Here is a 57,526-nt window from a genome sequence, read left to right as displayed (position 1 = left end):
CTAATTAGCGTAAAAAAGCAGGAATATTTCTTTCATATTCTGCAATTTTATCTTCATGTTGTAAGGTCAAACCGATATTATCCAAACCATTCAACAAGCAATGGCGACGGAATTCGTCTAATTCAAAATGATAGATTTTTTCGCCTACATTAACAGTCATTTTTTCCAAATCAATATGAATTTGCTTTCCTTCATTTGCCCAAACCCATTGGAAGATTTCTTCTACTTCCTCTTCTGTTAAGCGAATTGGCAACATGTGATTGTTTAAACTGTTGTTATAGAAAATATCAGCGAAACTTGGGGCGATCATCACTTTAAAACCATAATCTGCTAATGCCCAAGGGGCGTGTTCTCTTGATGAGCCACAACCTAAGTTTTTACGAGCCAATAAAATCGTTGCTCCTTGATATTGTGGATAATTCAGCACAAACTCTGGATTAGGCTGAGTGCCTTCTACATCAAGATAACGCCATTCATGAAATAAATGTTTGCCAAATCCTACTCTGGTAATCGCCTGCAAAAATTGCTTTGGAATAATTGCATCTGTATCCACATTTGCTGCATCAAGAGGAACCACCAAACCCGAATGTTGTTTAATACCTGCCATAATTCCTCCTTAATTTAATTCCACATGACGAATATCAACAAATTTACCAAATACAGCGGCTGCGGCTGCCATAGCTGGACTAACTAAATGGGTACGCCCATTACGCCCTTGTCTTCCCTCAAAGTTGCGGTTACTGGTTGAAGCACAGCGTTCCCATTCGCCCAAACGGTCATCATTCATACCTAAGCACATAGAACAGCCCGGATTACGCCATTCCGCACCAGCTTCAATAAAGATTTTATCTAATCCTTCTTTTTCCGCTTGCTCTTTCACTAAGCCAGAACCGGGAACCACCAACACGCGTTTAACATTTTCTGCTTTCTTACGGCCTTTCATCACAGCCGCCGCCGCACGCAAATCTTCAATACGAGAATTGGTACAAGAACCGATAAATACCTGATCTACGCTAACATCTTTAAAGGAAGTTTCTGGCTCTAAACCAATATAAGCAAGGGCTTTTTCTGCTGAGGATTTGGTCACAGGATCTTGCATTTCTGCTGGATTAGGTACCACTTGATCAATACCGATCACTTGCCCTGGGTTAGTTCCCCAAGTCACTTGCGGTGCAATGTCTTTTGCTTCTAATACCACCACAGTATCAAACTCTGCACCTTCATCGGTTTGCAAAGTTTTCCAATATGCTACCGCATCTTCCCAATCTTGCCCTTTTGGTGCATAAGGACGATCTTTTAAATAAGCGAAAGTCGTTTCATCTGGTGCAATAAGCCCCGCTTTTGCTCCCATTTCAATCGCCATATTACAAACTGTCATGCGACCTTCCATAGAAAGATCACGAATAGCCTCGCCACAAAACTCGACCACATGCCCTGTGCCGCCTGCCATGGTGGTTTTACCGATAATCGCAAGAATAATATCTTTCGCAGTAATGCCTTCTGCCACTTTGCCTCGCACTTCAATTTTCATGCTTTTTGCTCTAGCCTGCTTTAATGTTTGGGTAGCAAGAACGTGCTCTACTTCAGAAGTACCAATACCAAACGCCAAAGCACCAAAAGCACCGTGAGTTGCTGTATGTGAATCACCACAAACAATGGTCATTCCGGGTAAAGTTAAGCCTTGCTCAGGCCCCATAACATGAACGATCCCTTGTTGTTTACTGTTCATATCGAATAAGGAAATTCCCGTCGCTTTACAGTTTTTATCCAACTCCAACACCTGAATTTTTGCCTGACCTTCTAATTTATTTACATCACGCACTTGAGTTGAAATACTGTGATCCATTGTGCCGAAGGTTTTATTAACTTGACGCACTTCACGTCCAGCTACACGCAAACCGTCAAAGGCTTGTGGTGAAGTCACTTCATGAATTAAGTGACGGTTAATATATAAAATTGGCGTTTCGCCTGCTTCTTTATGAACGATATGTGCGTCAAAAAGTTTTTGGTAAAGAGTTTTAGCCATAAGGTTTCCTAATTTCTTAATTCATTATTATTTTTATTGATATATTGCGGTTATTTTACTTGTCACTTTCTTTGCTTGTGCAAAGAAAGTAACCAAAGACAAACGCTTGCGTTTGAACGTTGCCTATGGCAACGACACGAAGTGCGAGCGTATACGAGTAAACACACCCCGCTAAGCCTTTTTTCCTCATTCCATTTATATTTTTTAAACGGAAAATTTGTAAACTCGCTTCGCTCAAACAGTACAAATTTTCCTAAAAATATAAATTGCATTCGGCGGCTTAGAAGGGGAACTATTCATTCATTAAATCGCCTGTGCAATTAAAGTGCCCATTTCTGCGGTTGAAATTGGGGTTGAGTTATCTGCTAAGTCGGCGGTGCGGTAGCCAGAACTGAGGACATTTTGCACCGCACTTTCAATGGCATCTGCTGCCTGATTTAAGTTAAAGCTATAACGCAACATCATTGCTGCTGATAAAATCTGAGCGATTGGGTTTGCGATGCCTTTGCCTGCAATATCTGGTGCACTTCCGCCAGCAGGTTCATATAAACCAAAGCCATTTTCATTTAAGCTCGCTGAAGGCAACATTCCCATTGAGCCAGTAATCATTGCTGCTTCATCAGAAATAATATCGCCAAAAATATTCGAGCAAAGTAGCACGTCAAAACTTTCTGGTGCTTTAATTAATTGCATAGTGGCGTTGTCAATATACATATTTTCAACTTTCACTTCGGGATAGTCTTTTGCCACCTCTGCCACTGTTTCACGCCACAAAATTGAACTTTGCAATACGTTGGCTTTATCCACCGAAGTCACTAATTTACGGCGTTTCATTGCAGCCTCAAAAGCGGCTCGAGCAATGCGTTCAATTTCATATTTGTAATAAACTTCAGTGTCAAAGGCTTTTGTTTCTGCTCCTTCGCCATCACGTCCTTTCGGTTGACCAAAGTAAATACCGCCTGTCAATTCACGCACAACAACCATATCAAAGCCTTTTGCCGCAATATCCGCTCGCAATGGACAGAATTTTTCTAATCCTTGGTAAAGCGTGGCTGGACGTAAATTGCAAAACAATTTGAAATGTTTACGCAATGGCAATAATGCCCCTCGTTCAGGTTGTTGATCTGGCGGAAGATGTGTCCATTTTGGTCCTCCGACAGATCCAAACAAAATTGCATCCGCACTTTCACAGCCAGCCAAGGTTTCTGCTGGTAATGGCATGCCATGTTTATCAATCGCCGCACCACCCACATCAAAAGTGCGGTAGTTTAATTTGAAATTATATTTTTGTTGAACCACATCTAAGACCTTAGTCGCCTCAGCCATCACTTCAGGACCAATTCCATCTCCGGGAAGTATTGCGATGTTGTAAGTTTGCATATTGTTTTCCTTATGTTTTTTTTCGTTTATCTGTTACTTTTCTTTGCTTCGCCAAAGAAAAGTAACCAAAAGAAAGGCGACCCCACTAAGCCTTTTTTCCTCATTCCATTTATATTTTTTAACGGAAAATTTGTAAACTCGCTTCGCTCAAACAGTACAAATTTGCCTAAAAATATAAATTGCATTCGGCGGCTTAGAAGGGGAACTCTTAAATTTACTGTTTTAATTTTTCAGAAATTTAACCGCACTTATTTATATTTCCCCGTCTGAATCGCCCGAACGACTTGTTATTTTTAGGCAAATTTGTACTGTTTGAGCGAAGCGAGTTTACAAATTTGCCGTAAAAAAATAACAACCAAGTTCGGAATAGCGATGAAGTCGGGGTGTGTTTCTTTTGCTTACTTTGCTTTGCACAAGCAAAGAAAAGTAGGTCGCCATAGGCGAAAATCGGTTGTTAACTTATCAAAAGTTAGAATTAAAATCTTTCCACTTTATTTTTTAAATCTGCCACTTTCTGTGAGCGATAAATAGCATTAATCGCATGAATTAAAGCTCTTGCGGAACTTTCCACAATATCTGTCGCTAAGCCAACACCATGGAAACGGCGTCCATTATGTTCCACCACAATATCCACTTGCCCCAATGCCTCCGCACCTTCGCCTTTTGCGGCAAGGTTATAGTGCAACATATTGAGCTCCATACCTGTAATCGCCAAAATAGCGTTATACACCGCATCGACAGGGCCATTTCCCCCGTTGGATACTTGGCTAATTCTTTTACCGTCCAACTCTACTTGCACAAAAGCAGAGGCTGGCAATTTGCTGATAGTTTGAGAGGTAATTACATCAAGACTTAAACGATCTTCATCGCCTTGTTGCATATCAATAAAGGCAAGTGCTTCCAAATCATAATCAAAAACCTGGCCTTTTTTATCCGCCAATTTCAAGAAGGCATCATAAAGTTTATCCAAATCATAATCGCTTTCTTTGTAACCCATTAAATCCATATGGCTTTTCACTGCAGCACGCCCTGAACGAGCGGTTAGGTTTAATTTCTCTTTTTTCAAGCCGATAGTTTCTGGCGACATAATTTCATAAGTATTTTTATTTTTAACCATACCGTCTTGATGAATACCAGAAGAATGGGCAAAAGCATTGGAACCAACAATGGCTTTGTTTGGTTGAATTGGCATATTGCAAAGTTGGCTGACCATTTGGCTGACACGATGAATTTCTTGCGTATTAATGCGAGTATCTAAGCCATTAAACATATCCTGACGAGTTTTAATCGCCATAACCACTTCTTCCAATGCGGTATTTCCAGCTCGCTCGCCAATGCCGTTGATTGTACATTCAATTTGGCGAGCTCCATTTAGCACCGCAGTTAATGAATTTGCCGTTGCCATACCCAAATCATTATGGCAATGCACTGAAATCACGGCTTTATCAATATTCGGCACACGATTAACCACATCAGCGATAATGCTGCCATATTGAGTTGGCAAGCAATAACCTACTGTATCTGGAATATTCACTGTGGTTGCTCCTGCTTTAATCGCTGCTTCAACAATGCGGCAAATATTATCAATGCCTGTACGCCCCGCATCTTCACAAGAAAACTCCACATCATCAGTATATTGACGAGCACGTTTCACAGCATTAATCGCCATTTCCACCACATCATCAAAAGTGCGGCGTAATTTTGCTTCCACATGAAGTGCAGAGGTAGCAATAAAGGTATGAATACGAAAAGCCTCAGCCACTTTTAATGCTTCCGCTGCCACATCAATATCTTTATTCACAGCACGAGATAAAGCACAAACACGGCTGTTTTTAATATTTTCAGCAATGGTGCGAACAGACAAAAAATCCCCTTCCGAAGAAACAGGAAAACCCACTTCCATAACATCAACGCCCAAACGTTCCAACGCCAACGCAATTTGCAATTTTTCTTTTACTGTCAAGCTGGCTTTCAACGCCTGTTCGCCATCACGCAAGGTTGTATCAAAAATAATAATGTTGTTTTGCATAAGTCTTCCTTTAATTTTGCTGTGTTGCTACCTTCAAAGTGCGGTGCTTTTTTATTGATTTTAGATACAAAAAAACCCGCATTTTACTGGTGCGGGTTAATCGATGGTTTTACTTTTCTTTGTTCCACAACTTATCCGCACAAGGAATGTGATAATCGTAAGTTGAGTAACAGAGAAATAATGTAAAACATAACATATCCTAAAAATAAAACTGAGATGGGCCTTATATTACGAGTTTAAAATAATGTGTCAAATAATTTTTTAGAGTTTTATACCAATGCAAACGTTAATCAAAGAGCAAAATTAAAACATAAAACTAAATGAACCAACACAAAAAGAATTAAAATCCAAACAAGTTAAAAGTATTAACTTTTTCTACCGCACTTTTGGGGTTTTATAGTGGTGAAAAATTTTAGATTGTAGGGTGAGCTTTAGCCCACCATTTATTTTGTCTTTGGCTTTTGGTGGGCTGAAGCCCACCCTACCAACTTCTAATAATTCATTTTTTATTATGTTGTGCATTTTTCTTCTTTTGTATTACAATTAGCATTACATCAAAACAAACTATAAGGAATATCCTATGGCAACACTTAATGTCCGCTTAGACGACAATCTCAAACAACAGGCTTATGCTGTATTAGCTGACTTAAACATCAGCCCAAGTGAAGCAATCCGCCTTTATTTCCAATACATTACCGATAACCGCTGCCTACCGATTAAACAAGCAGTGATTACCGAGGAAGAAGACGAACTCATTCGCATTGCTCGCCAACGTATTGCTAACCCACAAGGTTTTGTTGAGGTTACGTTAGATGACTTATAAACTCGTCTTCGAAACACAAGCACTGAAAGAGTGGAAAAAACTCGATCACAGCATAGGAGAGCAATTCAAGAAAAAGCTCGCCAAAGTATTAGAAAATCCAGAGGTTCCAGCCAATAAAGTGCGGGAAATACCCAACGGCTACAAAATTACACTTCGCTCTGCGGGCTACCGATTGATTTACCAAGTAGAAAATAACGAAGTTAAAGTTATTGTCCTTGCCATCGGCAAACGAGAACGCTCTGAAGCCTACAACACAGCAAAAAGCCGTTTAACCAATTAGCCCTACGCCCTGCTGTCGCCCGTGTCCTCACGGGTGACCAAAATCATCTCAAATTACCACCGCACTTTTAGCTAAAAACAAAAGGAAAAATTTTAGATTGTAGGGTTTTATAATGGTGAAAATTTTAGGCTGTAGAGTAGAGTGGGCTTTAGCACACCATTTATTTTATCTTTGGCTACTTACTATCGCAAAGTTTTTTATGCCGCTTTAGAAAAGATCCCTTTCTGCTTTATTTGCTAAACCACAAAAAGTATCTATCTTATCCCATAACCCTATTTATCCAAGTTTCTCCTTAAAAGCGTGTAGCATCATTCGGAATTTTGCGATGAAACGGATAATTTGTTGTTCACTAACTCCAGCTCGAAGATCGAGATCATTATCCAAATGAACCAGTCCAATGTCCTTATTTATATAAGCCCTAGTAAAGCGATACTCACTATTCCATTCATTTAGCTGTTCATAATCAATGTGATCTGCATCATTAAATGTTACGACTATTTGTAGCGTATCTTGTTGATTGATGATTAAATAATTTGTCCCCTCAGCTTGGAAAACAATACCTCCTTTTTTTAAAAGTTTTACGGGAGAATATCCCTCATTTCTTAAAAGAGTAATTAGTTCCTGATCTGAATATGATTTTTTAACCTCAACAAACTCCGTATTATCTTCATCGTCAAACCAATTATTCATAAATACCACCTCCATTTTCTAGTTTTCTATGTAAATTTAAAGAAAGCTTGTCTCGCATTTGTGCATCTAAATCAAGCTCGTAAGCCAGTTTGTCCATTGGATTACTTAAGTCATATTGATATTTAGTGCCTGAAGGACCTTCATATATTTTTTTACCATTTTCAAATTTGGGCATTAACGCCATATTTGTATCCTCTTTTAAATAGCTAATAAAAAGTGAGAAAAAATCTCACCACTTATTCGCATTATAAACTTATTTTTTAAGATTTAAAGTTTAATTTGATGATTTCAAGAAAATATTGATCAATTGAAAATTTGTCTGTTCAGAATAACCAAATGAAAAATGAAAACTCAAAACTTGAATTTAGTAAAAGACTAAAGCAAGCACTAGAAAATACGGGCTTTGCAGAGCTCTCTCTTTCATCGATTGCTACTAAATTCAATTTACGCCACCCAAATCGTCCAATAACACCACAAACAGTTCATAACTGGTTGATTGGTTCGTCTATTCCTACCGATGATAAAATTGATACATTATCAAAGTTACTGAATACTTCTCCTGAATGGCTTAGATACGGCATTAGCCAAATAGATCATTCACAACTCTCTGATGATGAAACTCAACTGTTACATTCTTTTCGTAATATTTCGCATTCTAAGCAAAAACTTTTACTTGCCTTACTGAAGGAACTTAGCTCTTAATAAATTTTTTAGTAACTACATCTCTCTTAGCTTTATTTTGTCCTAAATCAAACAACCCTATCATATACACCTAAAGAGTTATGCTTTTTCATATTGCATTCTCTACGCCATTAGCATGGCTTATGATAGAATGCGCCTTCCGAAAATATTTCAACAATTCCTTATGCTAAATAATCATCTACAACTTGAACAACTTGCCTGTCAGCGTGGCGATAAGATTTTGTTTACTGACTTAAGTTTAGATTTTAAGTCGGGCGATTTTGTGCAAATTGAAGGGCATAACGGGATTGGTAAAACCAGTTTATTACGTATCATCGTTGGGTTAGCGCAGGCGTTAAGCGGAAAAGTGCGGTGGAATAATCAAGAGATTTGTAAACAACGTGAAGAGTTTCACTATAACATCCTCTACTTAGGGCATCATTCAGGCGTGAAACCTGAGTTAACGCCTTGGGAAAATTTAAAGTTTTATCAGCAAATTTCCAATAGCCAACAAGGTGATGAAATTTTATGGCAAGTGTTAGAAAAAGTCGGGTTATTTGGTAAAGAAGATATTGTGGCAAGCCAACTTTCAGCTGGACAACAAAAGCGTATTGCATTAGCTCGTTTATGGCTTTCTAAAGCACCTCTTTGGATTTTAGATGAGCCTTTTACCGCTATTGATAAAAAAGGAGTTCAAGTCTTAACTCAGCTATTTGAGCAGCATGCGGAAAATGGCGGTATTGTGATTTTAACTAGCCATCAAGAAATTCCGAGCAATAAGTTGCAAAAAGTGCGGTTGGATCAATACAAGTTTTTTGATCAAGGGGAGATGGCATGATTTTCACTCAAATTATCAAAAGAGAACTAAAAATTGCCTTTCGTAAACAAGCTGAAATTTTAAATCCCTTGTGGTTTTTCCTCATTATTCTGACCTTGTTTCCTTTAGTTATTGGCCCTGATCCTAAATTACTCGCCAAGATAGCACCGGGAATAGCTTGGGTGGCGGCATTATTATCCGCTTTACTTTCCTTTGAACGTTTGTTCCGTGATGATTTTGTCGATGGTTCTTTAGAGCAGTTGTTACTAACTTCACAGCCTTTAGCCATGACAGCATTAGCCAAAGTCATTGCGCATTGGCTTTTGACTGGCTTGCCGTTAATTTTACTTTCGCCTATTGCTGGGCTATTACTATCATTGGAATTACATATTTGGTGGGCATTGGTTTTAACATTATTATTAGGCACGCCAACATTAAGTTGCTTAGGGGCAATTGGTGTGGCGCTTACGGTAGGACTACGTAAAGGCGGGATTTTACTCAGCTTATTAGTCTTACCTTTATTTATCCCCGTATTAATTTTTTCCGCCTCTGTTTTAGATGCCGCGACCTTAAATCTATCCTATAACGGTCAACTGGCTATTCTTGGGGCAATTTTCGTTTCAGTGGCAACATTGGCGCCTTTTGCTATTTCAATGGCGCTAAGAGTGAGCCTAGACCAATAGGCTTAGCAAAGATTTACTTTTTAAATAACATAATAAGGACTAAATGATGTGGAAATGGTTACATCCTTATGCAAAATCAGAAACACAATATCACTTATGTGGTAAATTCATTCCTTTTTTTGCAATTGTATCTGTACTGTTATTAGCAACTGGCGTGGTTTGGGGGCTAGCTTTTGCACCTGCTGATTATCAGCAAGGCAACAGTTTCCGGATTATTTATATCCATGTTCCAGCCGCTATTTTTTCTATGGGACTTTATGTTTCTATGGCAATTGCTGGGATTATCGGCTTAGTATGGCAAATCCGCCAAGCCTATTTGTCTATTCTGGCAATGGCACCTATTGGTGTAGTATTTACTTTCTTAGCATTAGTCACAGGTGCAATTTGGGGCAAGCCAACTTGGGGAACTTGGTGGGTTTGGGACGCTCGCTTAACATCTTCTTTAATTTTATTCTTTTTATACTTAGGCGTTATCGCACTTTATTCGGCTTTCCAAGATCGTTTAACGGGCATGAAAGCTGCGGCAATTCTTTCAATTGTAGGCGTGCTCAATATTCCCGTTATTCATTTTTCTGTACTGTGGTGGAATACGTTGCATCAAGGGGCAAGCATCACCAAATTTGAAAAACCTTCTATCGCAACCCCTATGCTAATTCCACTTATTCTGTGTATTTTTGGTTTTATGGCATTAACCATTTGGTTTACTTTAGTCAGTTATCGAACCCAATTATTAAAAGACGACAGCAAACGTCCTTGGGTTAAAGCATTGGCAAAATAGGAGCTTATTATGTTTTTTCAAAGTTGGAGTGATTTTTTTTATATGAACGGTTATGGGTTTTATGTTTGGCTATCTTATGGCATTTCTTTCATCGTCATTTTAGGATTAGGTTTACAAAATATTTATAGCCGTAAAGCCTTATTCAAAGAAATTCAACGTGAGCAATTACGCCTCGCACGTCAACAAAGTATGCAAGCTAAAAATAATGGAGAAACCCTATGAACCCAAGACGTAAATCAAGATTATCAATAGTGCTCTTTATTTTACTCGGTATATCCGTTGCATCTGCTTTAGTGCTATATGCTTTACGCCAAAATATTGATTTATTTTATACGCCAACAGAAGTGGTGTATGGAAAAAATGATGAGAGCCATGCTAAACCAAGCGTTGGGCAACGTATTAGAATTGGCGGTATGGTCGTTGAAGGCAGTGTTGAACGTGATCCTAAAAGCCTAAAAGTTAAATTTGACTTAAATGATATTGGGCCTTCAGTCACTGTAATTTATGAAGGCATTTTGCCGGACTTATTCCGTGAAGGGCAAGGCATTGTTGCTCAGGGTATATTAGTAGAGCCAACAGTACTCAATGCCACCGAGGTTTTAGCAAAACATGATGAAAATTATGTGCCACCAGAATTAGATGCGCAAATGCAAAAAGTACATAAACCTATGGGCGTATCGGATCTAAAAGGTGAGAGTGAACGTGATCGTCAAGAAAAACAATTAAAAGAAGGTAATCAATGATCGCTGAATTAGGCAATTATGCCCTAGCTTTGAGTTTAGCTATTTCTATTTTATTATCCATTTTTCCATTGTGGGGAGCTGAAAAAGGCAATGTGCAACTCATGTCTTTGGCTCGCCCAATGACCTATGGTTTATTTGTTAGCTTAACTATTTCTTTTACCGCACTTTTCTATTTGTTTATGACAAATGATTTTTCTGTGCAATATGTTGTTAACAATTCAAATTCTAACTTACCTTTGCAATATCGTTTGTCAGCAGTTTGGGGATCTCATGAAGGTTCATTATTGCTTTGGATTTGGTTATTATCTCTTTGGAGTGTTGCTGTTGCCTTTTTCAGTAAACAATTACCGCAAGAAGCTGTGGCTCGTGTGTTAGCAATTATGGGCATCATTACAATTGGCTTCTTACTGTTTGTCATATTCACCTCTAATCCTTTTGACCGCACTTTCCCTGATTTTCCTGTGGACGGCAGAGAATTAAATCCGCTATTACAAGATGTTGGCTTGATTTTTCATCCACCTCTACTTTACATGGGCTATGTTGGTTTTTCCGTTGCCTTTGCTTTTGCTATTGCTTCATTAATGACAGGCAAACTGGATACAGCTTGGGCACGTTGGTCTCGTCCTTGGACAATGGCAGCTTGGGTATTTTTAACCCTTGGTATTGTATTAGGTTCTTGGTGGGCATATTACGAACTTGGCTGGGGTGGCTGGTGGTTCTGGGATCCCGTAGAAAACGCCTCTTTAATGCCTTGGTTAGCAGGTACAGCCTTGCTACATTCTCTTGCAGTAACGGAAAAACGTAATAGCTTTAAAGCTTGGACCGTATTGTTAGCCATATTAGCGTTCTCTCTTTGCTTACTTGGTACTTTTTTAGTCCGTTCAGGGATTTTAGTTTCTGTACACGCATTTGCTTCCGATCCAACCCGTGGCTTATATATTTTAGCCTATCTGATCGTTGTTATTGGTGGCTCACTCGCCTTATATGCTTATAAAGGCAACGCTATTCGAGCAAGAAACAATGCGGAACGTTACTCTCGAGAAAGCATGTTGTTAATCAATAATATTTTATTAATGACCGCACTTAGTGTTGTTTTCTTAGGTACTCTTCTCCCTTTAGTACATAAACAATTAGGCTTAGGCACAATTTCAATCGGTGCACCATTTTTCGATCAGATGTTCCTATATATCATGATCCCATTTGCTCTTTTATTAGGAATTGGGCCCTTAGTCAAATGGCGCCGAGATCAAGTTTCAGCTATTCGCATTCCAGTAATCATTAGCTTAGTTATCATGCTGATTGCTGGATTTGCTTTACCTTATTTTTTACAAGATCGTATTACAGTAAGTGCGGTTCTTGGTGTAATGATGGCAATTTTTATCGTACTTCTCGCACTGTACGAATTACAACAAAGAGCCACGCATAAACATAATTTTTGGGTTGGGATCACAAAACTCTCTCGCTCACACTGGGGCATGGTTTTAGCCCATTTAGGTGTAGCAATGACTGTATGGGGCATCGCATTTAGTCAAAATTACAGTATTGAACGAGATGTTCGTATGAATGTTGGCGATACAGTACAAATTGCTGATTATGATTTTACTTTCCAAGGCATATCTGATGCAAATGGCGCTAACTATTTAGGCGGAAAAGCACAAATTGATATTAGTAAAAACAAACAATTTATTACAACATTATTTGCGGAAAAACGCTTTTATACAGTAAGCAAAATGTCCATGACTGAAGCCGCTATTGATTGGGGATTTAGTCGAGATTTATATGTTGCACTAGGCGAGAGTCTAGGCGATGGCGCTTGGGCATTGCGTTTATACTACAAACCTTTTATTCGTTGGATTTGGCTTGGTGGTCTATTCATGGCGCTAGGTGGATTATTATGTATGTTTGACCGACGTTATCGCTTTGCCAAACTGCTCAAAAAACAAGGATAAACTATGAATAAAAAACTCTATATACCATTGATTTTATTCCTTGGACTTGCAGTTGCCTTTTTTGTGCAATTGCAACGTAATGCACAAGGCGATGATCCAAAGGCTTTAGAAAGTGTCTTGATTGGCAAAACTGTACCTAATAAATCACTCACTGATTTATTTACAGACAAGCAATATGACAATAGTCTATTCAAGCAAGGTAAACCTTTGCTCGTTAATGTTTGGGCGACTTGGTGCCCGACCTGTTATGCAGAACATCAATTTCTCAATGAGTTGCACAAACAAGGCATTAACATTATTGGCATTGATTATAAAGATAAAACAGATAAAGCGATAAAGTGGCTCAAGGATTTAGGCAATCCTTATCAAGTTGTGATTAAAGATGAAAAAGGATCTTTTGGTCTCGATCTTGGCGTTTACGGCGCACCGGAAACCTTCATTGTCGATGGCAATGGCATTATTCATTACCGTCATACAGGCGATGTCAATGAACGAGTTTGGAAAGAAAAATTACAGCCAATTTATCAAAAACTAAGTGAGCAAAAATGATGACAAAATTACGTTATTTTCTGACCGCTCTTTTTCTCAGCTTTTCCGCACAAGCGGCGATTGATGTACTCGAATTTAGTTCTGCTCAGCAAGAAAAAGACTATCAATCCCTAACGCAAGAGCTACGTTGTCCACAATGTCAAAATAATAATATTGCTGACTCAAATGCAACCATTGCAGTGGATATGCGTGCAAAAGTTTATGAGCTATTAAAAGAAGGTCAAAACAAGCAGGAAATTATCAACTATATGGTTGAGAGATATGGGAATTTTGTCACTTATAATCCGCCTGTAACAAGCGCAACAATTATTTTATGGGTTGCGCCTTTAACTTTAGTTATTTTGGGAATTTTTGTTGTGTTACGCCGCAAATCTAACCAAGGAACTACAAAAAGTGCGGTAGAAACTCAACCAATTTTAACTCATGAGCAACAAAAACGCTTAGAAGAATTATTAAAAGAACAGGAATAAAAATGAATTTTTGGTTAATCAGCCTTTTATTGACATTGTTTGTTGCGTTTATTTGCTTTTATCCACTCCTTAGCAATAGACGGGAAAAAGCGGATAGCTTAAAACGTGATGAATTAAATAAAGCCTTTTATTTCAACCGTTTGAAAGAAATTGAAGAAGATGAACAACGTGGTCTATTAGAAAATAGTCAACAACTTAAAACCGAGCTACAACAAGCCTTGCTAGAGGATATTCCAAAAAAATCTAACGCAGAAAAGACCAATAAACATTATGGAAAGATTTGGTTTTTCTCTGGATTTTTAACCTTAGCGATTATTGCCCCTTTAGCTTATATGAGTGTCGGTTCTTGGCAAGAAGAAATCATATTAGAAAAAACTTATGAAAAACTACCGCACTTTTATGAAAGAGTAAAAGAGGAAGAAAGTAAGCCATTAGATGAAAATGAGCTACAACAATTTGCCACAGCATTGCGCCTGAAACTTCAAAAAGAGCCAAATAATGCGGCTGATTGGTGGACCTTGGGTCAAATTGCAATGAACCTCAACAAAGGACAACTTGCTTTTGATAGTTTCTCTCAAGCGAATAAATTAGCACCAGAAAATATTGAATATAAACTTTCTTTTGCTCGTATTCTAATGTTCTCAGAAGATCAATCAGATAAACAAAAAGGCGTGGAATTACTAAAAGAAGTATTGCGTATTGATCATACCAATATGCAAGCCTTGAGCCTTCTTGCTTTCCAATATTTTGAATCCGAAGAATATAAAATGGCAGCGGTAACTTGGGCAATGATGTTGCGTTTGATGCCTGAAAACGATCCTCGAGTACCGTTAATTGAAAAAAGTATTCGTGCCGCTCGTGATGCCATTAAAGAAGACAACAAATAATAAAACTCACCATATACAATGAGGTAAAGTTTCTTTACCTCATAAATTCATTTATATCAATAACTTACAGCAAGCAAGCAAGCAAGCAAGCAAGCAAGCAAGCAAGCAAGCAAGAAATTATCTCAGCATGCAGAAAAAGTGCTAGGCATAAAAATCTTTATCAGATAAAATCTCGTCTCTAAGTCTATTTTATGAACTAATTTTATGTTATCCCCTACTATTATTGGATTTCATCATGTTGCGATTATTGTTTCCAACTATGCAAAATCTAAAAAATTTTATACGGAAATATTAGGCGCAAGTATTATTAATGAAACTTATCGTGAAGAACGAGATAGTTATAAATTAGATCTGACATTTTCTGATGGAAGCCAAATTGAATTGTTTTCCTTCCCTAATCCACCAGAAAGATTAAGTTATCCCGAAAGCTGCGGTTTACGCCATTTAGCTTTTAAAGTAAACAATATAGATAACGCTGTCAGTTATTTAAAATCAAAAGGTATTTTCAGTGAGCCTATCAGAATTGATGAAATAACTGGAAAAAAATTTACTTTCTTTAAAGATCCTGACAATTTGCCAATAGAGTTTTATGAGCTATGAAGATATATCAGTTAAAAAAAATAAAATGGTTTATGACAAGCTTAGCACTAATACCTTTAGCAATGAGTACACATGCAAAAACTGCCTCGCCAGTAAATAAAAGCAACTTAACTCATAGTAAACACTTCAGGTTCTCAGAGCTTGATGAATTAGCAGAAAATGAAAAAGTATCTTATTTAACCCATAAAAACGGCTCTCTCAATCCAGATAGCTCTCATAATGATGCAAAACTTCTTGGAAATAGTATTGAATTTGAAGTTTATCAAACATCAGAAAGTAAAATATCTCATACAATTTTTGAATCTGGAGCTGGGGTTTGTAACGGTTTTGGATCCAATTATGGTGTGGAAATTACTGACTCTAGAACTTATTACATTGATAAACCTAAAAATGAATACTACGCAAGTATCACTGGAGCAACAGCATATTCCAAAATGGATATAAATAATATGCAATATGCACCTATCTTTAATATACAAGATCAAGATCTAGCAAAAAATGTGCAAGCTCAGGAAAGAGAAAAAGGTAAAGAATTAGCTGAAAAGAATATAAAGAAAAGCATCAAAATGCTTCAGAATGTTATCTGTAAGTAAGAAAGTGCGGTAATGATAACCGCACTTTCGTTATTTTTAAGGTTTATAGATAATTTCTACACCTTCTTCGTCTTCCTCTGACCAATCGTCCCAATCATCATCTTCCCAGTCATCTTCAGCGATACTATGCTCAGATAATTGCTCTTGGTGATAGTCATCCCATTTAAATTTCACTTCTTGCGTTTCGATTTCTTCTTGCTCTTGACGTGGATTTGCCTCAATAAAGTCCATAATATCACGGCATAAAGAATCTACATTTTTACCTGTTACGGCTGAAATTAAGTAATAATCATCTTCCCAGCCCAAGCGTTCAGCAATATCTTCAGCTCGCTCTTTTGCTTCTTCATCAGAAAGCGTATCAATTTTATTGAAAACCAACCAACGAGGTTTATCAGCTAATTTTTCGCTATATTGAAATAGCTCACTTTCTATGATCGCAATATTATCCGCTGGATCACTTTCATCAATAGGAGCAATATCAACAAGATGAATTAAAACATGACAACGTTCTAAATGCTTTAAAAAACGAATTCCTAATCCTGCACCTTCGGATGCACCTTCAATCAGGCCCGGAATATCTGCAACAACAAAGCTACGGTTCGCATCAACACGAGTTACCCCTAAGCTTGGTACTAAAGTAGTGAAAGGATAATCAGCAACTTTCGGTTTAGCAGCAGAAACAGCTCGAATAAAGGTTGATTTTCCAGCATTAGGTAATCCTAACATACCCACATCAGCTAACAACATTAACTCCAATTGTAAGTCACGTTTTTCACCTGGCGTACCATTAGTTTTTTGTCTAGGAGCTCTATTGACAGAAGATTTAAAGCGAGCATTACCTAGCCCATGGTAACCACCTTTAGCTACTAGCATTTTTGCACCATGCTTAGTTAAATCCCCAAGCACTTCTTTGGTATCGTTATCAATAGCTCTTGTTCCAACAGGCACTCTTAATGTAATGTCTTTACCTCTACGACCAGTACAATCTGAGCTACGTCCATTTTCGCCACGCTCAGCAGCAAAACGTTTTTCAAAACGGTAGTCGATCAATGTATTTAAATTTTCATCTGCAACCAAATAGACATCGCCACCATCTCCGCCATCGCCACCATCTGGTCCACCTTTGGGTATAAATTTTTCACGACGGAAACTGACACAACCATTACCGCCATCTCCTGCTTCAATGCGAATAAGCGCTTCATCAATAAATTTCATCTTTTCTCCTAATTTTTATTCTTAATAAATTTATACCCAATAGCCGATATCATTGCGCCCAGCACAACAATGAAAGCACCAATATAACTGAGTGTATTTAACTCAGGGGCGGTAAAATGCTGTGGATATATAAAATGTAGTAAGTGGGCAAATAAAATAGTAAACAAAGGCACTAAAGTTATAACAACACTTACTTTTGCAACGTCCCAACGATTTAATGCTTCGGCATAGGAACCATAACCAATCAATGTATTTAAACAACAATAAATAAAACAAACCAGTGTAAAAGTACTTAGATTTTGTACTTGTTCAACTTCAACAAAAGGAGTAAACACGAGGGCACAACCAGTATAAATCATCAATAAAATCTGTTGAGAATTAAAACGGCGTAAAAGTAGTTTCTGCGCAAGTCCATAAGTTACCCAAATTAGTGATGCAGACAGACTTAAAAAAACACCAATGGAATAGATATTAATCGCAAATAACTGCTCCGCTCTCTCGTTAAAAAATAAAATAAGCCCAATAATTAAAATAACTAAACCTATCTTTTGATGTAATCCTAACTTTTCTTTAAAAATCACAATCCCACAAAATAGCATTGCAAAAGAAGAAAAATGGATAAAAATTTGAGCAACAGAGGGGTCAATAAATTTTAGTGAAGTATTAAATAAACTAAAGTTTCCTGATAACCCTATAATACCCAATATAACCAAACCAAAAAAATAGCGATTGAGATCAGATAATTTAGGCAATTTTTTTGCTAATCCAAGGAAAATAGCTAATGCAGCCGTAGCAACAACAAATCTAAACCAAACTATCGTCTGCATACTCATAGCATTCAAAACTTGCTGTAATGCAATAGGTAAAGACCCCCAGGCCATTGCTGTAGTTAAAGCAAATATAAAGCCAAGTAAGGGTTGCTGTTTCATATTTTCCCTCCTATATAAGTGCAAAACTTACGCATAATAGCACTATCCCCATAAGCGTAAAAGTATAGGGCAATAAAGCATTTAATTTTCTACACAAATAAAAAGCCCCACAATATTCTTGCGGGGCATAACTCTATATCAATAAAATTATTCAGTTACGATAGAAACGTATTTACGACTTTTCTCGCCTTTAACTTCAAATTTTACTTTACCGTCAGCTGTAGCGAATAAAGTATGATCTTTACCCATACCTACGTTTGAACCTGCGTGGAATTTGGTTCCACGTTGACGAACAATAATGCTACCTGCTAATACTGATTCACCACCGAAGCGTTTAACACCAAGGCGTTTAGCTTCAGAATCACGACCGTTACGAGTTGAACCACCAGCTTTTTTAGTTGCCATCTTCTATAACTCCTCTGAAATTATGCTTGAATCCCAGTGATTTTCACTTCTGTGAACCACTGACGATGACCTTGTTGTTTACGACTGTGTTTACGACGACGGAATTTAACGATTTTAACTTTATCGCCACGTCCTTGCGCCACAACTTCAGCTACGACTTTTGCGCCAGCAACTACTGGTGCACCGATTTTAACATCTTCACCATTAACGACCATCAACACTGAATCGAATTCAACAGTTGCGCCTGTTGCTAATTCAAGTTTTTCTAAACGAACAACTTGACCTTCGCTTACACGGTGTTGTTTACCGCCACTTTGGAAAACTGCGTACATAAATACTCCGCTAGATAATTGTGCTTAAAATGTCATTTCATTTAGCACATCAAAATTCATATAAATAGGGCGCAAATTCTACGTAAAAAATGAACTGATAGCAAGCCTTTCTTAATCAGAAAATAAAAAAAATCTTATTTTGTTGAGTTTACTTTCAGAAACCCCAGAAAATCAGGTACAATCAACCGCACTTTTAGCTTAATTATGATAATTTCAGCATGATAGAAAAAATGAACCCAATGGATATCAATGCAATCCAATCTCTGATCAAAACAGATATGGATAAAGTGAATGCGACAATTCTAGCACAACTTAATTCAGATGTCGCTCTCATTAACCAACTTGGTTATTACATTATTCAAAGCGGTGGCAAACGCATCCGTCCTATGATTGCGTTGCTTGCGGCAAGAGCCTTAAATTATCAAGGTGATGAACCTATTACTTGCGCAGCCTTCGTTGAATTTATTCATACCGCAACTTTATTACATGATGACGTTGTTGATGAGTCTGATATGCGCCGAGGAAATCCAACAGCTAACGCTGAATTTGGCAATGCTGCGAGTGTATTAGTAGGCGATTTTATTTATACACGAGCATTCCAATTAATGACACAGCTCAATTCATTACGTATTTTACAAATCATGTCTGATGCTACAAACGTTATTGCAGAAGGTGAAGTGCAGCAATTAATGAACGTTAATGATCCAGAAACAAGCGAAGATAATTACATGAACGTTATTTACAGTAAAACAGCTCGCTTGTTTGAAGTCGCCACGCAATGTGCCGCTATTACAGCACAAAGTAATACGGAACAAGAAATCGCCTTACAGAACTATGGACGCTACTTAGGCACAGCTTTTCAGTTAGTTGATGATGTTTTAGATTACAGTGCAAGTGCGGTAACTTTAGGGAAAAATATTGGTGATGATTTAGCAGAAGGTAAACCAACACTTCCATTATTACATGCGATGCATAATGGTACACCTGAACAATCAGCCTTAATTCGTGAAGCAATTGAACAAGGCGGTAAGCGTGATATTTTAGACGATGTGCTTGCAATCATGGCTGAGCAAAAATCGTTAGATTATGCAATGAATAAAGCAAGAGAAGAAGCACAAAAAGCTGTAGATTCAATTGCTTGCTTACCAGATAGCCAATATAAACAAGCCTTGATTTCCTTGGCTTATTTATCCGTAGAGAGAAGCTATTAATGACTAGACTATTCCAATATAGTAAAAAACAGTTATTAGACCTCAATGAAAAACCCTTCAAACTTGAGCGGGAAATCCAAGATTTATTTGAACAAAATCTAAACCAACTTACAGGGCTAGAACTCGTCAAATCAGAATTTTCTATTCAAAATCAACGTATTGACACTTTAGCATTTGATTTAGAAAGTAAGTCTTTTGTCATCATTGAATATAAGCGCTCACATAATTACAGTGTCTTCGATCAAGGGGTATCCTATCTTAATACTCTATTAAGATATCAAGCAGATTTTGTGTTGGAATATAACGAAAGCTTAGATAAAAAATTACGCAAAGATCAAGTTGACTGGTCTCAAAGTAAAGTAGTCTTTGTTTCCCCTAAATTCAATAATCATCAAAAACAAGCTGTTGATTTTAAAGATCTCAATATTGAGTTATGGGAAATAAAACGCTTTGAACAAGATATAATCCTAATCAATGGAATCGACAAATCTAGCTCAGCGCCAAGTGTGAAATTATCTAGCTCAGAGAAAAATTTAGCATTATCTGAAATTAGCAAAGAAATTAAAACCTATTTAGAACAAGATCATTTACAAGATCAACCTGAAGAAATCATTGAATTATATGATGATTTTAAACAAGCACTACTCAATCTCTTTCCTGAGTTCAATATTGTGGCACAAAAACTCTATGTAGCCTTTAAAAATGATAAACGAAATATTTTGGGTATATGTATTAACAGGAAGTCTCTAAAAATATACTTGAATATGAAAAAAGGCGCTCTTGATGATCCTAAAAAGCTTGCTCGAGATGTATCTAGTGTAGGGCATTGGGGAACTGGAGATTATGAAATTACAATGTCAGATGACAAAAATCTTGAATATATTATTAGTTTAGTTAAACAAGCTTTATGAACAAAGATATGAACACTTCAAAACCAGAACAAAAACAACCGCACTTTGATGTGCAAAATCGCCGTAAAAAAGAACGAAAAGATCCCAATGCACCTTTTGTGCGTCCTAAATTAGAATTGCCAGATGGGCATAATAAATTATTATTACATTCTTGTTGTGCCCCTTGTTCTGGCGAGGTAATGGAAGCTATTCATGCCTCAGGGATCGATTTCACTATTTATTTTTACAACCCAAATATTCATCCATTAAAAGAATATTTAATTCGCAAAGAAGAAAATATCCGCTTTGCTGAAAAATGGGGAATTCCATTTATTGATGCCGATTATGACCGTCAAAATTGGTTTGATCGTGCTAAAGGCATGGAAGATGAGCCTGAGCGTGGAATTCGCTGCACCATGTGCTTTGATATGCGTTTTGAAAAAGCTGCTCAATATGCTCATGAAAATGGTTTTCCTGTTTTTACTAGCTGTTTAGGGATTTCTCGCTGGAAAGATATGAACCAAATTAATGGTTGTGGACATCGTGCCGCAGAAAAATATGATGATGTGGTTTATTGGGATTATAACTGGCGTAAGGGCGGTGGTTCACAGCGCATGATTGAAATTAGTAAACGTGAACGTTTCTATCAACAGGAATACTGCGGCTGCGTTTATTCTTTACGAGATACAAACAAATGGCGTGAGGCAAATGGCCGTCAGAAAATTGAAATTGGAAAATTATATTATTCAGCTGATGAATAAAAATTAACTGTTTCTAGTATATAAAAATGGGCGAATACATCGCCCATTTAATCTCTAAATACATCACTAAATTTTACGCCATGTTGTTCCACTTGGACCGTCTTCCAACACAATTCCCATTGCAGTCAATTCATTTCTTACCGCATCGGCACTTGCCCAATCTTTTGCTTGACGTGCTTCATTACGTTGCTTAATCAATGCTTCAATTTTAGCAACTTCCGCATCATCTGATCCTGCTTGTAAAAAATCTTCTGGATCTTGCTCTAACAGACCTAAAACACCTGCTAATTCACGCAAACGAGCCGCTAAACCATCAGCAAGAAGTTTATCTTCATTTTTTAATTTATTAATCTCACGAGCCATTTCAAATAAAACAGAAATTGCATTTGGCGTATTAAAATCATCATTCATCGCTTCCGTGAATTGCGCAACAAAATTTTCTCCGCCAAAAGCAACCGCACTTTTATCTGTGCCACGCAGGGCGGTATATAAACGTTCCAATGCACCATGCGCTAAATTTAGATTTTCTTCGCTATAATTCAACTGGCTACGGTAATGAGCTGTCAACAAGAAATAACGCACACTTTCCGCATCATAATGATTTAACACATCACGAATGGTAAAAAAGTTACCCAAGGATTTAGACATTTTTTCTTTATCAACCATGATCATGCCTGAATGAATCCAGTAATTAACATACTGATTACCATGAGCACAGCAAGATTGCGCAATTTCATTTTCATGATGTGGGAACATTAAGTCAGAACCACCACCATGAATATCAAAATGTTCACCTAACTGTTTGCAATTCATTGCAGAACATTCAATATGCCAACCTGGGCGACCAGCTCCCCATGGTGAACTCCAACTTGGCTCGTTTTCTTTCGACATTTTCCATAACACGAAATCCATTGGATTTTTCTTAATTTCAGAAATTTCAACCCTTGCTCCAGCTTGTAATTGGGTTAAATCTTGGCGAGATAATTTGCCATATTCTTTGAAACTTTCCACATCAAACATAACATCGCCATTATCCGCCACATAAGCATGACCACGAGCAATCAATTTTTCCACCAATGCAATAATTTCTGCAATATGATGCGTTGCTCTAGGCTCAAAATCTGGTCGTAAAACATTTAAAGCATCAAAATCCTTGTACATTTCTGCAACCATACGATCCACTAATTGCTCGCACATTTCTTTATTTTCTAAAGAGCGGCGAATAATTTTGTCGTCAACATCTGTAATATTGCGCACATAAGTCAAATCATAGCCTAAGTAACGCAAATAACGGGCAATTACATCGAAACAAACAAAAGTTCGCCCATGCCCGATATGACATAAATCATATACAGTTACACCACAGACATACATTCCCACTTTATTTTCTGAAATAGGTTTAAAAACTTCTTTTTCTCGCGTTAAGGTATTAAAAATTTTTAACATTTGCTTGTTCTCTATAATTGAATGAAATCGTTAATTTATCGGGATGCAAAGCCAGTGCAGTGATGATTTTATAGCACTTATTGTGACTTTATGAAATAATAAACGCCTTTACAACAATACAAAATCAAAGGATCTAAAATGATTACATTACACACCAATTTTGGTGATATTAAATTAGCATTAAATTTTGAAAAAGCGCCAGCAACCGCAGAAAACTTTTTAGCATATTGTAAAGAGGGTTTCTATAATAACACAATTTTCCACCGTGTTATTGACGGATTTATGATCCAAGGTGGTGGTATGGAAAGTGGTTTGCGTGAAAAAAATACCAAGGCGCCAATCAAAAACGAAGCAAGCAATGGTTTAAGTAATAAGCGTGGTACCATTGCTATGGCAAGAACATCAGATCCACATTCTGCAACAGCACAATTCTTCATTAATGTAGCAGATAATACCTTCCTTGATTACCGTGCAAAAGAAATGTTCGGCAAAACAGTCGTACAAGAATGGGGTTATGCAGTTTTTGGCGAAGTAGTTGAAGGAATGGATATTGTCGATAAAATCAAAGGCGTGAAAACGGGCAATAAAGGTTTCCACCAAGATGTTCCTGTTGAAGATGTCGTTATTACCTCTGTTACGGTTGAATAATTTTAAGGACGCTGCATAGCGTCCTGATTTTTACCCCTAATGTTTATTCAGGAAGCAAAGGCAAACTATGAAAAAACACATTTTTTTGACCGCACTTTTCGCTCTTATTTTTAGCCTATTCAGCCACGCAACCAATGTTATTTTACATACAAATCAAGGCGATATTGTGATTGAGTTAGATGAGAAAAATGCGCCAATCTCTAGCCAAAATTTTCTACAATACAGCCAAAGTGGTTTTTATAACGGCACAATTTTCCACAGAGTCATTGATGGATTTATGATCCAAGGTGGTGGTTTCAGTAGCGGTATGCAAAAGAAAACAACTCATGATCCAATCAAAAATGAAGCCAATAATGGTTTGAAAAATATTGCAGGTTCTGTTGCTATGGCAAGAACTGCTGATCCACATTCAGCTACATCGCAATTTTTTATTAACCTTGTAGATAATACCTTCCTCAATCATACCGCTGAAACAGAGCAAGGCTGGGGTTATGCGGTCTTTGGCAAAGTAGTAGAAGGCATGGATATTGTGAATAAAATTGCTAAAGTCCAGACGGGCCGCCAAGGCTTTCATCGTGATGTACCAAAATAAGAAATTATTATCCAAAAAGTAAGCATCAAATAATTATGCGTTTTTTCGATACACATACACACCTCTATTATGTACAACAGGTTACGCAAGAAAGTTTAGCGCAACTGGTACAAAATGCGGAGCAAGCGGGCGTGGAGAAAATGCTCATCGCGGCAGTATTACAACAAGATTTTAAAAATATTGTAAATATGACCGCACTTTTTCCAAACCAGCTTTATTATGGACTCGGTTTACATCCTTTATATATTGAACAACATAGTCAAAATGACTTAGCGCTTTTGCAGCAAGCATTAGAACAACGATCTTCTGCTTGTACTGCAATCGCTGAAATAGGTTTAGAGCGAGGGAAGGCTGAGTTGATTAGCGAGGAATTATGGAAAAAACAATGTGAGTTTCTTGAAGTACAACTTAGTTTTGCACAAAAATTTGATTTGCCTGTGAACTTACATAGTCGTCAATCTCATGATCAATTATTCACCTTTCTCAAGCGCGCAAAATTAAATAAAGTGGGTGTCGTTCATGGCTTTGCTGGAAGCTATGAGCAAGCAAAACGTTTTGTCGATTTAGGCTATAAAATTGGTGTTGGCGGTACAATCACTTACGAACGCGCAAATAAAACTAGAAACACTATTGCCAAATTACCTTTGGACAGTTTATTACTTGAAACTGATAGCCCTGATATGCCCGTTTTTGGTTTTCAAGGTCAACCTAATCGCTCAGAACGAATTGTTCATGTCTTCCATGAGTTATGTCAATTAAGAAAAGAACCAGCCGAACTCATCGCAGAAACAATCTGGGAAAATAGCTGTAATCTATTCGCCAAATAAATATCGGGCAGCTATACCAGCTATGCCCAACATTTCTCATCTTTATTTGTTATCCTTGCTTCAATTTTTTGCGTACTAATGCACCTAAACTTCTAAATAACACTAATAAACAAATCAATAAGTACAATGGTTTACTTCCTAGCATCGCATAAGGCGTCATACCTTCTGTTGCAGCTATTTTGTGAGTTAAGGTTGTTTCTACAAATTGTGGCGCCTGTGCAACAATTTTACCTTGCGCATCAATAAAAGCCGTAATACCAGTATTAGTCGCACGAATAACAGGTCTTCCCAGCTCAAGTGCTCGCATTCTTGCCATTTGCAAATGTTGCCAAGGTCCAATGCTATCGCCAAACCAAGCATCATTTGAAATAGTTAAAATAAAGTCACTTTGCTTACGCAAATTTTGTTGTAACTGAGAGCCAAAAATAATTTCATAGCAAATTGCTGGTGTAAAACGGCTATTTTTGGCTAAAAAGGGCGGTTGAATAACATCGCCTGACTCGAATGCTGACATTGGTAAGTTAAAAACAGAACCTAGTGGGCGTAATAACTTTTCCAGTGGCACATATTCGCCAAAAGGCACAAGATGATGTTTCGCATAACGGTTTTCCGTATTGATATGATAAGGCATCTCCGCATTACCAATATTCACAATAGAATTGAGCAATTTACCTTTAGTTTCATCTTGATAAACCGTACCAATCATCACTTCCACGCCTTTGTCTTGCGCCACTTGTTGTAAATTTTGCAAATAAGGCTGGATATGATTTTCTAATGCAGGCAATGCCGCCTCAGGTAAGATAATCAAATCAGAATGATCTAAGCTTTGGCTAATTAAACGCTGATAAATATCAAGAGTTTGATAAAAATAGTTAGGATCCCATTTTAGTTGTTGCTCGATATTTCCTTGTACTAAGGTGATATTTAAGGATTTTTGTGGATTTTCTTGCACAAATTTAAGTGAAGAGGTTACCGCACTCAAACCTAACATCACTGCCAGTAATAGACTATGAGTAACAATAATCAGCCATTGTTTCTTACTTTGCATTAACTGCGAAACTAGGCTAAAAATCACCGCACTTACCCACATGACAAAGAAGGTAAGCCCTTCGACACCAAATAATGTGGCTAACGCAGCAAATGGTGTGTCAAGTTGAGTATAGCCAAATTGTAACCAAGGAAAGCCCGTAAATACCCAGCCACGCAAAAATTCGGTCAATGTCCAAATGGCTGGAAAAATCGCCAAACTTTGTACTTTAAAACGCTGAACTAAATAAGTGAACAACAAAGGATAAAGTGCTAAATATCCGGCAAGTAAAATCACGAGTAAATAGCTAACAAATAATGGTGCTCCACCAAATTGATGAATACTGACATTGAGCCAATTCACACCAATACTAAAAAAGCTCAATCCCCATAAAAAACTAGCACGAAGTGCGGTCTTTTTTTGTGGATTTTTGGCTACCCAAATTAGACCAGCTAATGACAGATAGGCAATAGGCCAGAGATCAAAAGGGGAAAAGGCTAAAACGCCTAATCCCCCTGTTAACATAGCAATAAAATATACGAGATAATTTTTCATTGTTGGTTATTCTGTTTTTTCACTTTCTACAAGTTGTTCATCTGGCACAGTCACTCGTACTTGAATAATACGGCGACTGTCCGCAGAAGTAACTTTAAAACTTAAATTATCTAGCACGACTTCTTCGCCACGTTTTGGCAAATAACCGAATGCTTGCATAATCAAGCCCCCAATCGTATCCACTTCTTCATCAGCAAAATGGGTATGAAATTGCTCATTGAAATCATCAATATCTGTCAACGCTCGTACCGCATAAGTATGGCGAGAAAGCTGGCGAATATCGGCAACATCTTCTTCATCAAACTCATCTTCAATATCGCCAACAATTTGTTCTAAAATATCTTCAATGGTCACTAAACCTGAGATTGCACCAAATTCATCAACCACTAACGCCATGTGAAAACGTTCAGCACGAAAATCTTTTAACATACGATCCACGCGTTTACTCTCAGGCACAATGACCGCTGGGCGCAATAGACTTTGCAATTCAAATTGTTCTGCATTGGAACGAGAAAACTTGAGCAAATCTTTAGCGTGCAAAATCCCTGCGATATTATCTCGTTCATCACTGATCACAGGAAAACGAGAATGTGCACTTTCAATAATGACATCAAGGCAAGCATCAAGATCTTGATCGCCTTCAATAAAAATAATTTGTGAGCGAGGAATCATAATGTCACGTACTCTCAACTCAGAGATTTCAATAACCCCTTCGATCATCTCCCTTGTATTCTGATCAATTAGCTCATTTTGTTCAGAATCTCGAATGACATCTACTAATTCTTGACGATTTTTCAATTCCCCTTGAAAAAAGCGCCCAAATAAAGATTGAAAGAAACTTTTCTTTGTTTCATTTTCAGTGATTGTATTAATCTGTTCGTCGTTACTCATAAACTCTAATATTGTGTCCGTCTTATTGACCGATGAAAATTACCACATTTTGCTAGGAATAACTAGGAAAAATAAGGAAAGGAAAAACATCTAGCGTAAAAATATGATAGGAAAGAAATAAAAAAGAAGGGAGTTATCTGGATAATATATCTCCCTTTAATGCAATAAAAATATTGCTCAAAACGCTAACTTATAAATTGATATTTCGTCCAATGATAATATTTTTCACCCACTTTGGTTATACCACCATATTTCCACCACTCAGGATGGTTTGGCGTATCAGGTAAACACTGGGTTTCTAATGCAATCCCCGCATAATCAGCATATTGCCCATTTTGGCGGTTTGGCGTAGCGGATAAAAAATTCCCTGTATAAACTTGTAATGCAGGTTGAGAAGTCGTCACTTTCATAGTCAATGAACGATCAAGTGCGGTCAAAATTGCACAAGTTTTTTCATCATTTTGATTAAGTAAGAAAGAATGATCATAGCCTTTTACCAACTGTTGCTCTTCTTGTAAAAAATCCAAACCAATTGGCTTTTCCTCACGAAAATCAAAACTTGTTCCTTCAACCGATTTTAACTCTGCATTTGGAATTCCTGCGCTGTCCACAGGTAAAAAATAGTCCGCATTAAGTTGTAATGAATGTCCCCGAATATCGCAACCTTCAACAGCATTATTCAAATTAAAATAAGCATGGTTGGTTAAATTAATCGGACAATCCTGATCGCAAATTGCCTCGTATTCAATCTTAACTTTATTATTTTCACTCAAAGAATAAGTAACAAAAACATGCATATTACCAGGAAAGCCTTGATCGCCATCATGACTAAAATGAGAAAAAGTAATGGAATTTCCACCGCACTTTTCCAAATACCAACGCTGACGATCAAAACCTTGGCCACCATGAAGTTGATGCTGATTTTGATTGGCTGCCAGCAAATATCCTTTACCATTTAACTCAAATTGACTATTGGCAATACGGTTAGCATAACGCCCAATACTTGCCCCTAAATAAGCCTGCTGCTTAGGATAGTCATTCACTTGGCAGCCGAGCAAAACTTCACGCATTTCGCTGCCAACAGGCACTTGGCACGAAATCCAAGTTGCGCCCCAATCCATAAATTGCACCTTCATCCCTTTCGCATTGGTTAAGGTAAAAATGCGGAAAGGTTGACCATCAGGGGCAATGCCCTCTTGATGTTCTTTAGCTAAACAATCGCTTAACATATTGCAACCCCTTGCGAAGCGGTACAAACATAGAAATCTTCTTTCAAGCCTGTTTGTTTTTCATAATTGTCGGCAATAATTTGGCGAACGGCCTCAACTTTGTCTTGTGGTGCAATAGCAACAATACAGCCGCCAAAACCACCACCGGTCATACGAACTCCGCCATTTTTACCAATCACGACTTGTGCAAGCTCCACTAAATAATCAATTTCAGGTACGGTAATTTCAAAGTCATCACGCATTGAGTCATGAGATTGATACATTAACTCCCCTAGTCGTTGCAGATCGCCTTGCTGCAAGGCTTGAACCGCCTGTAACACACGCTCATTCTCCGTCACAACATGTCTAGCCCGTTTTGCCATTTCGGGATCAAGTGCGGTCAATTCTGCTTCTTTTTGCTTAAACTGCTCAACAGAAACATCACGCAATGCTTTCACACCAAAAAACTCTGCAGCCATTTCACATTGCTGACGGCGTGTATTATATTCGCCATTAACTAAATCATGTTTCACATGAGAATTCACGATCATAACAGCAACATCTTCAGGCACTGGTGTTGCCACGGTATCTAAAGAGCGGCAGTCAATCATAAGAAGATGATCTTTTTGACCTAATGCAGAAATGAGTTGATCCATATTGCCACAATTTGCGCCTACAAATTTATTCTCTGCTTGTTGACCAATCAAAGCAATTTCCGTATTTGTTAAGGCTAAATCCCCCAATTGCTGACAAAATTTTCCCACTGCCACTTCTAAAGAAGCGGAAGAACTTAAACCTGCTGAAAGTGGCACATTGCCACAAATCACTAAATCTGCACCTTGCTGAAACTCTGTGCAACGTTGTTGAATAAACTTCACCACACCGCGAACATAGCCAGTCCATTTTGCCTTTGCTTTTGGTTCAATAGGTTGGCTTAAATCAAATTCGTCATATTCCTTTAAATCTGCCGCATAGACACAAAACAGATGATCATCTCGTTTTGCGCCACTGATTGCTGTGCCATAATTAATCGCACAAGGCATAACAAACCCATCGTTATAATCGGTATGCTCGCCTATGATATTTACTCGTCCCGGTGCATAAACATTAAGTTCAGAAGTGCGGTTAAATTTTTCACTAAATAATTGCTTTGCTTGTTGTTGTGGATTTTGTTGAGTCATGTTATCACTCCATTAAATTTATTTATTTTTATAATGAACATCGCTTAATTCACGCAATCTGGCAGCTGCTTGTTCAGCAGTTAAATCTCTCTGACTTTCTCCTAGCATTTCATAACCCACCATAAATTTACGCACTGTTGCTGAACGTAACAAAGGCGGATAGAAATGCGCATGGAGTTGCCAATGTTCATTATCTTCATTATTGAAAGGCGCAAAATGGAAACCCATAGAGTAAGGGAAAGAGGTTTCAAATAAATTATCGTATTTAGTCGTTACCATTTTTAACGCCAAAGCGAGATCTTTTGCTTGTTCCTCAGTTAAGTCTGTTAAACGTTTGACGTGAATTTTTGGTAAAAGCAATATTTCAAATGGCCAAACCGCCCAATAAGGCACTACGGCAACCCAATATTCCGTTTCAACTACGACTCTTTCTTGTAGCTCTCTTTCACGTTTTTGGTAATCCATGAGTAAAACAGAACCATGTTTATTCAAATAATTGCGTTGTGCATTATCTGTTCGAGCAACTTCATTTGGTAAAAAACTATTTGCCCAAATTTGTCCATGTGGATGCGGATTAGAACACCCCATGGCAGCACCTTTATTTTCAAAAATTTGCACCCATTGGTATTTTTTACCAAGTTCTTCTAATTGTTCTTGCCAAACTTTTACTACCTCAAAAATTTCTTCTACTGTTAGTAATGGCAAGGTTTTACTGTGATCTGGTGAAAAACAAATGACTCGGCTTTCGCCGCAAGCTTGGCTAGATTGAAACAACGGATCATCCGTTTTTTCTGGCGCTGGCGTATCTTCTAACAACGCAGAAAAATCATTTTTAAATACGAAAGGTTTGGTATAACTTGGATTTTGCTCCCCTGTAATACGTTTATTGCCCGGACAAAGATAACAAGCAGGATCATAGCAAGGTTTATTTTCATCTGTTGTTTTTTCTTGCTGACCTTGCCAAGGTCTTTTGGCACGATGAGGCGAAACCAAAACCCATTGTTCAGTCAAAGGATTGTAGCGTCGATGTGGATGTTCTGTTGCAACAAACTCGGTCATTTCACTCATTTTTATACCCTCAAAAATTAATCTTTATTACAAATAATGTAAACGATTACAAATAAATTGGCTGCTATGCTATCACATCGCCCTTTTATTTAACTGTGATCTATATCACAATTATTAATTATGGCTGATAGGTCTAATAAGAATTTTGTGAGCTAGGTTTTATTTTACTTTAGTAACCGTTTCCAAAAATAATTTATTTGGTTATGATACAGTGGAATTTATATAAATTTTAAACTGTCTGGGGGAACAAATGATCACTATTCATGATGTGGCTAAACATGCTGGCGTTTCTGTTGCAACGGTTTCTCGAGTGCTGAATAATCATCCCTCAGCCAGTGAAAAAGCCCGTCTAGCAGTACAAAGTGCGGTAGAAAAATTAAATTATCATCCAAACGCTAATGCACAAGCTCTAGCCTTACAGAATACAGATACTATCGGTGTTGTGGTAACTGATGTGACAGATCCTTTCTTTGCTATTTTGGTTAAAGCCGTAGATAAAGTTGCAGAAGAACACGAAAAAAGTATCTTAATTGGCATCGGTTATCACAACGCAGAAAAAGAAAGAAATGCCATAGATACTTTATTACGCAAGCGTTGTAGTTGCTTAGTTGTTCATTCAAAAGCCTTGAGTGATCAAGAGCTTAGCCAATATTTACAACGGATTTCTGGTATGGTAATTATCAATCGAGTGATTGAAGGTTATGAAAGTCGTTGTGTTAGTTTAGACAATAGCAAAGGTACATTTCTTGCCACTGAAATGCTAATTAAATTCGGGCATAAACATATTGGCTACATTGGCTCAAATCATCAGATTTCTGATGAGAAGGATCGCTTTAATGGCTATTTAAATGCCTTAGAACATCATAAACTACCTATATTTGAACATGCAATTGCACACAGCACCCCTGATTTTGAAGGTGGCGAAGAAGCCATGATTAATTTATTAAGTTATAACTCAAACCTAACTGCTGTTGTGGCGTATAACGACAGTATGGCGGCTGGTGCAATTTCAGTGTTAAATGAAAATAATATCCAAGTTCCGAAACAATTTTCTATTATTGGATTTGATGATATGCCTATCGCACGCTATTTAATTCCCAAATTGACCACTGTACGCTATCCTATTGATTTAATGGCAACTTATGCCGCCAAGCTGGCATTAAGTTTAGTCGATAATCAAATCGCTGAGCCTGCTCATATTCAATTTAACCCAACTTTAGTACGCCGTTTTTCTGTAGAAAATCCTTAATTTTTAGCATTTCATGAAATCGTTTTCATGAATTTCTATAAATGTGAAACGGATCACAGTCTTATTACTCATTTTCCGCTATTCTTACCACAACTTACCAATTATGAGGTTAAGTACTGGTAAGAATATCTATTTCTCAATCCATTCAAGGAGCATTTTATGAAAAAAACAGTATTAAGTGCGGTAGCTTTAGCAGTAGGTTTTAGTGCAATTGCAGCACAAGCAGCTGATCGTATTGGTGTAACCATTTACAAATATGACGATAACTTTATGGCATTAATGCGCCAAGAAATTGATAAAGAAGCAAAAGCTGTAGGCGGCTTAGACCTTTTAATGAATGACTCACAAAATGCACAATCTATTCAAAATGACCAAGTTGATGTATTAATTTCTAAAGGTGTTAAAACTTTAGCAATTAACTTAGTGGACCCAGCTGCTGCACCAACTGTGATTAAAAAAGCTAAAGCAGAAGATATTCCAGTTATTTTCTTCAATAAAGATCCAGGTGCGAAAGCAATTGAAAGCTATGATCATGCTTATTATGTAGGTACAGATCCAAAAGAATCAGGCCTTATCCAAGGAGATTTAATTGCTAAACACTGGAAAGCGAATTCTGCTTATGATTTAAATAAAGATGGCAAAATTCAATATGTATTATTAAAAGGTGAACCTGGTCACCCAGATGCTGAAGCGCGTACCAAATATGTAATTGAAGCATTAAACGCTCAAGGTATTCAATCAGAACAATTGTTCATTGATACTGGTATGTGGGATGCTGCGATGGCAAAAGATAAAGTTGATGCTTGGTTATCTAGCTCTAAAGCAAATGACATCGAAGTGATCATTTCTAACAATGATGGTATGGCGATGGGTGCATTAGAAGCAACTAAAGCACATGGTAAAAAATTACCAATCTTCGGTGTTGATGCACTACCAGAAGTATTACAGTTAATTAAGAAAGGCGAAATGGCTGGTACTGTGTTAAACGATGGTGTTAACCAAGGTAAAGCAGTGGTTCAACTTGCGAAAAATTTAGCGCAAGACAAACCAGCAACAGAAGGAACAAACTGGAAATTAGAAAAACGTGTTGTTCGTATTCCTTACGTTGGTATTGATAAAGACAACTTAAGTGAATTCTTAAAATAATTGTTGTAATCATTAGGGGAGATCTATCTCCCCTTTTCTATGAGGTTGGATATGACAGTACAAACTCTAAATCAAAGTGGCGAAATACTGCTTACGATGACAAATGTCAGCAAATCCTTTCCCGGCGTAAAAGCACTTGATAAAGCGAATTTAACCATTCGATCTCACTCAGTTCATGCGTTAATGGGGGAAAATGGTGCTGGTAAATCAACGTTGTTGAAATGCTTATTTGGTATTTATGCTAAAGACGAAGGCGACATTCTTTTTTTAGACAAGCCGATTAATTTCAAAACCTCAAAAGAGGCATTAGAAAATGGGATATCCATGGTACACCAAGAATTGAATTTGGTGCGCCAGCGTAATGTAATGGACAACTTATGGTTAGGACGTTATCCACTAAAAGGCATTTTTGTTGATCACGGCAAAATGTATCGAGATACAAAAGCTATTTTTGATGAATTAGATATTGATATTGATCCAAAAGAAAAAGTGGCTAATTTATCTGTATCACAAATGCAAATGATTGAAATTGCAAAAGCATTTTCTTACAACGCTAAAATTGTGATTATGGATGAGCCAACCTCATCATTATCAGAAAAAGAAGTTGAGCATTTATTCAAAATTATTGCAAAACTAAAAGAACGTGGTTGTGGAATTGTTTATATTTCACACAAAATGGATGAAATTTTCAAAATTTGTGATGAAATCACTATTTTGCGTGACGGAAAATGGATTAATACCGTTGAAGTTAAAAAAACGACCATGGATGAAATAGTTGCCATGATGGTGGGACGAGAACTAACCCAACGTTTCCCGCCTAAAACTAATGAACCAAAAGAAGTTATTCTTGAGGTAGAAAATCTCACTGCATTAAATCAGCCTTCAATTCAAGATGTTTCTTTTGAATTACGTAAAGGTGAAATCCTTGGTATTGCTGGGCTAGTGGGTGCAAAACGCACAGATATTGTCGAAACAATTTTTGGTGTTCGTGAACGTAAAAGTGGAACGGTCAAATTACATAACAAAGAAATAAAAAATCGCACCGCACTTGAGGCGATTAATAATGGCTTTGCGCTTGTTACAGAAGAACGCCGCTCAACAGGGATATATGCAAATCTAAGCATAGAATTTAACTCTTTAATTTCTAACATGAAATCCTATATCAGCTCCTTTGGTTTACTCAGTAATAAGAAAATGAAAAGTGATACGCAATGGGTAATTGATTCGATGAATGTTAAAACGCCATCTCATCGTACCCATATCGGCTCACTTTCAGGCGGTAACCAACAAAAAGTGGTTATAGGGCGTTGGCTACTCACTCAACCTGAAATTTTAATGCTTGATGAACCAACTCGAGGTATTGATATTGGGGCAAAATACGAAATCTATCAGCTCATTATGCAACTGGCACAAAAAGATAAAGGGATTATTATGATCTCATCGGAAATGCCTGAGTTATTGGGTGTTACAGACCGTATTTTAGTTATGAGCAATGGAAAAGTTGCAGGCATTGTAGAAACCGCCAAAACCTCCCAAGAAGAAATTCTACAGCTTGCGGCGAAATATTTATAAGCAAAGAAGGAAGTCACTATGTCTAGCTTAACTCAAACAAAATCGTTAGATTTTCTTAAACAAAATGCCATTTATTTTGTTTTGTTAATTCTTTTAGTTGTGATTATTGTTCAAGATCCTAGTTTCTTGAGTTTACGCAACTTCAGTAACATTCTCACGCAATCTTCAGTTCGTTTAATTATTGCTCTAGGCGTTGCGGGATTGCTTGTTACCCAGGGTACTGACCTATCCGCAGGACGCCAAGTCGGTTTAGCCGCCGTTGTTGCAGCAACCATGCTACAAGCGATGGACAATATGAACCGCGTTTTCCCTGATTTGGGTGAAATTCCGATTCCTGTGGTAATCTTAACTGTATGTGCTATCGGTGCTGTAATCGGCTTGATAAACGGGTTAGTTATCGCCTATCTCAATGTAACACCATTTATTGCTACGATGGGAACGATGATTATTGTCTATGGTATCAACTCGCTCTACTATGATGCAGTAGGTTCATCTCCAATCGCAGGTTTTAATGAAAGTTTCTCTGAATTTGCCCAAGGCTTCTTCCGTATTGGTGGTTTTAAACTCTCTTATATCACCATTTACGCTACCCTAGCCTCTATTTTAGTTTGGGTAATGTGGAATAAAACTCGCTTTGGTAAAAACATCTTTGCTATCGGTGGTAACCCTGAAGCTGCAAAAGTCTCTGGGGTAAACGTAGCTCGTAACCTTGTGGTTATCTATATGATTGCAGGTATCTTCTACGCATTCGGTGGAATGTTAGAGGCTGGACGTATCGGTTCTGCAACCAACAACCTTGGCTTTATGTACGAAATGGACGCGATTGCTGCTTGTGTGGTGGGCGGAGTTTCCTTCGCAGGTGGTGTAGGAACGGTTATTGGCGTAGTAACAGGGGTACTTATCTTCACCGTTATTAACTATGGCTTAACCTACATTGGCGTAAACCCTTACTGGCAATATATCATCAAAGGTAGCATTATTGTTCTGGCTGTTGCGATTGACTCACTGAAATATGCGAAGAAAAAATAATTCTTAATTTAAAATTTAATCAGCCTCTAAATAGAGGCTGATTTTTTACGTTAAACTTTTAATATAGCCAAAAAAATAGCTTAAATCCTTTCTCAGAATTTAAGCTATTTATGCATTCGTTATAATTGCAAATTAGCTATTTTGATTAATGAAATTAGCTAATTGATTTTTTGGTAATGCACCAACTTGAGTTGCAACTGCTTTACCTTCTTTAAAGAACATTAATGTTGGGATACTACGCACACCAAATTGAGCTGGTGTCATTTGGTTTTCATCAATATTAATTTTAACGATTTTTACTTTATCGCCTAATTCAGCAGCAAGTTCATCTAAAATCGGTCCAACCATACGGCAAGGTCCACACCAAGGTGCCCAGAAATCTAATAATACTGGAACATCTGATTTTAATACATCTGCATCAAAAGTTGCGTCTGTTGTATGTAATACTTCACTCATTTTTATTTTCCTTTTTCTCTGTTGGTATTTGTTTCCAATTTTGCAATATGAGGGTAAATTTTGTCATTTCAAGTGTCAAATCATAACATAAGTCACAATAAAAACGACTAATTGCTTTAATTAGCTGAAACTAAGATGGTAGAACCTGATTTTCACTCACTTTATTCATCTTTAAATGATAAATATTATTTAGTGTTACATCAGAAATACTCATCAATGCTTCTTCCGTTAAAAATGCTTGATGCCCAGTTAATAAAACATTATGACAAGAAGACAAACGACGGAAAACATCATCTTGGATAACCTCGTTGGACTTATCCTCAAAGAACAACTCTCTTTCATTTTCATATACGTCCATACCTAAGGCACCAATTTTACGTTGTTTTAATGCGTCAATTGCAGCTTGGGTATCAATTAATGTGCCACGGCTAGTATTAATTATCATCACACCATCACGCATTTTGGCAAAAGACTCTCGATTTAATAAATGATAATTTTCAGGTGTCGCAGGACAATGTAAGGTAATAACATGAGATTTAGCATAAAGTTCATCCAGTTCCACATATTTAGCACCAAGCTCTTCCGCAATGGGATTTTTAAAAGGATCATAAGCAAGAATATTCATGCCGAAGCCTTTTAAAATTCGGATTGTCGCAAGACCAATTTTTCCCGTGCCAATAACCCCAACAGTGCGCCCATACATATTAAAGCCAATTAACCCTTCAAGAGAGAAATTTGCTTCTCTTGTACGCTGGTAAGCTCGATGAATTCGGCGGTTTAAGGCCATCATTAAGCCAACAGTATGTTCTGCCACTGCTTCTGGAGAATATGCCGGCACCCTCACAACTTGAATACCTAGCTCTTTCGCTGCCTTCAAATCAACATTGTTAAAACCAGCACAACGAAGTGCAACCATTTTGACACCAAATGACGCAAGTTTTTCTAGGACTTTTCGACTACCATCATCATTGACAAAAATGCATACCACATCACAATGCTCAGCCATTTTTGCAGTGTTGACATTCAACATAAAATCAAAAAATTCTAGATCAAAACCGTATTTGACATTTACTAGCTCAAAATACTTACGATCATAATTTTTTGTACTATAAACTGCTACTTTCATTAAATATCCTCCATTTTTGCTTTCCTAAAAATTAGTTATTTTAATTGTGAAAATGCTTGTAATAAATCAGCTTTAATATCTTCTACATTTTCCAATCCAACGGAGAAACGCAATAAACGATTACATACCCCACGCACAATACGCTCTGCCTCTGGAATATCCATGTGAGTTTGTGTAGCTGGATAAGTAATAAAACTTTCTGTTCCCCCTAAACTCTCGGCAAAAGTGATTAATTTTATCGCTTTCAAGAATGGATTAACCCAATTTTCATCTTGCAGACGGAAGGACAACATACCCCCTTTATTTGGATATAGCACATCTTTTACTTGTGGTTGTTCACTTAAAAATTTCGCCAATTCTTGAGCGTTTTTCTGGTGGCGATCCATACGTAATGCAAGAGTCTTCATACCACGAATGGTCAACCAAGAATCAAAGGGCGATAACACTGGCCCTGCGCCATTTTGAATATAGAACAAGCGATCACATAACTCTTGACCTTTAGCAACAATTAATCCCACCAAGGTATCATTATGACCTGCTATATATTTTGTACCGCTATGAATAACAACGTCAGCACCATGTTCCATTGGTCTGAATAAAACAGGCGTTAAAAATGTATTATCAACAATCAATAATAAGTTATGTTTTTTAGCAATTTTTGCTATTGCAGCGACATCACATTCTTCCATTAGCGGATTAGAAGGCGTTTCAACAAAAATTGCTTTGGTATTCTCTGTAATGGCTTTCTCTATTTCTTCGCTTGACGCAGTATTAACATAAACAGGTTTAACGCCATGGGTATTTTTATAAGCAAAATCTAATAAACGATAGGTTCCGCCATAGACATCACTGGATACAAGCCATTCATCAGGCGAAGCAAATAAGGACATCAATAATTGGATCGCTGCCATTCCAGAAGAACAAGCAAATCCACGATCACCACCTTCTAATTTTGCAATCGTTTCCTCTAATACTGTTCTAGTTGGATTTTTAGTTCTTGTATAGTCAAATCCAGTACTTTCGCCAATACCATGATGACCATAAGCGGTAGAAAGAAAAATTGGCGTAGAAACAGCGCCAGTTCTTTCATCTGTTCGGTTACCAGCCTGAGCAAGTAACGTATCTAAAGCATATTGTTGTGTCATAAGTTCACCTAATAAATTTAACGAAAAAAGTACCGCACTTTTGCTAGGAATAAATTGTTTTATTGTTGTGCGATATGAATATGAAAGGATTGCATTGTTGCATAAAGTGTCTAGTGATTAAAGAATATTTTCTACATTCTTAAAATAGATAAAGAAAATACAATATAACAATGTGTTATAGATAAACAACTTTTGTATTATTTTTATTCTTAAAAGGCTTTTCTGAGTTTTTTTTCATCAATCAATATATTTTTTTCAAAAGAACCGTTGACAGTTTTTCATAACTCAGTAAAATGCGCACCACTGACAGCGAATGTGTTGCAGCGAAAGCGGGAATAGCTCAGTTGGTAGAGCACAACCTTGCCAAGGTTGGGGTCGCGAGTTCGAGCCTCGTTTCCCGCTCCAATTTACGCTACGGCGTGTTAGCAAAGCGGTTATGCACTGGATTGCAAATCCATGTAGCTCGGTTCGACTCCGGGACACGCCTCCATAATGTAGCCGTTAGTCAGTAAAGCAAGTATTCTTGCCCGAGTGGTGAAATCGGTAGACACAAGGGATTTAAAATCCCTCGCCTTTCGAGGCGTGCCAGTTCAAGTCTGGCCTCGGGCACCATTTAAAAGATAAAAAATCAAAATATAGTCGCAGTAAGCGGCTTTTTTTTACGCCTAAAATTTACCGCACTAACAAGTGAATGTAATGAACAAAATCCTACATTTGTCCATTACACCAAACAAAACCATTTATAGAAATATTTCCTAAAACAAAAGTTGGCTTTATTCCAACTCAGACAATACTGCTCTAAAACTTTCTAATCCAGCCTCAATATTTTCAAGGATCTCACTGGCTAAAAGCGCAGGCTCAGGCAAATTATCTAAATCTGTAAGTGAGTTATCTTTTAACCAAAAAATATCTAAACTAGTTTTATCACGCTGATTAATTTCATCAATGCTAAATCTACGCCAACGTCCATCGGGATTTTGCTCCACATGGTAAGTTTCCGTTCTGGCAAAACGATTTTCAGGGTGATAGCAAGCAATAAAATCTTGTAAATCCGCCAACGTCATCGGCTTTTTCTTAAGCGTATGATGTACATTTGTGCGGTAGTCATAAAACCAGATTTCTTTCGTAATCGCCTCTGGCTGTGCAGGCTTATTATCAAAAAATAACACATTCGCTTTTACACCATTGGCATAGAAAATCCCTGTTGGCAGGCGTAAAATCGTATGCAAATCTGTAACTTCCAATAATTTCTTGCGCACAATTTCTCCAGCGCCACCCTCGAATAGCACATTATCAGGCACCACCACAGCGGCTCGACCATTATTTTTCAGCATCGTATAAATATGCTGCAAAAAATTCACTTGTTTATTTGAGGTTGTTGCCCAAAAATCTTGACGGTTATAAACAAAATCTTCTTTTTCCGCTTCGCCATCAGCATTGGTAATGGTCATGCTACTTTTTTTGCCAAAAGGAGGATTGGCTAACACCAAATCGGCTTTGCGTTGGCTAGGGGCAATTAAGGAATCATCGCTACTAATCGGGCTTTCTCCGTCCATTTCGCCGATGCCATGTAAAAAAAGGTTCATCAAACAAAGACGACGTGTATTGGCGACAATTTCGTTACCAAAAAAAGTTTGATTTTTCAGTTTGGCTTTTTGCTCAACATTAAGTGCGGTATGTTTTTCCAAATAATTATAGGCGGAAAGTAAAAATCCCCCTGTCCCAGCCGCTGGATCGGCAATCGTGGTATCTGGTTGCGGTTGAACACAAGCGACAATCGCATCAATTAATGCTCTTGGTGTAAAATATTGCCCTGCACCTGATTTTGTATCTTCCGCATTTTTCTCCAAAATCCCTTCGTAAATATCCCCTTTAACATCAGTTCCCAAACGGCTCCATTTTGTTTCATCAATCATATTAATCAAACGAGCGAGCTTCGCAGGATCTTGAATTTTGTTTTGTGATTTGGAAAAAATCTGTCCGAGCAAGCCTTTATGCTTACTTAAATCACGCAGCAAAGCGAGATAATGGCTTTCTAAATCAACGCCTGTACGAGAAGTTAAACTGCTCCATTGGTAATGTTCGGGAATACCCACATTGCGCTTATAAGGTGGTTGGCTATATTCATACGCCATTTTTAAGAAAATAAGATAGGTAATTTGTTCCAAATAATCGCCATAACTTACGCCATCATCACGCAACATATTGCAAAAGCTCCAGACCTTTTGGACGATAGCGGAAGAAGATTGGGTTGTTGTCATTTTATAATCCTTGTTGAAATTCATTGATAAATTTGAGCTTTTTTAACACCGCACTTTTGGGCATTATTCATGGTTACCTTGTAGCAATTTTCCCGAAAATGCGGCTTTTAATATAGATTGTTTAAGTAACTCCGCTAATTTAAGTTGTTTACTGATTTCTTGCGCAAAGTGATCTGCTTGCGTCAGTTGTTTTTCTAAAATTGTGACGATTTGGTTTTGTTCTTCGAGTGAGCAAATAGGGATTATCAAATTCCCAACTTTGCTTAAACTTAATGTATGTAATCCTGTCGTTGAACTTGCTACATCAACAATTATTTTTCTTCCAACAGGAGACATAAGAAAATACAAAACAAAATAAGGATTTATGTTCGCATAACATCTTGCTTTTATCAGATGATTTTGGTGATAACAAGGTGAGATTTCATCATTCCAAATAGCTACTCTACCAATTTGATCTATGCTTCCATTCCCCTCAACAATCAATAAGTCATTTTTTTGTAAGAGAGTCCTACGTTTCTCACTCTCTAATATTCCAATTGTTTTAATATCATCCAAATTCAACTCATTGGCATATACATTAGCAACTCTCAAATAAGGCACGTTCTCTTCAAATGTATTGCGCTTGGAGTTTTTAGTTAGTCCCCCTGAAATGTCCGAAATATCCATTAAATAAACCTGAGGGTAATATTCAGCAGGAAGTAGTCTTGTCTTAACAAAAGTAAAATCCTTCAACCTCACAGGCTTACTCGGCTTTTTCCCCTCTTTGCTATTTTCTTCCCAAATTTGCACCGCACTTTTCCATTCATCGACCTTAGCCTGATAATGAGTTTCTCTAGCCTGTTGAATTTGTTGCAATAATTCTTCCGCTGAAGGCAATTTGTCGGCATTTTCTTCACGCCACTGCTTTGTCAATTCGCCATTAAAAGCATTTTTGAGTAGCGATTGGCGATATTGGGCGAGTTTATTTTGTGCCACTTTTAAACTCTCAATCCCAGCGTCAATTTCACTAAATAGGCTTTCTATTTTGTTGACAATGGCGGTTTGTTGGGGGAGTGGGGGGATTGGTAAATCATAATTCCACAATAAATCAGGATTAACATGTGGCGTTCCTGAACCTTTTGCTCTTGTATTAAGTTCAGCATATTTTGATTGTAAAAAATAATAGGCAAAATGATTATCCATATTTGGTAGTGAAATACGAACTAAAGTGCTTCCAACAGCTCCTTTTACGCCTTTACCAACTAGACCTGAACGAGCACCGTCCCACACCATTAAAAAATCATTTTCATCACAAAAAACACATTTTTCTCCGTCCGTATAACTTTTGATTATCCCTTTTTCAAATGCTTCTATATCAATATACGGTATAGTAAAAATATCATTTTTTGTGTCGGATTGTTTCTTCGGCTTTTTACCTTTCTCGCTAATTGCAACTGCGCCTAATTTTTTTATTTCCCAACCCTTTGGTAATTCCTGATTATCCATTTGCATCATAAGTTATCCGTAAATAATTGTTTTGGTGCTAATTCTACTGATATTTGAAACGGACGCCAGCGTGGCGTCCCTACAAATACTCCGATAGAGCTCCGTCCTCACGAGTGCACCCGACAAATACTTAGATAGCGCCCGTGTCCTCACGGGTGCTTTTTCTTTGGTCACTCGTGAGACACGAGCGATAGATTGTTTTGGTGCGCTAAAGCGCACCCTACTTTGTTTAAAGTGCGGTGCGATTTTCCTTAATTTTATGCAATAAGCGCTAAATTGATTTCTTCCAATAACGCTTCAAAATCTTCGCCGTTGGCGCAAAGGACATCATAAGCCCGTCCCAATCCGCCGTATTGATTAAATGGCGTAAGCTCAAAGTCATCCGCCTGAATAGAGAAAGATTGCATAATATGATCTCGGATCATTTGTAACCATTGCATTTGCATTTCTGTAAAAGGTTTTTCCGCTCTTGCGTTATGTTCAAAAATCCATCGTTGAAAATTCTTACGCACAGTTTTTTCAAAAGGCGTGATTTTATCATCAATCCCAACTACTCGACGAATTAAACTCACCAAAGCGACAAGTTCTTGCTCTGGTTTGTGATTTACCTTATCCAAAGTTGCATAGGCTTGCCAAATATGGCTAAAAGCGAGATTAGGCTTGGCTCGTTTAATCTCGTTCAATAAGGCTTTCACCATATTTAATGTAAGGATTTGACGGCGATAAGGTTGGTTATAAAAAATCTGCAATGCGGTTATTTTGTCTTTGTTGGCATGCAAATATTCGGAAAAATTTTTTACCGCACTTTCCATTTCATCAATTTGTTCCTCTGCCCAACCCGCATGAACAAGTTCATCAATGGTAGCGTCAATTTTCTGTTCATTTTGCTTACGAATTTCTTCTAAAGCCGTAATAAGCTCCATTGATATAGATTTTGTCGCCTGCGAAACTCGTTGTCTTTGCGCAAGATCCAAACTCTCTTCGCTTGGCTCAGAATTGATGTCAATATTTTCCAATTCACAAGCTAATTCATGGACTTTATCTGCATTAATGGCATCAAACAGTGAACGAACAATATCAATTAAAGGCGTGCCTTGCGTGATTTGTGCTATTTGTGCCTGTTCCTCTTCGCTAAGTTGCTTATTTAGGCGAGCCAGTCTTGCGGCTAAAGAGCTGATACTATCTGTATCATAAGCGCCAAATACCACCGCTCTTCCTAAATCTTTAAAACTGACCGCTCTTTTGGTATCAAGTTGTGTGCTTGCAGTTTTGAGGGATTTTGTCACGCCAATGGCATCGACAATCACATAATGGGTTTTCGCCGTTTTAGCGCTTGGGCTTACGGCTTGTAAACTGTCTTTGTCTAATGTGCGAGTGCCACGCCCTTTCATTTGTTCAAAATAATTACGGCTTTTCACATCACGCATAAAAATAAGACATTCCAATGGACGAATGTCAGTTCCCGTTGCAATCATATCCACTGTAACAGCAATGCGTGGATAATAACTGTTACGGAAATTGGCTAACACAGTTTTAGGGGGCTCGCCTTTTTCTTGAATTGCACCATGCTCATCAAGGGTATCTTCTGCAGCACGATAAGTAATTTTTTTGCAAAATTCATTACCTTGCCCAAACTCCTCTCGCACAATGCGAATGATGTCGTCTGCATGGCTGTCATTTTTAGCGAAAATTAAGGTTTTTGGCACTTCATTGCGCAATGGAAAAATTCTCGGTAATTGCGCTTTAAAGGTGCGAATAATAGTACGAATTTGGCTTGGATTGACAATGTCTCGATCCAATTGTTTTGCACTGTAAACCTCATCTTGATCTTGCTGTTGCCAGCGTTTGCGCCTTGTTGTTCGCTCACGATGTTCAATCAGTTCTTCTGCTTTAAATGTACCGCCCTTTTGACTAATTTTAGTATCAATAATGAAAACTTCATTGCCCACGTTTACGCCGTCAGCAACCGCTTGTTCATGGGTATATTCACTGACAATATTTTGATTAAAGAAGCTAAAAGTGCGGTCATCTGGCGTCGCTGTTAAGCCGATAAGATAAGCATCAAAATAATCTAGCACTTGGCGCCATAGGTTATAAATAGAGCGGTGACATTCATCGATAAAGATAAAATCAAAATATTCTGGCGGCAACTTGGTTTGATAGGTGACAGGCAGTGGCGCTTGTAATTGTTTTTCCCATGCTTCAAGCTCAATCTCATTTTCTGGGATCTCTTGTTCCTCACCTTTGAGCAAAGAATACATGCGCTGGATTGTACAAATATGCACTTCTATGCCATGTGGCACATCGGAAGATTTGATAATCTGTGAAGGGTGTAATTCGGTAAATTTGCGATTATCATCAGAGGGACTAAAGTTTCTCATTTCTTGTTCCGCTTGCTCTCCTAAATTCACCGTATCCACAAGAAACAGGATACGACGTTTCCCGGTGTATTTTAGCAAGCGATACATAATACTAATTGCAGTATAGGTTTTCCCTGCACCTGTCGCCATTTGAATAAGTGCTCTAGGTCTATCTTGAGCAAGAGATTGCTGCATATTTTCAATGGCAATAAGTTGACAGTCACGCAGTCCTAAGGCTTGTGCAGGCAGATTATTAGGGTTTAAGTGCGGTATGTTTTTTAATTTGTTTCGCAGGGTTTGCTTACCTTCATTTGCCCAACGTTGCAGCGTTTCAGGACGATGAAAACTAAAAACCTCACGGGCACGAGGTGTAGGGTCATTTCTATTGGTAAAGTGAGTAATGACACCCGTGCTTTCATAAAGAAAAGCAATATCTGCCTTGGATATATATTTGAGTTTACTTGTAGCATAGCGTGAACTTTGCTCTTCCACAATATTGAGCTTATGCCCAAAACTCTCTTCTTTTGCTTCAATGACAGCAACGGGAGTTCTATCAACAAATAATAAATAATCAACCGACCCACTTTCTGTTGGATATTCTCGAACAGCAATCCCTAAGCCTGCAGCTGGATTGTAATTTTTCAGATTTTGAATGACCCAGCCAGCCTCTATAAGTTGTTTATCTATTAAATCTCGAGCTTGTTGCTCAGGATTTTGATTTGGTTGCATATTCATAAGCCTTCCCTATCACACAATAGTTGTTTGTCATCTGTTCGAAAGCGACGAAAAATATTTTACTTGAAACAAAGGATTTTCCAAAAGCAAAAAATAGACAAGGCTTTATTTTCTAGATAAAGAAAAGTACGGTGTTATTTTACGACGATTTATTGGTTTGACCAGAATAATCAATGCGTTTAAATAAAAAAGCGCTATAATGTGCGAACTGTGACAAAAAGGTAAGTATTATGTATAAAAATGCAAAAATCTTGTTGTTAAATGGCCCAAATTTAAACATGTTGGGAAAACGTGAGCCAGCACATTATGGCAACCTCTCTTTAGGTGATATTGAACAACAAATGCAAAAATTAGCTCAAGAGCATCAAGTAGAGCTAACTTGTTTCCAAGCGAATAGCGAAGAAAAATTAATCGACAAAATTCATCAAAGTTTTCAGTTAATTGATTTTATTATTATCAACCCTGCTGCTTATACCCATACCAGCGTGGCATTGCGTGATGCTTTGCTCTCTGTATCCATTCCATTTGTAGAAATTCATCTATCCAATATTCATAAACGTGAGACTTTCCGACACCATTCTTATTTTAGTGATATTGCTGAAGGGGTTATCTGTGGATTGGGGACTCAAGGTTATGAATTTGCTTTACAATATGCTTTGCAGTATTTAGCGAAAAAGGCATAATTTGTATAAATTTCAGCGAAATTAACAGAATTTTATCGCCAAAAAGCATTTTTTCAGGTAATCTCTCGGCCGAATAATTTGTTTGAAATTGACCGCACTTTTTATCCTCAATTTTGTCTAACTTGCGGTTTGTGATAGCGGTTTATTAATGAACAGTAAATTAATTTTAATCATTTTAGGAAATCATTATGGACGTTCGTAAAATTAAAAAACTTATCGAATTAGTTGAAGAATCAGGCATTATGGAGCTTGAAATCTCTGAAGGAGAAGAAACAATCCGCATTAATCGTGGAACGCCAGTTGCAGCTCCAGTTCAATATAACATTCCAGCAGCGCCAGCAGTGGCACCTGTTGCGCCAGCTCCAGTACCAGCACCTCAAAGTGCGGTTGCTCCACAGGCAAATGAAGATTTATCTGGCCATGTTGTTCGTTCACCGATGGTTGGTACTTTCTATCGTAGTCCAAGCCCAGAAGCAAGTGCTTTCGTTGAAGTGGGACAAACTGTAAAAGTTGGCGATACACTTTGCATTGTTGAAGCAATGAAAATGATGAATAAAATTGAAGCTGATAAAGCAGGTGTTATCAAAGCTATCTTAATTAATGATGGTGAACCTGTTGAATTTGACGAGCCTCTAATTGTAATCGAATAATTGATCCATTCTTTTTGTAGGGCGTTTATCGCCCTACAATATTATTCCAAGAGATAAATTCTTATGTTAGAAAAAGTTGTTATTGCCAATCGTGGTGAAATTGCATTGCGTATTTTGCGTGCTTGTAAAGAGCTTGGTATAAAAACTGTTGCAGTTCATTCAACAGCTGATCGTGAATTAAAACATGTGTTATTAGCAGATGAAACTGTCTGTATTGGTCCTGCACCTTCGGCTAAAAGCTATTTGAATATTCCAGCTATTATTGCTGCAGCAGAGGTGACAGGCGCAGATGCAATTCACCCGGGTTATGGTTTCTTATCTGAAAATGCTGATTTTGCGGAGCAAGTTGAGCGTTCTGGTTTTACTTTTATTGGTCCAACTGCGGATGTTATTCGTTTAATGGGTGATAAGGTTTCTGCTATTAATGCCATGAAAAAAGCGGGTGTTCCTTGTGTTCCGGGTTCGGATGGTCCTTTAAGTTCGGATATTAATAAAAACAAAGAAATTGCCAAACGCATTGGTTATCCAATTATTATTAAGGCTTCAGGCGGCGGTGGCGGTCGTGGTATGCGTGTTGTTCGTGATGAAAAAGCATTAGAAGAATCCATAGCGATGACAAAAGCGGAAGCAAAAGCAGCGTTCAATAACGACATGGTGTATATGGAAAAATATCTTGAAAATCCACGCCATATTGAAATCCAAGTTTTAGCTGATACCCATGGTAATGCAATTTACTTAGCAGAACGTGATTGCTCTATGCAACGCCGTCATCAAAAAGTGGTGGAAGAAGCACCAGCACCAGGCATTTCAGAAGAAACAAGACGTGATATTGGTACACGTTGTGCTAACGCTTGTGTTGAAATTGGTTATCGAGGTGCAGGTACATTTGAGTTCTTATATGAAAATGGTGAGTTTTACTTCATCGAAATGAATACTCGTATTCAGGTAGAACACCCAGTGACAGAAATGATTACAGGCGTTGATCTCGTTAAAGAACAACTTCGTATCGCAGCAGGTCTTCCACTTTCCATTAAGCAAGAAGATATCAAAGTTAAAGGCCATGCCATTGAATGTCGTATCAATGCGGAGGATCCTAATACATTTTTACCTTCGCCAGGAAAAGTAACACACTTACATTCCCCTGGTGGCTTTGGTATCCGCTGGGATTCTCATGTTTATGGTGGATATACTGTTCCGCCACATTATGACTCAATGATTGCCAAATTAATTACTTATGGTGATACTCGTGAAGTGGCTATTCGCCGTATGCAAAATGCGCTATCAGAAACCATTATCAATGGTATAAAAACCAATATACCTTTACATAATTCAATTCTTTCCGATGAAAATTTCCAAAAAGGTGGAACCAATATTCACTACCTTGAGAAAAAATTGGGCATGAGAGACTAACATCACTCTCATTTAACTATAGCAATAAAAGCAAAGTGGATAATCATATCCACTTTTTTAGGGATAAAAAATGAAAGTACATTATAAACAAGCAGCTAAGGAAGCTCGCTATGCATTGTTATTAACAATTTTATATCTTGTCGGTTGGTGCATTTGCGCCTATTTACCTGATGATGCAAGAGGCCCAATTGGGTTTCCTCTTTGGTTTGAGCTATCTTGTATATACTTCCCTTTAATTTTTACCCTCATTGTCTATTTATGCATCAAATTCTTTTTTAAAGATTTACCTTTAGGGGATAACGAATGAACTTTAATATTGTTTCACCCTTAATTTTCTATTTAATTTTTGTATTTGGTATCGCCTATTATTCTTACAGTAAAAGAAGCCAAGGTAATTTTTTAAGTGAATACTATGTTGGCAACCGCTCCATGTCAGGCTTTGTTTTAGCCATGACCACAGCAGCAACTTATGTTGGCGCTAGCTCCTTTATAGGTGGTCCTGGTGCTGCTTATAAGTTCGGTTTAGGCTGGGTATTACTTGCCATGATCCAAGTCCCTGTAGTTCTATTTACTCTAGGTGTACTTGGTAAAAAATTAGCGATACGAGCCCGAAAAAATCAAAGCTTAACAGTTAATGACATTTTATTTGCTCGCTATAAAAATCCTTATATCGTCTTGTTAGCCAGCCTTTCATTGCTATTTTCATTTTTTATCATGATGGCGGTACAATTTATCGGAGTGGGGAGATTATTAGAAACCACATTACATATTGACTATCGTGTTTCTATCCTAATTTTTGCTGCGACAGTCGGTATCTACACATTTATAGGTGGTTTCAGAGCTGTGGTACTGACCGATACTATTCAAGGATTAATCATGGTTATAGGAACCTTTTTATTACTTGGTGGTGTTATTTATGCTGGCGGTGGCGTTAGCCAAATTATTGATAACTTGGCAAAAATTGATCCAAATTTAATTACCCCTTATGGTATTGATGCTAGACCTCTTGACTTTACTTTTATGGCATCCTTTTGGGTATTAGTCTGCTTTGGTTTACTTGGTTTACCTCACACCGTTGTGCGTGCGATGTCCTATAAAAATAGCAAAGCACTACATAATGGTATTGTCATTGGAACAATTGTCATTGCGGCATTAATGCTAGGAATGCATCTCGCTGGTGCATTAGGACGTGCGGTCGTGCCAACATTAGATGTCAGTGACAAAATTATTCCAACATTGATGATACAAGTATTTCCACCTGTAGTTGCTGGTATTTTTCTGGCTGCGCCAATGGCTGCAATAATGTCATCAATTGATTCAACCTTAATTCAAATGTCCTCTACTTTAATCAAGGACTTATATTTACGTTTCTATCCTGAACAAATCCATAATGAAGCCAAAGTCAAACGTTTATCAATTCTTGCAACTTTAGCCTTAACTTTACTAGTCACTATTGCAACTTTAAATCCGCCAGATATGTTGATCTGGCTAAATCTATTTGCCTTAGGTGGCTTAGAAACCACATTTTTATGGGTAATGCTATTCGGCTTATATTGGAAAAAAGCGAATGCTTATGGAGCAATAAGCTCAATGTTAGTCGGTTTAATAAGTTATGTATTATTGACCGCACTTGGTATTAAATTATTTAACTTCCATGCAATTGTTCCTGCTTTATTACTTGGTCTAGTCGCCTTCTTACTGGGAAATCAAGTAGGAAATAAAATGATTAAAAACGAGGAAAAATAAATGGCTTGGGTACAAATTCGTTTAAACAGTACAAATCAAAAAGCGGAAAAAATCAGTGATTATTTAGAAAGCATCGGTGCTGTGTCTGTGACTTTTATGGATAGTCAAGACACGCCTATTTTCGAGCCACTTCCGGGCGAAACAAGATTATGGGGAAATACTGATGTAATGGCATTATTTGATGCTGAAACAGATATGCAGCAAATTGTTCGCCTCTTACAACAAGAAAATCATCTTGATGAAAATACGGCTTATAAGATTGAACAAATTGAAGATAAAGACTGGGAAAGAGAATGGATGGATAATTTCCACCCAATGCAATTCGGCAAACGTTTATGGATTTGCCCAAGTTGGCGTGAAATACCAGATGAAAATGCAGTAAACGTTATGCTTGATCCGGGTTTAGCTTTTGGTACAGGAACGCATCCAACCACCGCACTTTGTTTAGAATGGCTAGACAGCCTTGATCTCACTGGAAAAACCGTGATTGATTTTGGTTGTGGTTCGGGCATTTTAGCTATCGCCGCCCTCAAATTAGGCGCAAAAAGTGCGGTGGGAATTGATATAGATCCACAAGCAATTCTCGCCAGCCGTAATAATGCAGAGCAAAATGGCGTAGCAGATCGTTTACAGCTCTTTTTATCTGAAGACAAACCAGCGGATCTCAAAGCAGATGTCGTTGTTGCCAATATTTTAGCAGGCCCACTCAAAGAGCTTTACCCAATTATCAGCCAATTAGTTAAACCAAATGGCGATTTAGGCTTATCAGGCATTTTAGAAACGCAAGCACAATCGGTTTGTGATGCTTATGCTCAAAGTTTTGCCTTAGATCCTGTGCAAGAGCGCAAAGAATGGTGCCGAATTACGGGGAAATTAAAATAATTTGTCAAGTAAATTCCGCTGATTTCAGCGTAAAAATAAGCACAAATAGAATAAAACCTAAACAATGTCAAAAAAATGCAATTTGTATAAAAAATATTCTTTGCAAATGAATTAAAAGTGCGTATTATAGCGCACCTTGTCGCCCTGACCGGCGAAAGTAATAAATCTGATATGGCAATGAGCGGTAACAAATTGGAGAAATGGAAGTGCAAATTGGTTCTTATAAACTAACAAGTAATGTACTTCTCGCCCCAATGGCAGGCATAACAGATCAACCTTTTAGAAGGCTTTGTTCTCATTATGGTGCAGGTTTAACTTGCTCAGAAATGATGTCCACTAATCCGCAAGTTTGGCATACAGAAAAATCAAAATTGCGTCTTGCTCATCATCAAGATGCAGGAATTAACACTGTGCAAATTGCAGGCTCCGATCCAGTCGAAATGGCTCAGGCTGCACAAGTAAATGTAGAATATGGCGCACAAATTATTGATATAAATATGGGCTGCCCAGCTAAAAAAGTAAATCGTAAATTAGCAGGATCTGCACTTTTACAATACCCAGATTTAGTTGAGAAAATTCTACATTCAGTGGTCAATGCCGTTAATGTACCTGTGACATTAAAAATTAGAACAGGCTGGAATCAAGAACATCGTAACTGTATTGAAATTGCAAAAATTGCTGAACAAGCAGGAATACAGGCGTTAAGCATACATGGACGCACACGTGAATGTTTATTTAACGGAAATGCTGAATATAACAGCATTAAGAAAGTTAAACAACAAATTGCAATTCCTGTTATTGCCAATGGTGATATAACAACAGCACAACAAGCGCAAGAAGTTCTCGATTATACGGGAGCTGATGGGGTAATGATCGGGCGTGGGGCTTTAGGCAAACCTTGGCTATTTCAGTCAATGGTGAGTTTAATTCAAACAGGATCTATTACACCAGAGCCAAGTCTAGATGAAAAGTGCGGTGTGATTTTGCAACATATTCGTGATCTGCACCTATTTTATGGTGAAGAAAAAGGATATCGCATAGCTCGTAAGCACGTATCTTGGTATTTAGAGGGAATTCAACCTAATTCCGATTTTAGACAGACTTTTAATGCAATTACTAATGCCAAGGCACAGTTAATTGCACTAGAAGATTTTTTTAATTTGATTTTATTGGATAAAGAAAAATGTTAGAACAACAACGTAATCCGGCTGAAGCATTAACGGTTTCAGTTTTAAATTCACAATCTCAAGTAACAAATAAACCACTTCGTGATTCAGTTAAACAAGCATTAAGAAACTATTTATCACAATTAGACGGTCAAGATGTGAACGATCTTTATGAATTAGTTTTAGCGGAAGTTGAACACCCTATGTTAGATATGATCATGCAATATACACGTGGTAACCAAACTCGTGCAGCAACAATGCTAGGCATTAACCGTGGCACTTTACGCAAAAAATTAAAAAAATACGGTATGGGTTAATCTCCCCGAACTGAAAAAAATAAGGTCGCCAAATGGCGGCCTTTTTTAATGAATTTCAATTTCTTCAATAAATTCCGAACTTAAATCCAATAAAGGTAAGTCAGAACCTTGCCAAGCGCGCAAAACTTGGTAATCCATTAAACTTAATGTATCTAAACCCGGCGTGACATTTGGGGTGTATTGTTGGGCAATGCGTGCTAATTGGGTTAAGCCTAAACTACTTTCAATCGATGAGCTAATCACTGCTTTTAGGCCTAATTGATGCGCTTTTTCTATGAGTTGAATACAGTCTTGTAATGATCCAATCAATGTGGGTTTAATTACGATTGCTGCTAAGTGCGGTTCTTTTTCTAGCTGAAATCTTGGCTCCCGAAGGCTTTCATCCCAAGCGAGTGCTATACCTGTATCCTGTGCAAATTGACGACTATCTTCTTGCGTTTTACAAGGCTCTTCCAAGAACTGAATACGCTTACGATGTTCAGGTTTTACATATTTAGCAAACATCTGCGCTTTTGCTAAAGTCCAGCTACGATTAGCATCAAGGCGTAAATAAAGATCGGGAATGGCCTCTAACAGCATATCTGCAATCATCCCATCACGATTTGCCTCATACATACCAACCTTAATTTTAGCAACCTTTTCCCCTTGCATTTGATTTAATAAATCATAAAGCTCATCAGGATCGCCATAGCATAGAGGAGCTACTTGATAATTTCCCTCTTGCTCTAATTCACCTTTCATTTCTGCCAAAGCACAACTTAAACCAAAAGCCACGGAAGGATATAAGCCTTGCAATGAAAGCTTGCGATTTTCCGCTCTTGCCTTATCCCAATCTTTTAGCCATTGAATAGTTTGCTCTTTTGCTTGCTCTAGGGTTTCTTGGCTAAATTCAGGTAAAGGTGCAATTTCTCCCCAGCCTTCATGCTCGCCACATTTTATTTGCACTAACAAGCCTTCACGTTTTTTCAAGAAACGGTTACGCAAAATAAGTTGGCTATCCACAGGGATAGCATATTGATATAAATGAAAAGTTCGATTTGTCATTGTTGCTCACTTTTGTTCACATTGCTGTGTTTTGTCATTATAACGACCGCCATAATCCAAGCAGCGATCTTTATCATCAAAAATAAGGAAAGTAAAAATGGATATAGCTAAAATGCCTAATGCCAGTAAACCAAGCGGATACAAATAAGCATTTTCTTAACATAATTTTTCTCTTGTAATAGGAAAAAGTGCGGTCAAAAACTCAGAAATTTTTCACCGCACTTTATCTATTTTTAATTAAGGGTTACGCTTGAATTTACTGAAATCAGGTGCACGTTTTTCATTGAATGCGTTGCGACCTTCTTGTCCTTCTTCTGTCATATAGAACAACATGGTTGCGTTACCTGCAAGCTCTTGTAAACCAGCTTGACCGTCACAGTCTGCGTTTAATGCGGCTTTTAAGCAACGCAATGCAATCGGGCTGTTGCGTAACATTTCACGACACCAACGCACAGTTTCTTTTTCTAAGTCCGCATAAGGTACAACCGTGTTCACTAAGCCCATGTCTAAGGCTTCTTTAGCATCATATTGACGGCATAAGAACCAAATTTCACGGGCTTTTTTCTGACCAACGATGCGAGCCATATAACTTGCTCCCCAGCCACCATCAAAGGATCCCACTTTTGGACCAGTTTGGCCAAAGATGGCATTTTCTGCAGCAATAGTGAGGTCACATAACATATGTAACACATGACCACCACCAATCGCATAGCCTGCCACCATAGCAACCACTGGTTTTGGACAACTACGAATATCACGTTGGAAATCCAAGACATTCAAATGATGTACGCCACTTTCATCTTTGTAACCGCCGTAGTCACCACGCACTTTTTGGTCACCACCTGAACAGAAGGCTTTTTCCCCTTGACCAGTTAATACGATCACACCAATTTTTTCATCAAAACGAGCATCGGAAAAAGCTTGGATCATTTCTTTTACTGTTTGTGGACGGAAAGCATTGCGAACTTCTGGACGATTAATGGTAATCTTTGCAATGCCATCTGTGGATTTATGATACAAAATATCTGTATAACCTGCGCTGAAATCCTGCCATTCAACAGGAACATAAAGAACATCATCTTTTGGATTTTGCATTATTTATTCCTTTTCAATTAAATCAATTTGCGGCTGGCATTATAGCCTAAATGCCAAAAAAGTGCGGTCTGTTTTTACTTATTTTGTTTAGCTTACGAGCCATTTATCCACAAGTTCTTGGGTTGTTTCTTTATGTACCCACATGCTACCAAACTCTGGTTCTGGGAATTTCGTGTGGTTGTAACCAATAAATTGTTGGAAATCAAAAACTGCATGAGGATAGCCATTAATCAAGAGGAAGGCTTTATAACCATCTTCTGACCAAGCAATTTGTAATTTGCGTGGCTCATTTAATGATTTTTCATCAATATCTTTTACTGCATAAACAAACAAGCTATCAACTACAGGCTGCACTTTTTGATGTAGGTCCATTGCATAAAAATAGCCTGTTTCACCATCGTCTTCAAAAATGACGACGAGATGTTCATGTTGAGTAGAATGAGCCCCCGAACGAAAAGCCTCGCCAATGAGAAATTGATCATCTAAAACTGAATATAACATCTTATTTATTCTCTTTTTTCTTCTGCAAAATTTACAAAAACGCCACAGACTTCTCTGTGGCGTTTCTTAATTTAAGCAAAAAATAAATTATGCTTGACCTTTAACCGCTTTTAAACCTAAGAATGGTGCTTTATCACCTAATGCTTCTTCGATACGGATTAATTGGTTGTATTTCGCAATACGGTCAGAACGGCTCATAGAACCTGTTTTGATTTGACCTGCTGCTGTACCAACTGCTAAGTCAGCGATAGTTGCATCTTCAGTTTCACCAGAACGGTGTGAAATAACTGCTGTGTAACCAGCATCTTTAGCCATTTTGATAGCTGCTAAAGTTTCAGTTAATGAACCGATTTGGTTGAACTTGATTAAGATAGAGTTTGCGATACCTTTTTCGATACCTTCTTTTAAGATCTTAGTATTAGTTACGAATAAATCGTCGCCCACTAATTGAACTTTGTCGCCTAATACTTTAGTTTGGTATGCGAAACCTTCCCAGTCTGATTCATCTTGACCATCTTCGATAGATACGATTGGGTACTCTTTGCATAAACCTTCTAAGTAGTGAGTGAACTCTTGAGAAGTGAATGATTTACCTTCACCTTTCATTTCGTACATACCGTTTTCTTTGTTGTAAAACTCAGATGATGCACAGTCCATTGCTAAAGTTACGTCTTTACCTAATACATAACCTGCTTTCTCAACTGCTTCTTTGATACAAGCAAGTGCTGCTGCGTTTGATTCAAGATTAGGTGCAAAACCACCTTCATCACCCACTGCTGTGCTTAAACCTTTGCCTTTTAATACTTTTGCAAGGTTGTGGAACACTTCAGCACCGATACGTAATGCTTCACGTAAAGTTTTTGCACCCACTGGTTGAATCATAAATTCTTGAATATCAACGTTGTTGTCTGCGTGCTCACCACCGTTGATGATGTTCATCATTGGTAATGGCATAGAATATTGACCTGGAGTACCGTTTAATTCTGCAATCCAAGCATAAAGAGGCATACCTTTAGAGGCTGCTGCTGCTTTTGCATTCGCTAAAGATACCGCTAAGATTGCGTTCGCACCGAATTTAGATTTGTTATCTGTACCATCTAAGTCGATCATGATTTGGTCGATTTCAGCTTGGTTAGATGCATCTTTACCTACGATTGCTTGAGCAATTTCGTTGTTTACTGCAGAAACAGCTTTTAATACACCTTTACCTAAGAAACGTGCTTTGTCGCCATCACGTAATTCTAATGCTTCACGAGAACCTGTTGATGCACCTGATGGAGCTGCTGCTAAACCAACGAAGCCACCTTCTAAATGAACTTCAGCTTCAACTGTTGGGTTACCACGTGAGTCAATGATTTCGCGACCAATCACTTTAACAATTTTTGCCATTTTTTTTTCCTCTATTGATGAAAGATTAAATTAAAAAAACGAGTGTATCTTAATGGAATTGAGATGTTTTGTCTTGTTAAAAATGCACATAAATTGATTTATTTCTAATCTTTATAAAACTTTTAAAAATTCACCGCTCTTAATTCGTCTGTGGGCAAGAATTTGCTTTTAATCCTGTGAGTTTTTACTAGACTTTAAAAGAAATTATTGTAGAATTTCCGCTTTTGTAGCTTATTCGAATAGTGTCTTATGTCGAAATTTTACTATCGCCCAGAAATTGATGGATTACGTGCGATTGCGGTTTTATCCGTCATGTTATTTCATCTTAATTCAAACTGGTTACCAGGTGGCTTTTTAGGTGTTGATATTTTTTTTGTTATTTCTGGATATTTAATTACTTCAATTATTAGTCAAGAAATTCAAAATAATACTTTTTCCTATAAAAATTTTTATAATCGCCGAATTAAAAGAATTTATCCCGTCTTTATTTTAATGTTAGCAATTGTTTCTATTATTGCTTCATTATTTTTTGTTCATCATGAATACGAAGAGTTACGAAAAACGATTAAATCAGCAACATTATTTTTATCTAATCTTTATTTATCTCATCGTCAAGGCTATTTTGATTTAGCTGCTAATGAGAATCCTATTTTACATATTTGGTCATTAGCAGTTGAAGAACAATATTATTTATTTTTTCCTCTTTTATTAGTCATTGCTTATAAAAAATTTAAAACAAATACTATATTTAAACCATTGATTTTAATTTTAATATTTTTATTTATTTTAACTTCATTTATTCCACAATCTACTTATAGTATAATTGGCTTACATAATTTATATTATGTTTCTTTTATGCGTTTTCCTGAATTATTAATAGGATCATATCTCGCACTAAACAAACAAACAAACAAA

General features: G+C 37.6%; 60 protein-coding genes and 3 tRNA genes. 36 read left to right on the top strand and 27 right to left on the bottom strand.

Annotated features, from left to right (window positions below; translation table 11 throughout):
* Positions 1–4 precede the first annotated feature (4 nt).
* The 4 genes from leuD to leuA form a co-directional block, all read right to left on the bottom strand.
* Positions 5–607 carry a 3-isopropylmalate dehydratase small subunit gene (gene leuD, locus B0186_RS02800; RefSeq protein WP_078217875.1) on the bottom strand — a complete coding sequence of 201 codons (603 nt, stop codon included), beginning with the start codon at positions 605–607 and terminating at the stop codon, positions 5–7.
* Positions 608–616: 9 nt separating this feature from the next.
* Complete coding sequence (leuC, locus tag B0186_RS02795) at positions 617–2,026, bottom strand: 3-isopropylmalate dehydratase large subunit (RefSeq protein ID WP_078217874.1); 1,410 nt, start codon at positions 2,024–2,026, stop codon at positions 617–619.
* A gap of 303 nt (positions 2,027–2,329) precedes the next feature.
* Positions 2,330–3,406, bottom strand: coding sequence for a 3-isopropylmalate dehydrogenase (gene leuB, locus B0186_RS02790; RefSeq protein ID WP_078217873.1), 1,077 nt, complete (start codon positions 3,404–3,406; stop codon positions 2,330–2,332).
* A gap of 475 nt (positions 3,407–3,881) precedes the next feature.
* Positions 3,882–5,435, bottom strand: a complete 1,554-nt coding sequence (gene leuA, locus B0186_RS02785) for a 2-isopropylmalate synthase (RefSeq protein WP_078217872.1) — start codon at positions 5,433–5,435, stop codon at positions 3,882–3,884.
* 580 nt (positions 5,436–6,015) lie between these two features.
* Here leuA and B0186_RS02780 point away from each other — a divergent pair.
* Together B0186_RS02780 and B0186_RS02775 are read left to right on the top strand one after the other, a co-directional pair.
* Positions 6,016–6,258, top strand: a complete 243-nt coding sequence (locus B0186_RS02780) for a type II toxin-antitoxin system RelB/DinJ family antitoxin (protein WP_078217871.1) — start codon at positions 6,016–6,018, stop codon at positions 6,256–6,258.
* Positions 6,248–6,538, top strand: a complete 291-nt coding sequence (locus B0186_RS02775; protein ID WP_078217870.1) for a type II toxin-antitoxin system RelE family toxin — start codon at positions 6,248–6,250, stop codon at positions 6,536–6,538. Before B0186_RS02780 ends, B0186_RS02775 begins: the two co-directional genes overlap by 11 nt.
* 276 nt (positions 6,539–6,814) lie before the next feature.
* On the opposite strand, the gene B0186_RS02770 is transcribed toward B0186_RS02775, so the two are convergent.
* The gene (locus tag B0186_RS02770; RefSeq protein WP_158077948.1) at positions 6,815–7,228 is read right to left on the bottom strand and encodes a YbjN domain-containing protein; all 414 of its coding nucleotides are present in this window, start codon (positions 7,226–7,228) and stop codon (positions 6,815–6,817) included.
* Positions 7,221–7,412, bottom strand: coding sequence for a hypothetical protein (locus tag B0186_RS02765; protein ID WP_078217868.1), 192 nt, complete (start codon positions 7,410–7,412; stop codon positions 7,221–7,223). Before B0186_RS02765 ends, B0186_RS02770 begins: the two co-directional genes overlap by 8 nt.
* Positions 7,413–7,543: 131 nt before the next feature.
* On the opposite strand from B0186_RS02765, the gene B0186_RS02760 reads away from it, so the two are divergent.
* From B0186_RS02760 to B0186_RS02705, 12 genes are all read left to right on the top strand, one after another.
* The gene (locus B0186_RS02760; protein ID WP_235817164.1) at positions 7,544–7,930 is read left to right on the top strand and encodes a transcriptional regulator; all 387 of its coding nucleotides are present in this window, start codon (positions 7,544–7,546) and stop codon (positions 7,928–7,930) included.
* A gap of 163 nt (positions 7,931–8,093) precedes the next feature.
* Complete coding sequence (gene ccmA / locus B0186_RS02755) at positions 8,094–8,747, top strand: cytochrome c biogenesis heme-transporting ATPase CcmA (RefSeq protein WP_078217866.1); 654 nt, start codon at positions 8,094–8,096, stop codon at positions 8,745–8,747.
* A complete protein-coding gene (gene ccmB, locus B0186_RS02750; protein WP_078217865.1) occupies positions 8,744–9,409 on the top strand; it encodes a heme exporter protein CcmB in 666 nt (221 codons plus the stop codon). Before ccmA ends, ccmB begins: the two co-directional genes overlap by 4 nt.
* A 46-nt stretch (positions 9,410–9,455) precedes the next feature.
* Complete coding sequence (locus B0186_RS02745) at positions 9,456–10,187, top strand: heme ABC transporter permease (protein ID WP_078217864.1); 732 nt, start codon at positions 9,456–9,458, stop codon at positions 10,185–10,187.
* Between the two features lie 9 nt (positions 10,188–10,196).
* The gene (gene ccmD, locus B0186_RS02740; RefSeq protein WP_078217863.1) at positions 10,197–10,409 is read left to right on the top strand and encodes a heme exporter protein CcmD; all 213 of its coding nucleotides are present in this window, start codon (positions 10,197–10,199) and stop codon (positions 10,407–10,409) included.
* Entirely contained in the window at positions 10,406–10,930 is a 525-nt protein-coding gene (ccmE, locus tag B0186_RS02735) for a cytochrome c maturation protein CcmE (protein ID WP_078217862.1), read from the top strand. Before ccmD ends, ccmE begins: the two co-directional genes overlap by 4 nt.
* Entirely contained in the window at positions 10,927–12,879 is a 1,953-nt protein-coding gene (locus tag B0186_RS02730) for a heme lyase CcmF/NrfE family subunit (RefSeq protein WP_078217861.1), read from the top strand. Before ccmE ends, B0186_RS02730 begins: the two co-directional genes overlap by 4 nt.
* A 3-nt stretch (positions 12,880–12,882) precedes the next feature.
* Positions 12,883–13,428, top strand: a complete 546-nt coding sequence (locus B0186_RS02725; protein ID WP_078217860.1) for a DsbE family thiol:disulfide interchange protein — start codon at positions 12,883–12,885, stop codon at positions 13,426–13,428.
* Positions 13,428–13,898 carry a cytochrome c-type biogenesis protein gene (locus tag B0186_RS02720; RefSeq protein WP_172459645.1) on the top strand — a complete coding sequence of 157 codons (471 nt, stop codon included), beginning with the start codon at positions 13,428–13,430 and terminating at the stop codon, positions 13,896–13,898. The genes B0186_RS02725 and B0186_RS02720 overlap by 1 nt, the downstream gene beginning before the upstream one ends.
* Before the next feature lie 2 nt (positions 13,899–13,900).
* Positions 13,901–14,785 (top strand): c-type cytochrome biogenesis protein CcmI, encoded by an 885-nt coding sequence (ccmI, locus tag B0186_RS02715; RefSeq protein ID WP_078217858.1) that lies wholly within the window; start codon positions 13,901–13,903, stop codon positions 14,783–14,785.
* Between the two features lie 204 nt (positions 14,786–14,989).
* Positions 14,990–15,385, top strand: a complete 396-nt coding sequence (gloA2, locus tag B0186_RS02710; protein WP_078217857.1) for an SMU1112c/YaeR family gloxylase I-like metalloprotein — start codon at positions 14,990–14,992, stop codon at positions 15,383–15,385.
* 32 nt (positions 15,386–15,417) lie between these two features.
* Positions 15,418–15,978 (top strand): hypothetical protein, encoded by a 561-nt coding sequence (locus B0186_RS02705; protein ID WP_078217887.1) that lies wholly within the window; start codon positions 15,418–15,420, stop codon positions 15,976–15,978.
* A 36-nt stretch (positions 15,979–16,014) separates the two neighbouring features.
* Here B0186_RS02705 and cgtA read toward each other — a convergent pair whose 3' ends face one another.
* The 4 genes from cgtA to rplU form a co-directional block, all read right to left on the bottom strand.
* Positions 16,015–17,193 (bottom strand): Obg family GTPase CgtA, encoded by a 1,179-nt coding sequence (gene cgtA / locus B0186_RS02700; RefSeq protein ID WP_078217856.1) that lies wholly within the window; start codon positions 17,191–17,193, stop codon positions 16,015–16,017.
* Positions 17,194–17,201: 8 nt separating this feature from the next.
* Positions 17,202–18,122, bottom strand: a complete 921-nt coding sequence (locus tag B0186_RS02695) for a DMT family transporter (RefSeq protein ID WP_078217855.1) — start codon at positions 18,120–18,122, stop codon at positions 17,202–17,204.
* A 147-nt stretch (positions 18,123–18,269) separates the two neighbouring features.
* The gene (rpmA, locus tag B0186_RS02690; RefSeq protein ID WP_005626413.1) at positions 18,270–18,527 is read right to left on the bottom strand and encodes a 50S ribosomal protein L27; all 258 of its coding nucleotides are present in this window, start codon (positions 18,525–18,527) and stop codon (positions 18,270–18,272) included.
* 20 nt (positions 18,528–18,547) lie between these two features.
* Entirely contained in the window at positions 18,548–18,859 is a 312-nt protein-coding gene (gene rplU, locus B0186_RS02685) for a 50S ribosomal protein L21 (protein WP_005695431.1), read from the bottom strand.
* 239 nt (positions 18,860–19,098) lie between these two features.
* Here rplU and ispB point away from each other — a divergent pair, with 239 nt between their 5' ends.
* The 3 genes from ispB to B0186_RS02670 are packed head-to-tail and all read left to right on the top strand — an operon-like array spanning position 19,099 to position 21,721.
* The gene (gene ispB / locus B0186_RS02680; protein ID WP_078217886.1) at positions 19,099–20,070 is read left to right on the top strand and encodes an octaprenyl diphosphate synthase; all 972 of its coding nucleotides are present in this window, start codon (positions 19,099–19,101) and stop codon (positions 20,068–20,070) included.
* Positions 20,070–20,981, top strand: coding sequence for a DUF5655 domain-containing protein (locus B0186_RS02675; RefSeq protein WP_078217854.1), 912 nt, complete (start codon positions 20,070–20,072; stop codon positions 20,979–20,981). The genes ispB and B0186_RS02675 overlap by 1 nt, the downstream gene beginning before the upstream one ends.
* A gap of 8 nt (positions 20,982–20,989) precedes the next feature.
* Entirely contained in the window at positions 20,990–21,721 is a 732-nt protein-coding gene (locus B0186_RS02670) for an epoxyqueuosine reductase QueH (protein ID WP_078217885.1), read from the top strand.
* Between the two features lie 66 nt (positions 21,722–21,787).
* On the opposite strand, the gene cysS is transcribed toward B0186_RS02670, so the two are convergent.
* Positions 21,788–23,167, bottom strand: a complete 1,380-nt coding sequence (gene cysS / locus B0186_RS02665; RefSeq protein ID WP_078217853.1) for a cysteine--tRNA ligase — start codon at positions 23,165–23,167, stop codon at positions 21,788–21,790.
* 138 nt (positions 23,168–23,305) lie between these two features.
* Here cysS and B0186_RS02660 point away from each other — a divergent pair, with 138 nt between their 5' ends.
* From B0186_RS02660 to B0186_RS02650, 3 genes are all read left to right on the top strand, one after another.
* A complete protein-coding gene (locus tag B0186_RS02660; protein ID WP_078217852.1) occupies positions 23,306–23,815 on the top strand; it encodes a peptidylprolyl isomerase in 510 nt (169 codons plus the stop codon).
* Positions 23,816–23,882: 67 nt separating this feature from the next.
* Complete coding sequence (locus tag B0186_RS02655) at positions 23,883–24,407, top strand: peptidylprolyl isomerase (RefSeq protein WP_078217851.1); 525 nt, start codon at positions 23,883–23,885, stop codon at positions 24,405–24,407.
* Between the two features lie 35 nt (positions 24,408–24,442).
* On the top strand, positions 24,443–25,234 hold the full coding sequence (locus B0186_RS02650; RefSeq protein ID WP_078217850.1) for a TatD family hydrolase: 792 nt from the start codon (positions 24,443–24,445) through the stop codon (positions 25,232–25,234).
* 49 nt (positions 25,235–25,283) lie between these two features.
* On the opposite strand, the gene lnt is transcribed toward B0186_RS02650, so the two are convergent.
* The 5 genes from lnt to galT all read right to left on the bottom strand — a co-directional run bounded on the left by lnt (position 25,284) and on the right by galT (position 31,164).
* Entirely contained in the window at positions 25,284–26,816 is a 1,533-nt protein-coding gene (gene lnt / locus B0186_RS02645) for an apolipoprotein N-acyltransferase (RefSeq protein ID WP_078217849.1), read from the bottom strand.
* 6 nt (positions 26,817–26,822) lie between these two features.
* The gene (gene corC / locus B0186_RS02640; protein ID WP_078217848.1) at positions 26,823–27,707 is read right to left on the bottom strand and encodes a CNNM family magnesium/cobalt transport protein CorC; all 885 of its coding nucleotides are present in this window, start codon (positions 27,705–27,707) and stop codon (positions 26,823–26,825) included.
* Positions 27,708–27,892: 185 nt separating this feature from the next.
* Positions 27,893–28,936 carry a galactose-1-epimerase gene (gene galM, locus B0186_RS02635; protein WP_078217847.1) on the bottom strand — a complete coding sequence of 348 codons (1,044 nt, stop codon included), beginning with the start codon at positions 28,934–28,936 and terminating at the stop codon, positions 27,893–27,895.
* The gene (galK, locus tag B0186_RS02630; RefSeq protein ID WP_078217846.1) at positions 28,930–30,096 is read right to left on the bottom strand and encodes a galactokinase; all 1,167 of its coding nucleotides are present in this window, start codon (positions 30,094–30,096) and stop codon (positions 28,930–28,932) included. Before galK ends, galM begins: the two co-directional genes overlap by 7 nt.
* An 18-nt stretch (positions 30,097–30,114) precedes the next feature.
* Positions 30,115–31,164, bottom strand: coding sequence for a galactose-1-phosphate uridylyltransferase (gene galT / locus B0186_RS02625; RefSeq protein ID WP_169832914.1), 1,050 nt, complete (start codon positions 31,162–31,164; stop codon positions 30,115–30,117).
* Positions 31,165–31,414: 250 nt separating this feature from the next.
* Here galT and B0186_RS02620 point away from each other — a divergent pair, with 250 nt between their 5' ends.
* The 4 genes from B0186_RS02620 to mglC all read left to right on the top strand — a co-directional run bounded on the left by B0186_RS02620 (position 31,415) and on the right by mglC (position 36,160).
* A complete protein-coding gene (locus B0186_RS02620) occupies positions 31,415–32,413 on the top strand; it encodes a substrate-binding domain-containing protein (protein WP_078217845.1) in 999 nt (332 codons plus the stop codon).
* Positions 32,414–32,572: 159 nt separating this feature from the next.
* Positions 32,573–33,559 (top strand): galactose/glucose ABC transporter substrate-binding protein MglB, encoded by a 987-nt coding sequence (mglB, locus tag B0186_RS02615; RefSeq protein ID WP_078217844.1) that lies wholly within the window; start codon positions 32,573–32,575, stop codon positions 33,557–33,559.
* A 51-nt stretch (positions 33,560–33,610) separates the two neighbouring features.
* Positions 33,611–35,131, top strand: coding sequence for a galactose/methyl galactoside ABC transporter ATP-binding protein MglA (gene mglA, locus B0186_RS02610; RefSeq protein ID WP_078217843.1), 1,521 nt, complete (start codon positions 33,611–33,613; stop codon positions 35,129–35,131).
* Between the two features lie 18 nt (positions 35,132–35,149).
* Positions 35,150–36,160, top strand: a complete 1,011-nt coding sequence (mglC, locus tag B0186_RS02605) for a galactose/methyl galactoside ABC transporter permease MglC (RefSeq protein ID WP_078217842.1) — start codon at positions 35,150–35,152, stop codon at positions 36,158–36,160.
* A 132-nt stretch (positions 36,161–36,292) separates the two neighbouring features.
* Here the strand turns inward: mglC and trxA are convergent, their stop codons facing one another.
* The 3 genes from trxA to B0186_RS02590 all read right to left on the bottom strand — a co-directional run bounded on the left by trxA (position 36,293) and on the right by B0186_RS02590 (position 38,887).
* Positions 36,293–36,616: a thioredoxin gene (trxA, locus tag B0186_RS02600; protein WP_078217841.1), complete on the bottom strand. Its 324-nt coding sequence runs from the start codon at positions 36,614–36,616 to the stop codon at positions 36,293–36,295.
* 130 nt (positions 36,617–36,746) lie between these two features.
* Complete coding sequence (locus tag B0186_RS02595) at positions 36,747–37,742, bottom strand: 2-hydroxyacid dehydrogenase (protein ID WP_078217840.1); 996 nt, start codon at positions 37,740–37,742, stop codon at positions 36,747–36,749.
* A gap of 35 nt (positions 37,743–37,777) precedes the next feature.
* A complete protein-coding gene (locus B0186_RS02590; protein ID WP_078217839.1) occupies positions 37,778–38,887 on the bottom strand; it encodes a methionine biosynthesis PLP-dependent protein in 1,110 nt (369 codons plus the stop codon).
* Positions 38,888–39,216: 329 nt separating this feature from the next.
* On the opposite strand from B0186_RS02590, the gene B0186_RS02585 reads away from it, so the two are divergent.
* The 3 genes from B0186_RS02585 (at position 39,217) to B0186_RS02575 (ending at position 39,499) form a co-directional block, all read left to right on the top strand.
* A tRNA-Gly gene (locus B0186_RS02585) sits at positions 39,217–39,292 on the top strand.
* 11 nt (positions 39,293–39,303) lie between these two features.
* Positions 39,304–39,377 (top strand) — tRNA-Cys (locus tag B0186_RS02580).
* A 35-nt stretch (positions 39,378–39,412) separates the two neighbouring features.
* Positions 39,413–39,499, top strand: a tRNA-Leu gene (locus B0186_RS02575).
* A gap of 161 nt (positions 39,500–39,660) precedes the next feature.
* On the opposite strand, the gene B0186_RS02570 is transcribed toward B0186_RS02575, so the two are convergent.
* The 3 genes from B0186_RS02570 to B0186_RS02560 form a co-directional block, all read right to left on the bottom strand.
* Complete coding sequence (locus B0186_RS02570; protein ID WP_078217838.1) at positions 39,661–41,148, bottom strand: class I SAM-dependent DNA methyltransferase; 1,488 nt, start codon at positions 41,146–41,148, stop codon at positions 39,661–39,663.
* 63 nt (positions 41,149–41,211) lie between these two features.
* Positions 41,212–42,642, bottom strand: a complete 1,431-nt coding sequence (locus B0186_RS02565) for a restriction endonuclease subunit S (RefSeq protein ID WP_078217837.1) — start codon at positions 42,640–42,642, stop codon at positions 41,212–41,214.
* Between the two features lie 248 nt (positions 42,643–42,890).
* Positions 42,891–45,728 carry a type I restriction endonuclease subunit R gene (locus B0186_RS02560; RefSeq protein WP_078217836.1) on the bottom strand — a complete coding sequence of 946 codons (2,838 nt, stop codon included), beginning with the start codon at positions 45,726–45,728 and terminating at the stop codon, positions 42,891–42,893.
* 230 nt (positions 45,729–45,958) lie between these two features.
* On the opposite strand from B0186_RS02560, the gene aroQ reads away from it, so the two are divergent.
* The 8 genes from aroQ (at position 45,959) to fis (ending at position 52,582) form a co-directional block, all read left to right on the top strand.
* A complete protein-coding gene (gene aroQ, locus B0186_RS02555) occupies positions 45,959–46,411 on the top strand; it encodes a type II 3-dehydroquinate dehydratase (RefSeq protein WP_078217835.1) in 453 nt (150 codons plus the stop codon).
* Between the two features lie 188 nt (positions 46,412–46,599).
* Entirely contained in the window at positions 46,600–47,061 is a 462-nt protein-coding gene (accB, locus tag B0186_RS02550; RefSeq protein WP_078217834.1) for an acetyl-CoA carboxylase biotin carboxyl carrier protein, read from the top strand.
* A gap of 63 nt (positions 47,062–47,124) precedes the next feature.
* A complete protein-coding gene (gene accC, locus B0186_RS02545) occupies positions 47,125–48,471 on the top strand; it encodes an acetyl-CoA carboxylase biotin carboxylase subunit (RefSeq protein WP_078217833.1) in 1,347 nt (448 codons plus the stop codon).
* A 70-nt stretch (positions 48,472–48,541) separates the two neighbouring features.
* Positions 48,542–48,778 (top strand): YhdT family protein, encoded by a 237-nt coding sequence (locus B0186_RS02540; protein WP_078217832.1) that lies wholly within the window; start codon positions 48,542–48,544, stop codon positions 48,776–48,778.
* On the top strand, positions 48,775–50,217 hold the full coding sequence (gene panF / locus B0186_RS02535; RefSeq protein WP_078217831.1) for a sodium/pantothenate symporter: 1,443 nt from the start codon (positions 48,775–48,777) through the stop codon (positions 50,215–50,217). Before B0186_RS02540 ends, panF begins: the two co-directional genes overlap by 4 nt.
* A complete protein-coding gene (gene prmA / locus B0186_RS02530) occupies positions 50,218–51,099 on the top strand; it encodes a 50S ribosomal protein L11 methyltransferase (protein WP_078217830.1) in 882 nt (293 codons plus the stop codon).
* A 206-nt stretch (positions 51,100–51,305) separates the two neighbouring features.
* Positions 51,306–52,289, top strand: coding sequence for a tRNA dihydrouridine synthase DusB (dusB, locus tag B0186_RS02525; RefSeq protein WP_078217883.1), 984 nt, complete (start codon positions 51,306–51,308; stop codon positions 52,287–52,289).
* Positions 52,283–52,582: a DNA-binding transcriptional regulator Fis gene (gene fis, locus B0186_RS02520; RefSeq protein ID WP_078217829.1), complete on the top strand. Its 300-nt coding sequence runs from the start codon at positions 52,283–52,285 to the stop codon at positions 52,580–52,582. Before dusB ends, fis begins: the two co-directional genes overlap by 7 nt.
* 45 nt (positions 52,583–52,627) lie before the next feature.
* On the opposite strand, the gene menC is transcribed toward fis, so the two are convergent.
* The 5 genes from menC to eno all read right to left on the bottom strand — a co-directional run bounded on the left by menC (position 52,628) and on the right by eno (position 56,611).
* On the bottom strand, positions 52,628–53,626 hold the full coding sequence (gene menC / locus B0186_RS02515) for an o-succinylbenzoate synthase (RefSeq protein ID WP_078217828.1): 999 nt from the start codon (positions 53,624–53,626) through the stop codon (positions 52,628–52,630).
* A 6-nt stretch (positions 53,627–53,632) separates the two neighbouring features.
* Positions 53,633–53,770 carry a hypothetical protein gene (locus B0186_RS11605; RefSeq protein WP_158077947.1) on the bottom strand — a complete coding sequence of 46 codons (138 nt, stop codon included), beginning with the start codon at positions 53,768–53,770 and terminating at the stop codon, positions 53,633–53,635.
* A gap of 93 nt (positions 53,771–53,863) precedes the next feature.
* Positions 53,864–54,721, bottom strand: coding sequence for a 1,4-dihydroxy-2-naphthoyl-CoA synthase (gene menB / locus B0186_RS02510; RefSeq protein ID WP_078217827.1), 858 nt, complete (start codon positions 54,719–54,721; stop codon positions 53,864–53,866).
* An 87-nt stretch (positions 54,722–54,808) separates the two neighbouring features.
* Positions 54,809–55,222 carry a DUF2251 domain-containing protein gene (locus B0186_RS02505; protein WP_078217826.1) on the bottom strand — a complete coding sequence of 138 codons (414 nt, stop codon included), beginning with the start codon at positions 55,220–55,222 and terminating at the stop codon, positions 54,809–54,811.
* Positions 55,223–55,309: 87 nt separating this feature from the next.
* Positions 55,310–56,611: a phosphopyruvate hydratase gene (gene eno / locus B0186_RS02500; protein WP_078217825.1), complete on the bottom strand. Its 1,302-nt coding sequence runs from the start codon at positions 56,609–56,611 to the stop codon at positions 55,310–55,312.
* Positions 56,612–56,860: 249 nt separating this feature from the next.
* On the opposite strand from eno, the gene B0186_RS11960 reads away from it, so the two are divergent.
* Positions 56,861–57,526: acyltransferase family protein (locus B0186_RS11960; protein WP_235817163.1), on the top strand; the 666-nt coding region annotated here is incomplete at its 3' end.

Source organism: Canicola haemoglobinophilus, assembly GCF_002015075.1.
In the GTDB taxonomy this organism is placed as follows: domain Bacteria; phylum Pseudomonadota; class Gammaproteobacteria; order Enterobacterales; family Pasteurellaceae; genus Canicola; species Canicola haemoglobinophilus.
The sequence above is the reverse complement of the archived record's forward strand: the minus strand, read 5'-3'. Positions and strand labels throughout refer to the sequence as shown.

Excerpts from the sequence above, each read along its gene's own strand:
- leuD (WP_078217875.1), bottom strand. The coding sequence starts at position 607 with ATGGCAGGTATTAAACAACATTCGGGTTTGGTGGTTCCTCTTGATGCA.
- B0186_RS02745 (WP_078217864.1), top strand. The coding sequence starts at position 9,456 with ATGTGGAAATGGTTACATCCTTATGCAAAATCAGAAACACAATATCAC.
- B0186_RS02590 (WP_078217839.1), bottom strand. The coding sequence starts at position 38,887 with ATGACACAACAATATGCTTTAGATACGTTACTTGCTCAGGCTGGTAAC.
- ispB (WP_078217886.1), top strand. The coding sequence starts at position 19,099 with ATGGATATCAATGCAATCCAATCTCTGATCAAAACAGATATGGATAAA.
- B0186_RS02780 (WP_078217871.1), top strand. The coding sequence starts at position 6,016 with ATGGCAACACTTAATGTCCGCTTAGACGACAATCTCAAACAACAGGCT.
- mglB (WP_078217844.1), top strand. The coding sequence starts at position 32,573 with ATGAAAAAAACAGTATTAAGTGCGGTAGCTTTAGCAGTAGGTTTTAGT.
- galM (WP_078217847.1), bottom strand. The coding sequence starts at position 28,936 with ATGTTAAGCGATTGTTTAGCTAAAGAACATCAAGAGGGCATTGCCCCT.
- B0186_RS02650 (WP_078217850.1), top strand. The coding sequence starts at position 24,443 with ATGCGTTTTTTCGATACACATACACACCTCTATTATGTACAACAGGTT.
- aroQ (WP_078217835.1), top strand. The coding sequence starts at position 45,959 with ATGTATAAAAATGCAAAAATCTTGTTGTTAAATGGCCCAAATTTAAAC.
- panF (WP_078217831.1), top strand. The coding sequence starts at position 48,775 with ATGAACTTTAATATTGTTTCACCCTTAATTTTCTATTTAATTTTTGTA.
- B0186_RS02655 (WP_078217851.1), top strand. The coding sequence starts at position 23,883 with ATGAAAAAACACATTTTTTTGACCGCACTTTTCGCTCTTATTTTTAGC.
- mglC (WP_078217842.1), top strand. The coding sequence starts at position 35,150 with ATGTCTAGCTTAACTCAAACAAAATCGTTAGATTTTCTTAAACAAAAT.
- rpmA (WP_005626413.1), bottom strand. The coding sequence starts at position 18,527 with ATGGCAACTAAAAAAGCTGGTGGTTCAACTCGTAACGGTCGTGATTCT.
- B0186_RS02560 (WP_078217836.1), bottom strand. The coding sequence starts at position 45,728 with ATGAATATGCAACCAAATCAAAATCCTGAGCAACAAGCTCGAGATTTA.
- B0186_RS02725 (WP_078217860.1), top strand. The coding sequence starts at position 12,883 with ATGAATAAAAAACTCTATATACCATTGATTTTATTCCTTGGACTTGCA.
- B0186_RS02660 (WP_078217852.1), top strand. The coding sequence starts at position 23,306 with ATGATTACATTACACACCAATTTTGGTGATATTAAATTAGCATTAAAT.
- B0186_RS02765 (WP_078217868.1), bottom strand. The coding sequence starts at position 7,412 with ATGGCGTTAATGCCCAAATTTGAAAATGGTAAAAAAATATATGAAGGT.
- lnt (WP_078217849.1), bottom strand. The coding sequence starts at position 26,816 with ATGAAAAATTATCTCGTATATTTTATTGCTATGTTAACAGGGGGATTA.
- mglA (WP_078217843.1), top strand. The coding sequence starts at position 33,611 with ATGACAGTACAAACTCTAAATCAAAGTGGCGAAATACTGCTTACGATG.
- fis (WP_078217829.1), top strand. The coding sequence starts at position 52,283 with ATGTTAGAACAACAACGTAATCCGGCTGAAGCATTAACGGTTTCAGTT.
- B0186_RS02705 (WP_078217887.1), top strand. The coding sequence starts at position 15,418 with ATGACAAGCTTAGCACTAATACCTTTAGCAATGAGTACACATGCAAAA.
- B0186_RS02570 (WP_078217838.1), bottom strand. The coding sequence starts at position 41,148 with ATGACAACAACCCAATCTTCTTCCGCTATCGTCCAAAAGGTCTGGAGC.
- gloA2 (WP_078217857.1), top strand. The coding sequence starts at position 14,990 with ATGTTATCCCCTACTATTATTGGATTTCATCATGTTGCGATTATTGTT.
- B0186_RS02775 (WP_078217870.1), top strand. The coding sequence starts at position 6,248 with ATGACTTATAAACTCGTCTTCGAAACACAAGCACTGAAAGAGTGGAAA.
- ccmA (WP_078217866.1), top strand. The coding sequence starts at position 8,094 with ATGCTAAATAATCATCTACAACTTGAACAACTTGCCTGTCAGCGTGGC.
- B0186_RS02770 (WP_158077948.1), bottom strand. The coding sequence starts at position 7,228 with ATGAATAATTGGTTTGACGATGAAGATAATACGGAGTTTGTTGAGGTT.
- rplU (WP_005695431.1), bottom strand. The coding sequence starts at position 18,859 with ATGTACGCAGTTTTCCAAAGTGGCGGTAAACAACACCGTGTAAGCGAA.
- leuB (WP_078217873.1), bottom strand. The coding sequence starts at position 3,406 with ATGCAAACTTACAACATCGCAATACTTCCCGGAGATGGAATTGGTCCT.
- trxA (WP_078217841.1), bottom strand. The coding sequence starts at position 36,616 with ATGAGTGAAGTATTACATACAACAGACGCAACTTTTGATGCAGATGTA.
- B0186_RS02670 (WP_078217885.1), top strand. The coding sequence starts at position 20,990 with ATGAACACTTCAAAACCAGAACAAAAACAACCGCACTTTGATGTGCAA.
- ccmI (WP_078217858.1), top strand. The coding sequence starts at position 13,901 with ATGAATTTTTGGTTAATCAGCCTTTTATTGACATTGTTTGTTGCGTTT.
- accB (WP_078217834.1), top strand. The coding sequence starts at position 46,600 with ATGGACGTTCGTAAAATTAAAAAACTTATCGAATTAGTTGAAGAATCA.
- prmA (WP_078217830.1), top strand. The coding sequence starts at position 50,218 with ATGGCTTGGGTACAAATTCGTTTAAACAGTACAAATCAAAAAGCGGAA.
- cgtA (WP_078217856.1), bottom strand. The coding sequence starts at position 17,193 with ATGAAATTTATTGATGAAGCGCTTATTCGCATTGAAGCAGGAGATGGC.
- B0186_RS02505 (WP_078217826.1), bottom strand. The coding sequence starts at position 55,222 with ATGTTATATTCAGTTTTAGATGATCAATTTCTCATTGGCGAGGCTTTT.
- B0186_RS02720 (WP_172459645.1), top strand. The coding sequence starts at position 13,428 with ATGACAAAATTACGTTATTTTCTGACCGCTCTTTTTCTCAGCTTTTCC.
- B0186_RS02675 (WP_078217854.1), top strand. The coding sequence starts at position 20,070 with ATGACTAGACTATTCCAATATAGTAAAAAACAGTTATTAGACCTCAAT.
- leuA (WP_078217872.1), bottom strand. The coding sequence starts at position 5,435 with ATGCAAAACAACATTATTATTTTTGATACAACCTTGCGTGATGGCGAA.
- leuC (WP_078217874.1), bottom strand. The coding sequence starts at position 2,026 with ATGGCTAAAACTCTTTACCAAAAACTTTTTGACGCACATATCGTTCAT.
- B0186_RS02695 (WP_078217855.1), bottom strand. The coding sequence starts at position 18,122 with ATGAAACAGCAACCCTTACTTGGCTTTATATTTGCTTTAACTACAGCA.
- ccmD (WP_078217863.1), top strand. The coding sequence starts at position 10,197 with ATGTTTTTTCAAAGTTGGAGTGATTTTTTTTATATGAACGGTTATGGG.
- ccmB (WP_078217865.1), top strand. The coding sequence starts at position 8,744 with ATGATTTTCACTCAAATTATCAAAAGAGAACTAAAAATTGCCTTTCGT.
- B0186_RS02730 (WP_078217861.1), top strand. The coding sequence starts at position 10,927 with ATGATCGCTGAATTAGGCAATTATGCCCTAGCTTTGAGTTTAGCTATT.
- cysS (WP_078217853.1), bottom strand. The coding sequence starts at position 23,167 with ATGTTAAAAATTTTTAATACCTTAACGCGAGAAAAAGAAGTTTTTAAA.
- B0186_RS02595 (WP_078217840.1), bottom strand. The coding sequence starts at position 37,742 with ATGAAAGTAGCAGTTTATAGTACAAAAAATTATGATCGTAAGTATTTT.
- ccmE (WP_078217862.1), top strand. The coding sequence starts at position 10,406 with ATGAACCCAAGACGTAAATCAAGATTATCAATAGTGCTCTTTATTTTA.
- galK (WP_078217846.1), bottom strand. The coding sequence starts at position 30,096 with ATGACTCAACAAAATCCACAACAACAAGCAAAGCAATTATTTAGTGAA.
- B0186_RS02620 (WP_078217845.1), top strand. The coding sequence starts at position 31,415 with ATGATCACTATTCATGATGTGGCTAAACATGCTGGCGTTTCTGTTGCA.
- accC (WP_078217833.1), top strand. The coding sequence starts at position 47,125 with ATGTTAGAAAAAGTTGTTATTGCCAATCGTGGTGAAATTGCATTGCGT.
- eno (WP_078217825.1), bottom strand. The coding sequence starts at position 56,611 with ATGGCAAAAATTGTTAAAGTGATTGGTCGCGAAATCATTGACTCACGT.
- menB (WP_078217827.1), bottom strand. The coding sequence starts at position 54,721 with ATGCAAAATCCAAAAGATGATGTTCTTTATGTTCCTGTTGAATGGCAG.
- corC (WP_078217848.1), bottom strand. The coding sequence starts at position 27,707 with ATGAGTAACGACGAACAGATTAATACAATCACTGAAAATGAAACAAAG.
- B0186_RS02540 (WP_078217832.1), top strand. The coding sequence starts at position 48,542 with ATGAAAGTACATTATAAACAAGCAGCTAAGGAAGCTCGCTATGCATTG.
- B0186_RS02565 (WP_078217837.1), bottom strand. The coding sequence starts at position 42,642 with ATGATGCAAATGGATAATCAGGAATTACCAAAGGGTTGGGAAATAAAA.
- galT (WP_169832914.1), bottom strand. The coding sequence starts at position 31,164 with ATGAGTGAAATGACCGAGTTTGTTGCAACAGAACATCCACATCGACGC.
- menC (WP_078217828.1), bottom strand. The coding sequence starts at position 53,626 with ATGACAAATCGAACTTTTCATTTATATCAATATGCTATCCCTGTGGAT.